The organism is Pseudomonas sp. ACN8, assembly GCF_002303925.1.
Taxonomy (GTDB): Bacteria; Pseudomonadota; Gammaproteobacteria; order Pseudomonadales; family Pseudomonadaceae; genus Aquipseudomonas.
In genome coordinates this window covers 1-50,175 of sequence record NZ_MRCS01000047.1, presented here as the reverse complement: position 1 = coordinate 50,175, position 50,175 = coordinate 1, and the positions used below count along the sequence as shown (strand labels likewise).

The following is a 50,175-nucleotide window of genomic DNA, read 5'->3' as shown; positions in this document are numbered from 1 at the left end:
CCAGGTCACGCTCAGCAGGTCGGTCAGCAGCAACCCTTCCGGCGGCACCTCGGCCGTCAGCGCTTCCACGGCGTTCATCGGGAGCAAGGTTTTGCCGTCCGGTTCGGCCTGGCGGATTTTCGGCGGGTCGAGCGCCAGTGCCGCGCCCACACTGAAGTCCAGTGGCTGTGAATGCCGGGTGCGTTCCCCCGCCCGCTCGACGAAGTACCTCGCCCGTACGGTGCCGCCCTCGTTGCCCTTGATCAAATCGGCGTTGATGGTGAACGGCACCGGTTTACCGGCGGTGATCGAGCTCAGGGTGACGAAGTCGCTGGACAGGCCGGTTTTCGACCCCACCCACTCGCGTGTCACCGTGTCGTTGGCCAGGGTATTGAGCCAGGTGGCGGTCAGCGTGGTGCCGTTGCGGTCCGGGTCGAGAACGTTGTCGACCACACCGGCTACCGTCGGCGGCGGCAGTTCCAGGCGCGGCTCGCCAACATTGAGCAGTGCGGCATGTTCGGACTCGCGGACCGCATTGAGCGCACTGTAGTGATCCAGCTTGGCCAGCACACTGTCGTCGCTCAGCAATTGGTAATAGAGCTCCAGCGTCCCGCCTTCCAGGGGCTTGATGTGGACGCCGTCAACGGTGATGTACAGCGACTCTCCGGCGCTGATATCGCCATGGGTGATGGGGCGCAATGGCAGGTCGGGCAGGTACGGGGTGAGATCCGGCAGGGTGCCGAGCCAGAACAGTTTGATCGCCTGACCGGCCTCGAACGAGGCATCGAACGGGATTTCGATGCGCGTGTGTGGCAGGTCCGGATCGAGTGCCCCTTGCGAGGCGTCTTTGGCGATTGGCGCCTTGAGGCGCTGGAGTTCGCCGATGACGCTGATGAACTGCCCTTTGGAATGAAATTCGGCCGAGCCATCGGCTTTCTGGAGGCGGTACGACAGCACCATCTGGGTCTTGGCCAGGCGTCGCAGCAGCGCATTGTCGATCGATATTTCAAGGATGGTAGGAACGCTCTCCAGGACCTTGCCCGGCAGTTCCTGGTCGATCGGTGTCCCTTCCACCGGCGTGCCTTTGAGCTTGAGGAAGATGGTGTCGCCCACCGCGAAAAACTTTTTGTCCATGGCAATGACTTGCCCCGTGCCCTCGGCATCGCCCAGCTTGTCGAGATCCAGCACATTGTTCAGCGTTTCCTCGAGCAGTGGCGCCTCCGGGCGCGCCGCGTCGATGCTGACCACCACCCGTTGGGCGGCACTCCAGTCTTCGGAGCGGTTGTCGACCTTGTCGTAGAGTTCGAACACCACCGCCAGCCCGGTGCTGTCAGAGTCCCCCGCGTCACGGATCGTGGCCTCGTCGACATGAATGACGATAGGCGTTTTGCCGTCGGCCTGATCCTGGGTCAGGGGCGGGTTGAGCACGAAAACGCCGCCCCAGCTCAGGCGGATCACATCGCCGGGGCTAATGTCCGGGTAGAGGTCAATCCCGATGTCGACGCCATCGGCCACGTTGTCCTGATCGATGCCACCCTCGAGAATCTCGCGGGGAATGTGCATGATCAGCTTGGAGTGGCCCGGCGTGTCGTTGTCATCCTTGCCGCCGGGGCGGGTGAGTTTGACCAACACCTTCATCACTTCGGAGGGCTCGGCCGTCTGGCCCAGACGGGTCACGGCGTAGGAGACATCGACGTTGCCGGCAAGGATGTGCCGTGCCTCCACGAACATCCGCAGTTCCGTGTTGACCTCTGAAACGTCCACGGTCTTTTGCAGCACCTGATTGCCCAGGCCCCAGAAAATTGCCAGGCGGTCGCCTTGGCCCATGACCCCCCACGGGCCGGCCAGACATTGCAGGCCATGGCGCGGGAAGTTGTCCAGCACCGCCGCGATGTTCAGGCCCCAGACATCGGGGTTGCTGGAGATCGGCTCCCTGGTGCGTCCGGGAATGTCCAGCTCGCGCAGGAGGTTGATGTGGTTGTCGGGGGAACGGGACGAGGCCATGGGCGGGACTCCGGTCGAGGGAAGGGGACGGAGTGATTTAAAGCCTGAAGGGGTGGGGCTGCCTACTGTCAGATCTGACAGGTTTGGAGGGGTTTCCGATGAGTGGTAGCGAGATCTGCAGCCAGGGGGGAGGGTGATACAGACAGGGCGCGAAGGGGGTATTTCACGGTCTTTGCAGGGTCTTCTGCCGCAGTATGTAAACCGTCACCAGCACCGCACTGGTCAGCATGAAACCCCTTGCCCAGGGCTGCGCTACCAGGTAGCAGGAGAGCAGGATGCTCGCCCACATCAGGCCGATGGCGTAGACCTTGCTCTTGAGCGGGATGCCGTTACCGTCGAGGTAATCGCGAATCCAGGGGCCAAGCCGTGGATGCTCGACCAGCCATTGATAAAAGCGCGGCGAACTGCGGGCGAAGCAGGCGGCCGCCAGTAGCAGGAAAGGGGTGGTGGGCAATACCGGCAGGAAAATCCCGATCACCCCCAGCGCCACGCTCAGCCAGCCGATGGCCAGCAGCCCGTAGCGCAACATCAGAGGGCGGTTGCCTATGGGGTTGTCCATAGGCCGGATCTTAGTGGTGACGGGGCTTGAGGATCGCCGGTTTTTCGTCTGGTGCGTTGCACAGCAGGTACAGCGCGGTCAGGGCTTCCGGGATCTGCACGATCATGTCGTCCATCAGGTTGGCATCTTTGGCGATGTCTTCGAACTCCGGCTGCTCGTCGAACAGGCCCGAGCCGACCATGATCGGCAGCAGCATTTCGCTGACTTCTTCTTCGGCGCTTTCGAACCAGGCCGCTTCGCGCAGGAATACGCCTTCCATGAAACCGATGCACCAGCCGCGCAGTTCGGAGTCGTCCGGGTCGTCGCCCAGGTCGAGGTCGCACGGCAGCTCGAACTCTTCGTCGGAGGCCAGTTGGCGGGCGATGTGGGCCTTGAGGCCGATCAGCGTGGCTTCGATCTCTTCGCGCTGGGCTTCGCCGCTGTAATGCGGCTCTTCGGCGAAGAGGGCGTCGATCCACTCACGATCAGGAACGACTTCGGAACAGATCGACAGCGCGGTGAGGTAGCCGTGGGCGGCCACGTAGTCCAGCGCCTCGTCATGCAGTTCATCGGCGTCGAGGAAGACTTGCAGGCGGGTTAGTTGCTCAGCGAAGGACATTAAAGGGCTACCTTGGGGAATGTTCGATGCGGGAATTCTAGGCCTTCTTGAGCGCTTGGGCCAGCCGCACGGCATATTTGCACCGTATTCCCTGTAGGAGCGAGCCTGCTCGCGATAGCGGTGGTTCAGGCGAAGTCAATGTTGACTGTGATGGCCTCATCGCGAGCAGGCTCGCACACAGTGTTCCCACAGTTTTTTTGCACATCAGGTTTGCCGGTGTCTTATCAGCGGTGCCCTTTGCCGGACGGGGCTCGGGTATACTCGCGCGTTTTGTGATGCCCTGCTGGCGTCACGGCTGAAATGTAAAGCGTCATGCAATGCGCACTTACGATTTGTCGGTGCGGCGTTGCGGGTTCTGAGCCAGCCTTGCAGGGATGTTTCGGTGATTTTTGGAGTTTCTATGCTCGAACAGGCTCAACGCGTCCTCAAGGACATCTTCGGCTACGACAGTTTCCGTGGCCGCCAGGGTGCAATCATTGAGCGCGTGGCCAGCGGCGGCGATGCCCTGGTCCTGATGCCTACCGGCGGCGGCAAGTCCCTGTGCTTCCAGGTGCCGGCGCTGTTGCGCGAAGGCCTGGCCGTGGTGGTCTCGCCGCTGATCGCACTGATGGATGATCAGGTCGCCACCCTCGAAGAGCTGGGCGTGGCGGCGGCGGCATTGAACTCCACCCTCAGTGCCGAGCAGCAGCGCGACCTCGCCGCGCGCATCCGCCGCGGTGAAGTGAAGATGCTCTACCTGGCGCCGGAACGTCTGGTCCAGCCGCGCATGCTGTCCTTCCTGCAGGGGCTGGACATCGCCCTGTTCGCCATCGACGAAGCCCACTGCGTGTCGCAATGGGGCCACGATTTCCGTCCGGAATACCTGCAGCTGGGGCAGTTGGCGGAAATGTTCCCCGACGTGCCGCGCATCGCCCTGACCGCCACGGCCGACAAGCGCACCCGGGAAGAAATCGTCACCCGACTGCACCTGCAAGACGCCGAGCGCTTCCTGTCGAGCTTCGACCGGCCGAACATCTTTTATCGCATCGTGCCCAAGGAACAACCGCGCAAGCAGTTGCTGGCGTTCCTCGCCGAGCGCCGTAGCGATGCGGGCATCGTGTATTGCCTGTCGCGCAAGAAAGTCGAGGAAGTCGCCGCGTTCCTCAGTGAGCAAGGCTTCCCGGCGTTGCCTTACCACGCCGGGCTGCCCAACGATTTGCGGGCCTACCATCAGAAACGCTTCCTCAATGAGGAAGGCCTGATCATGGTCGCCACCGTGGCGTTTGGCATGGGCATCGACAAGCCCAACGTGCGGTTTGTCGCGCACCTCGATTTGCCGAAATCCCTTGAGGCCTATTACCAGGAAACCGGTCGCGGCGGCCGTGACGGCCTGCCGGCGGATGCCTGGATGGCCTACGGCCTGCAAGACGTGGTGATGCTCAAGCAGATGCTGCAGAACTCCGAAGGCGACGAGCGTCACAAGCGCCTGGAGCAACACAAGCTCGACGCCATGCTCTCGCTCTGTGAAGAAACCCGCTGCCGTCGGCAAACGCTGCTGGCCTACTTCGACGAAGACATGCCCGAGCCCTGCGGCCACTGCGACAACTGCGTCGACGGCGTGCAGACCTGGGATGCCACCGAGCCTGCGCGTCAGGCGCTGTCGGCGATCTATCGCACCGGTCAACGCTATGGCGTCGGGCACCTGGTGGATGTGTTGCTGGGCAAGGACAACGAAAAAGTCCGCAGCTTCGGCCATCAGCACCTGTCGGTGTATGGTGTTGGCAAGACGATGGCGGAGGGCGAATGGCGTTCGTTGTTCCGCCAGCTGGTGGCCCGTGGCCTGGCGGACATCGACCTTGAAGGCTACGGCGGCCTGCGCCTGAGCGACAGTTGCCGGCCGCTGCTCAAGGGTGAAGTGACCCTGGAGTTGCGCCGCGATCTCAAGGCGCAAACCGTGGCGAAAAGCAGCAAGAGCCAGGCGAGCCAACTGGTCCGTGGCGAGGAGCGCGAACAATGGGAAGCCTTGCGCGCCCTGCGTCGCAAACTCGCCGAAGAACATGGCGTGCCGCCGTACGTCATCTTCCCCGACTCGACCTTGCTGGAAATGCTGCGCAGCCAGCCGACCTCGCTGGCGGAAATGGCCAGGGTCAGCGGTGTCGGCGCGCGCAAGCTGGAGCGCTACGGCGAGGCCTTCCTCGAAGTGCTCGGCGGCCAGGTCGAGGCGCCGAAACCGGTGGCCGACGTGCGTCACGAACTGATCACATTGGCGCGGGCCGGGATGACGCCGGTGCAGATCGCCGGTCAGTTGCAGTGCTCGGAAAAGAACGTCTACACCATGCTGGCCGAAGCGATCGGCAAGCAGCAGTTGTCGTTGGAACAGGCGCTGGATCTGCCTGAAGATCTGATGGGTGAAGTGCAGGACGCCTTCCTCGACGGCGAAGGTGAGTTGCCGCCGGTTTCCGAGATCGCCGCGCTGTTTGCGGGCCGGGTGCCGGAAGGGGTGTTGTACTGCGTTCGGGCGGCGTTGCAGTCGGAGTTCGAGATTTGAGACATCCGTAGTGCTGATGTAACGATTCACTACAGATCAAGCCTTGCCTCAAGTCGAGGCTCATGCTTAGCTGACTAATAATTAGCTTTTATTTATTTCAGTCTGATCATGAGTGTTTTATGCCGTTAACCGATCAACACCGCTTTGGCATGCAATTGGCCCAGATGTCCCGTGGCTGGCGTGCCGAACTGGACCGCCGACTGGCGGGCATGGGCTTGTCCCAGGCGCGCTGGCTGGTGCTGCTGCACCTGGCCCGTTTCGAAGAAGCACCGACCCAGCGTGAGCTGGCACAAAGCGTTGGCGTTGAAGGCCCGACCCTGGCCCGTTTGCTCGACAGTCTGGAAAGCCAGGGCCTGGTGCAACGCCAGGCAGTGCTGGAAGACCGTCGGGCGAAGAAAATCGTGCTCTGCGCCCCGGCGCGTCCCCTGATCGAACAAATTGAAACCATTGCCACGCAACTGCGTCACGAACTGTTCGAAGGCGTCGATGAGGCGGATTTGAAGGTGTGCATGCGGGTTCACGGGCACATCCTGGGCAATCTTGAAAAGTCTTGAGGCATAACCGAACGCCAGGTTTTTGAGATAGCGCATTGGGCAAACTATAAGAACTACTCGGCCATATCGTGTTCGTAACGGATGTACGAACGCGTACGTGTAGTTTCTGTAGATCTCAAGGATGCTCATGCTCAAGTGTTGGCGATTGGTTTTACGCGGTGGTTCTCAGTGGTTGCTGGCTGGGGCCGCTGTCACTTACTCGGCATGGGCGCCTGCGCTGGGCCTGGGTGAAATCACCCTGCATTCGGCGCTGAATCAACCGCTGCGTGCCGACATCGCACTGGTGGATGCCGCTGGCGTGGAGGAAAACCAGCTGTCGGTGAGCCTGGCAACGGCGGACGAGTTCAGCCGTGCCGGGGTCGACCGGGCATTTTTCCTCAACAACCTGACGTTCACCCCGGTGCTGCGTGGTAATCGCAGCGTGATCCAGGTGACCTCCGGCAAGCCGGTCAGTGAACCCTTCCTGAATTTCCTCGTGCAACTCAATCAGCCTAATGGGCGATTGCTGCGTGAGTACACGGTACTCATCGATCCGCCGGGTTCCCCAAGTGTTGTTCCGGCCGCCGATGAACCGGTTTCGAGTTCCTCTACGTCAGCATTCCCCCGTGTTCAACCGGTCGTGGCACCGTCACCCGTGGCCAAGACGCTGCCCGAAACGGACGTCGCCGTGGTTGATCCCGCGGTCGAGCAACTGGCCGCCAGCACCCTGCAAAACCATCAGTTGCAAACCACGGTCGATGAGCTCAGCGCGAAGCTACAAGGCCAGGATGAGCTGATCGCCGACCAGAAAAAACAGTTGGCTGAACTGCAAACACAACTGGCGGAACTCAAAAGGGTAAAGGCGCAACCCATTGCATCCGACGTGGCGGCGCCAGCCCCCGCCATTGCTGAAAACCCCGGGATTGGCTGGTTGCCGATTGCCGGCGTGATGGCGTTGCTGGCGCTGGGCTGGTTTGTTCGCCGTCGACACCAGCAGTATCAGGCCGCAGCTTCAGAGGCGCTGCCGTCGCAGCCTGAACCGTTGGCGGAGCTTTTTACCGAGCCTGTGACGTGGCCCACCGTCAGGCAACCAGTCGTGGTGCCGGCCAACGATGAGCTGGAGTGGGCCGACAGCAGTCGTTCCACCTCGGTCGCTGCTGCCGTGGCGGTGGTTCCGGGTCTGGCGATAACCGGGGAATCCACCACTGACGATGAGTACCGGCTCAACCTGGATGAGCTATCCATGGCGTCGAATTGGGACGTGATCAGCCCAGGCGGGAACCCGCAGCCGGCTGCTCTGGCCGTGATCGAGCCTGGGTTCGAGTTGGAAGCGCAATTCGCTCCGCCGTCTCGACAGCCTCCGGTCGGGCTATCATAGCGGTGTCGTCAAACTCTGGAGTCACGTTCCATCATGGCCGTCAGCAAACCGGAAATCGTCATCACTTATTGCACGCAATGCCAGTGGCTGTTGCGTGCGGCCTGGCTGGCCCAGGAACTGCTCAGCACCTTTGGTGATGATTTGGGCAAAGTCTCCCTGGTGCCGGGCACCGGCGGGGTCTTTCATATCTACTGTGACGCCGTACAGATCTGGGAGCGCAAGGCCGACGGTGGCTTCCCCGAGGCCAAAGTGCTCAAGCAGCGGGTCCGCGACCAGATCGACCCGGACCGCGACCTGGGGCACAACGACCGCACTCAGTGAGACGCGGCCTCGGCTGCAATGGCTGTCTTGCTTGAACCGCTCGCGAACCGGCTGGACACCACAATTGCCACAATGATCAGCACGCCCCCCAGCAACATGCGCAGGGTCGGGTTTTCGTTGAACAGCAGCCACGCGACGGTGATGCCGTAGACCGGCTCCAGGGCAAACACCACGGCGGCGGTGCGTGCCTTGATCACCGCGAGGCTGGCGACGAACAGGCTGTGGGCGACACCGGTGCAGAACACACCAAGCAGGCCGATCCACAGCCAGTCGATGGCACGCACTTCGCTCAATTGAGGCGCCGCCACCGGCAGCAGGCACAGGGCAACCACCACGTTCTGGCACAGCGCCGCCTGTACCGGCGGGACTCGCCCGGAACTGGCACGGTTGGTCAGTGACAGCAAGGCGAACAACAACCCGGAACCCACGGCCCACAGCAGGCCGGTGGTGGCGCCACTGGCCAGGTCAAAATCGGGTGTGACCAACACCAGGCCGACACTCACCAGCAGCACCAGCACAATTTCATTGGCGCGAATGCGCTCGCGGAAGATCAGCCCTTCGAGGATCACGGTAAAGGCCGGGAAACTGGCGAAGCCGAGCGTCGCAATCGCCACGCCTGCGACTTTCACCGCAATGAAGAAGCTCACCCAGTGCCCGGCCAGCAACAAGCCGCTGAGCAGCAGCCGACGCCAGTCCACCGCTTCGAGTTTCTGCCAGCGTGTCTGGCTGGCGAACCGTGCAAAGAACGCCAGTGCGAGCACGGCAAACGCGGCACGGCCGAATACGATAATCGCCGGGGACGCGGCAGCCAGTTTGCCGAATACGCCGGTCAGGCCGAACATCAATGCGCCGATATGCAAGGCGCCAAGGGCGGTACGGGGAGTCATTGCAATCCTTAACGACAAACGAACAGAGGCCTCATTGAAGCGCGTATTGGCTCATCAAGTCTGTCGGCAAACTCGCGTTATTTGTCGCCAGCCTCGCGCCGCAGTTTTCCGGGTGATGCCCCGAACTCGCGCAGCACCGCCGCCGCGAAGGCACTCTGGGAGCTGTAGCCGACGCGGCTGGCAACCTCGCCGATGGGCAGCGCCGAGCTACGCAGCAAGCCCGCCGCGATGTGCAGGCGTCGGCTGCGGATGTAATCCATCGGCGTCTGCCCGCATTCGGCCATGAACCGTGCATGCAAACGGGCACTGGAGAGGCCCGCGACCCGGGCCAGGTCGGCCACTTGCAACGGGTACGCCGCGTACTGATCGATGTGTGCATTCAGCGCCGCATAGGGCAGGCGCCGACCGCCGACGGCCTCTGGCCTGGTATTGTTGAGACTGGCCAGCAACAGCACCGCGCCTTGTTGAGCGATCAGCGGATCATCCACCGGACTGTTCGCCAGCCAACTGACCAATTGGCTTTGCCCGGCGTCCAGGGGCAGGCGCCCGGCGTTGTCGAGCAGGCGTCGGCTGGGCTCGGCGTGATCGCCCAACGACTGGGCGACCCATTGTTCGCCGGGGACATCCAGCACCAGGCAGCGGCTGCCATTGGCGCTGCCACAGGCGTGATGCGCTCCGGAGGGCACCACCACGAAGCTCTGCTGGACCACCTGGCTGCCACGGCCGTCGACCTCGAAATCCAGCGCGCCCGAAAGCCCGAACACCAGTTGCGCGTGTTCGTGGCTATGGACGATCAGGTCATGGCTGTATTGGCGAAGCGTGAGGATCGGTCTCATCGCGGGTCTCCCGGTTCAGGGCATCAGTCTACACCGAGCGGGCCAACAAGCGCTGTCACAGGACTGACTTGGTGCTGTCATGGACCATTAACCGGCTCGAGGCAGACTTGGCAAAACTTGCCAGAGGGTTGCCCATGACCAGCGCCGAGCTCGCCAAACCCACCCGTAAGCAACGCGTACGGACTTTATGGATTTCCGATGTGCATTTGGGCACCCGGGATTGCCAGGCTGAACACCTGTCGCAGTTTCTCAAGGGCTACCACGCAGACAAGATCTACCTGGTGGGCGACATCATCGACGGCTGGAAACTGCGCGGCGGCATGTACTGGCCGCAAGCGCACACCAACGTCATCCGCCGCCTGCTGACCATGAGCAAGCGTGGCACCGAGGTGATCTATGTCACCGGCAACCACGACGAATTCCTGCGCCGCTATTCGAAACTGATCCTGGGAAACATCCAGTTGGTCGACGAAGCCGTGCACGTCACCGCCGACGGCCGGCATCTGCTGGTGATCCATGGCGACCAGTTCGATGTGATCACCCGTTACCACCGCTGGCTGGCGTTTCTCGGTGACTCGGCCTACGAATTCACCCTGACCCTCAACCGCTGGCTCAATCATTGGCGCGCGCGATATGGCTACGGCTACTGGTCGCTGTCGGCCTACCTCAAGCACAAGGTGAAAACCGCGGTCAGCTTCATCAGCGACTTCGAAGAAGCCATCGCCCATGAATGCGTCAAGCGCGAACTGCACGGGGTGGTGTGCGGGCACATTCACCATGCCGAGATTCGCAAGGTCGGCGAGGTGGACTACCTCAATTGCGGCGACTGGGTGGAATCGTGCACCGCGCTGATCGAGCACTGGGATGGTTCGATCGAGCTGTACCGGTTGGCGGATGCCCAGGCGCGCGAGGCGCAGTTGAAGGCGGCCGGGGTTGCAGAGTTGGCCTGATGATCAATGTGCCTGTGCGGGCCTCATCGCGAGCAGGCTCGCTCCTACAGTTGATTTTTGCTGAATACAGAATCTGCTCGCGCCGCAAAACCCTGTAGGAGCGAGCTTGCTCGCGATGGACCGCGAAGCGGTCCCGCTGGATCTGTCAGGCTGGCGAATGCTCCTGCATCGCCGCCTTGTAGATCGAATTTCTGGGGTGCGCAAACAGGCGCTCCATCATCGGTTCGAAAAAGCTCAATGGCAGCGTGTCGTACGCCGGGTCAAACGCCGCCGCATCGTACCTGGCGCAGAACTCGACGGTCGCCTGGTACTGCGGATGGTCCTGGAATTGCTCGCGCAGATGCCGGTCCATGCCCAGGTGATGGAAGAAGTAGTAGCCCTGGAAAATCCCGTGCTTTTCCACCATCCACAAGTTCTCGGTGCTGACGAACGGCTTGAGGATCGCCGCCGCGATGTCCGGGTGATTGTAGGAGCCCAGGGTGTCGCCGATATCATGGAGCAGGGCGCAGACCACGTACTCTTCATCGCGGCCATCGCGCCAGGCGCGGGTGGCGGTTTGCAGGGAGTGGGTCAGGCGATCCACCGGGAAGCCGCCAAAATCACCCTCCAGCAGTTTCAGGTGCGCCACGATCCTTGTCGGCAATTGTCGGGCGTACGCGCTGAAGTCCGCGGCGATGATCGCCCAGTCTTCCTGTGTGCCGTCCTTCATGTGGGTGAAGCGGGCATTGGCATTCATGGGCAACTCTCTTGTGACGGGTGTCAGCTAGAACGGTACGCGCCCCAGGATCATGTCCCGGTACATGACGAAATCGCCGAGCAGGCTATAGATGGGATGTTGGAACGTTGCCGGGCGGTTCTTTTCGAAGAAAAAATGTCCGACCCAGGCAAAGCTGTAGCCTGCCAGCGGCAGGGTCCACAACAGCATCCAGGCTCCGCGACCAATGGTCAGCGTCAGAATCAAGATAACCAGGGTGGTGCCGATAAAGTGTAAACGGCGACAGGTACTGTTGCTGTGCTCACTGAGGTAGTAAGGATAGAACTCAGCGAAGCTGTTGAATCGTTTGACGTTTTCCACGACAGCGATCTCTGTGGTTATTGTTCTTGCTGCAAGTTGTTCTGCGGCTAGCCTATTTGAGTCTAGAGTGATCAAAGGCATCAGCCAGTGACAATAGGCGCCACTTTAGTATCCTTCGGTCAATAGCCGTAGCATTCGGCCACCATGTAAGAAAACGCCATGAGCGAACGAACGACTTCTGCAAGCTGGGCGATGGGGATTGTCAAAGCGCTGGAGATGGACGGCCTGGATTGCCGGGTTCTGTTCAAGCAGCTGGGACTCGACTACGCGGCACTGGATGATCTCGACGCACGCTTCACGCAAGACTCCATGACACGGCTGTGGCAGCGCGCGGTCGAGCTGTCCGGCAATCCGGCCATCGGCCTGAACATGGGCAAGGTGGTGCGACCGGCGCAGTTTCATGTGGCCGGTTACGCCTTGATGTCCAGCCGGACCCTGGCCGAAGGATTTCAGCGTCTGGTGCGTTATCAGCGGATCATCGCCGAAAGTGCCGACCTGAGCTTCCAACTACTGGAAGAAGGTTACGCGCTGATTCTGACGGTCCATGGCGATCATCTGCCGCCGACCCGGCAAAGCGCCGAAGCTTCGCTGGCCTGTGCCCTGGGGCTGTGCGGCTGGTTGACCGGGCGTACGTTGCAACCACGCAAAGTGTTGTTGCAAGGCGCCGAGCCGGCCAACCTGGAACCCTATAAACAAGCCTTCCATGCACCGCTGGTGTTCAACGCGCCTTTCGATGCGCTGATTTTCGAACGCGCCGATATGGAAGCGCCGCTGCCGACGGCCAACGAAGCCATGGCGTTGCTGCATGACCGCTTTGCCGGCGAGTACCTGGCGCGTTTTTCCGAAAGCCGCGTGACCCACAAGGCGCGGCAGGTGTTGTGTCGCCTGCTACCCCAAGGCGAACCCAAGCGCGACACCGTGGCGCAGACGCTGCATCTGTCCCAGCGCACCTTGCAACGGCGTTTGCAGGAAGAAGGCACGAGTTTTCAGGCACTGCTGGACGATACCCGGCGCGAACTGGCCGAGCAGTATTTGGCGCAACCGACCATGACCTTGCTGGAAATTGCCTACTTGCTGGGGTTTGCCGATCCGAGCAACTTCTTCCGTGCTTTCCGCCGCTGGTTCGATGCCACACCCGGCGAGTACCGGATGCGGCTGATGCAATCAGCTGAAGCGATCAATGACGCCAAAATGCCGGAATACAAAGCACAAACACCGTAATGATCTCCAGTCGGCCCAGCAGCATGCCGAACGAGAGAATCCACTTGGCGGCATCCGGCAGGGTGGCGAAGTTGCCCGCCGGGCCGATGGTTTCGCCGAGCCCCGGGCCTACACCGGACACGGTACTGGCCGCGCCGGTGAGGGCGGTCATCCAGTCCACGCCGAGCAGCGACAGCAGCAGTGCAATCACGCAGATGGTGATTGCGAAGAAAAATGAAAAGGTCAGGATCGACCGCACGATTTCTTCGTCGAGGCGGTGACCGTTGTACTTCTGCTTGATCACCGCCCGCGGGTGAATCAGCTGGTTAAGGTTGGCCTTGAGCAGGATATAGGCCACCTGGAAGCGGAAAATCTTGATACCGCCCGCGGTCGAGCCGGAGCAACCGCCGACAAACCCCAGGTAGAAGAATAGCATCAGCGAGAAATTGCCCCACAGGCTGTAGTCCCCCAGTGCAAAACCGGTGGTGGTCACTACCGACGTCACGTTCAGCGCCACATGCCGCAACGCCTCCAGCCAATGCAGCTGGGTCGTCCACCAATACCAGGTGCCGAGCACCAGCCAGGTCACCAGCAGCATGCCGAGCAGGCCTTGAACCTGTTCGTCCTTGATCAGCGCCCGACGGTTACCACGCAACATGGCGACATACAGGGTGAACGGCAGGGCACCGAGAATCATGATGACGATCGCGACCCAGTGCACCGCCGGTTGCGGCCACTTGGCCAAAGACTGGTCGGAGGTGGAGAAACCGCCGGTGGAAATCGCCGACATCGCATGGTTGATGGCGTCGAACAGGCTCATCCCGGCCCACCAGAACGCCAGGCTGCCGACAATGGTAATGCCGACGTAGGCCGCCACAATCAAACGCGCCACCATGTGCGAGCGGGGCATGACCTTTTCCGAGCGGTCCGACGATTCGGTCTGGAACAGCCGCATGCCACCGATGCGCAACAGCGGCAGGATCGCCACCGCCATACCGATAAAACCGATGCCGCCGATCCAGTGCAGCAACGAGCGCCACATCAGGATGCCGGGGGACATGGTGTCCAGGCCATTGAGTACGGTTGCGCCAGTGGCGGTGATGCCGGACATGCTTTCGAAAAATGAATCGGTGTAGCTGATGTGCTGGGTCAGCAGGAACGGTAGCGCGGCGAAGATGCACACCACCAGCCAACTGCTGACGGTCAGCAGGTACATGTCCCGGGGGCGCAGGTGAATGTGTTCGGGGCGCCCCGGAATCACCAGCGCCAGACCGGCGACAAAGGTGATCATACTCGCCCAGAGGAACGACGGCAGATCGCTGGTGCGCTCGAAAATGACCAGCGTGGCCATGGGCACGACCATGGAGATCGCCAGCGTGATCAGGAAGATGCCGATGATGAAACCAATGATCCGTAAGGTCGGCAACGCCATGAGGTCCGCTCGGCTGATAGTGGAAAGGGCGCCATTCTACCTGCGGGGCAGGGCATGTAAACCGGCACTGTCGCGGCAGTTACCGCTAGAATAGCCGCACAAATTTTTCAGGAGGTGGCCGATGCAGGCTCTCGACGCTTTGCTCAACCGTGTTTCCGTTCCACGACTGATTGACCCTGCACCCACTGCCGAGCAGCGCGAGGTGCTGTTTGGCGCTGCCATGCGCGCTCCGGATCACGGTCACTTGCAGCCTTGGCGTTTCCTGACGGTGGAAGGCGCGGCGCGTGAGCAGATGGGCGAATTGCTGGCCGAAGCGGCGAAGTTGCAAGACAGCGAAGTCGGCGAAGCGGCCCTCGACAAGGCGCGCAATGGTCCGTTGCGGGCCCCCTTGGTGGTGGTCGTGATTGCTCGCGTGCAGGATCACGCCAAATATCCGAAGTCCGAGCAGTTGCTGGCGGCGGGTTGTGCGGCACACGGGATATTGCTCGCGGCCTATGCCCAGGGCATTGGTGCGGTGTGGCGTACCGGTGACCTGGCTTACTCGGCCCATGTGGCCAAGGGCTTGGGTTTGGCTGAGGGGGAAGAGGTGATTGCCTTCCTGTATCTGGGCACGCCGCAGAAAGAGCCGCGAGTGGCCGAGAAAGTCGATCTCGCAGAATTCGTCAGCGCCTGGCCGGGTAGACCGTAAACCCTGTAGGAGCGAGCTTGCTCGCGAAGGCGTCGGTCCATCCAGTATTGAGTTGGCTGGCACACCGCTTTCGCGAGCAGGCTCGCTCCTACAGTAGATCCGGGTGGTTCTGAGCCGGCTCAGGGCTGTACGACAGCCCCCGGCACCAACGGCAACTCCAGGCTGGCAATGAACCCGCCTTCCGGGTGATTGGCCAGCACCAGGCTGCCGCCATGTCGCTCCGCCGCGCGGCGGGCGATGGCCAGGCCCAGGCCGTGTCCGGCTGCTGTCTGCCCCGGTGCCCGATAGAACGGCTCACCGAGCTGGTTCAAATATTCGGCACTGACCCCCGGCCCGTGATCGCGCACGGTCACGACGATCCGCTCACCCTGACGCAGCGCCTGCATTTCGATCGGCAGGCCACCCACCGGATTGAAACGCTGGGCGTTGCGCAGCAAATTGTCCACGGCCCGTTCAATCATGGTCGGCCAGCCCTTCAGATTCAGCTGCGACTCGGCTTCGAGGTGGACCAGTTGCTCGGGTGAACCGAGTTGCGCATCCTTTTGCAGGCTATTGAGCAAGGCGTTCAGGTCCACCTCTTCGGCACTGGCGTTATCGGAGTCGACCCGCGCCAATACCAGGATTTCGCTGATCAGTGCTTCCAGTCGGTCGCACTCGCGGGTCAGGCGCGGCCACAGCTGTTCCCGTTCCGGCGGGGTGGCCCGTTCGGCCAGTGCCAGCGCGATACGCAGGCGGGCGAGGGGCGAACGCAGTTCGTGGGACACATCCCGCAGCAGTTGTCGCTGACTGCCAATCAGGCTTTGCAGGCGCGCGCCCATGCGGTTGAAGTCGTTGGCCAGGACGCCGAACTCATCGCGACGGTTGGCCAGTTTGACCAGGCTGTTCTGTTGATAGGTGGTTTGTCCAAGGTCATGCACCGCTCCGCGCAGACGGCTGAGCGGGCGAGTGATGGAATAGGTCACCAGCAGGCTGAACAGTGTCAGCACCACCAGGGCGATTCCCAGGGCACTGAGCGGCCAAAGCAGGCTCTCGCGGTGCCAGGCGTTCAGTTCCGGATGCGGGATGCGGTAGATGAACAGGTAGGTGTCACCGGTTTTTTCGCTGGTGAACTCATCGGTCAGACGCCGCCATGGCAGGCGCCGGTCATCCTTGTTCTGGCGCGCCTCAAAGGCCGCCGCACGTTTGGGGAAGGTGCCGCGCACCACCGGATCGCCGCTTTCGTTAAGCACCTGAACGTCGATGTGATACTGGCGTTTGCGTTGCTGGAGAATGTCCTGGGCGGCGTCTTCGCCCTGGCTTTCGTAGGTTTGCGTCCACTCTTCGGCCAGTGTGTTGAGGCCCGGGTGGCGGCTGAGAATCCAGGCGTCCTGGTTGAGCATGTGCCCGAGCAGGATGGAAAGCCCTGCAACCAGAGCGATGGCCAGCCAGAAGCTGGCCAGGATACGCCAGAACAATGAACGCACGGAAAATCCTCAAACGATCACAAATCCATGTGGGAGCGAGCCTGCTCGCGATAGCGTCGGCACATTCAACATCGATGTGACTGACAGAACGCCATCGCGAGCAGGCTCGCTCCCACAGTGAGTAGTGTGGTGCCAGACCCAGCGGTGAAAAACCGTTGGGTCCGGGGTCAGCGCATTATTGCGCCTTTTGCGGTTGTTGCGCTTTCCAGGCCTTGAACTCCGCCCACTCGGCGCGACGTTCAGCCTGTTTTTTCTGGATCTCGTCGAATTTCTTCTGTTGATCCGGTTTCAGCACTGCGCGCACGTCAGCTTCGGCTTTCTTGTGGTTGGCCGCCATCTCGTCTTTCATGGCTTTCTGGTCGGCTGGCGAGAGCTTCTCCAGGTACTTGTCGACCAGTTGCTTACGCTCGTGCATCTGCTCGCCCATGATCTTGCGGATCTGCTCGCGCTGTTCGCGACTCAGGTCCAGTTCACTGTACGGGCCTTTGCCGTGCATGCCGTGCATCTGACCGCCGTGGCGCGAACCGTCCATCGACCCATCCATGGGGCCCGCGCCTTCAGGCATGGCCATGGCAACGGTCGGCAGGGCGGCAGCGAACATCAGAGCGATAAGAGTCTTGCGCATGGTGTATCTCCTTGTCTCGTTCCCGGTACGTTCCGGATGAGTGAAGATTACGCAGATCAAGGTCAGCGGCGGTCAGCGGAGGGTAAAGCTTTGGTAAACATGATTTTCGGCTGACCTGACAAAACCTACAGGCTGTAGTAGTAGCCGCGGCTGCGCAGGGCAACGATGCGCGGTCGGCCATCGGGGTGTGGGCCGATCTTCTTGCGCAGGTTGCTGACGTGCATGTCCAGGCTGCGGTCGTACAGGGTCAGCTTGCGGCCGAGGGCGATCTGCGCCAGCTCCTGTTTGTCCAGGGGCTGGCCGGGTTGCTTGAGCAAGGCTTCGAGCAGGCGGCTTTCGGAGACGGTGAGGGTGAATTCCTGTTCATCGATGCTGACCACGCCGCGCACCGGGCTGAAACACAGGTCGCCCAGTTCGATCTGGCTGGACACCGCCGCCGGGTGGCTGCGACGCAGGACTGCGCGCAGGCGGGCTGTCAGTTCCCGTGGGTCGCAGGGTTTGGCCAGGTAATCGTCGGCGCCGAGTTCCAGGCCGAGGATGCGGTCGAGGGGTTCGCCCCGGGCCGAGAGCATCAGCACCGGCAAATCCGGGTGGTCACTGCGCAATTGCTTGAGCAGTTCCAGGCCGCTGCCGTCGGGCAACATCACATCCAGCACCACGGCCGCCGGGGCGGTTTCGGCCAGCGCGCGGCGTGCGCTCTGGCCGTCGTGACAGGCACGTACCTGAAACCCTTCCTGGCTCAGCCAACTGCTCAGGAGCTCACACAGCTCCTGGTCATCATCAATAAGTAACAGCTCGCTCATGACTCACTCAATTTAGCCATTGTCGACGTTTTCGACTTGCTCCACTGGCGAAGATACCGCAGAGCAGAGCCAATAGCGCTACCCCGGCGCCAATGACGAACCATTGTTGCTGGTCGGTCAGCAGGCGCGGCAGGGGACTGCTGGCCTGGGCTTCCTTGAGTTGCAGCTTCAATCGCTGGTTCTCCTGGCGCAACCGGGCCAGTAGCGGGCTTTCGCGTTCGCCATCGGCCGTTTGCAATTGCTTGTTCAGTTCTTCCCGTTGCCGTTCGCTTTCTTTCAAGCGTTGCTGCAGCTCGGTGATCTGGCCGCCGGCGCTCAAGGAGAGCGGCGTCGAGTTGCCACCCTCGGCGGATTCTTCACCGTGGGCGGGCGCCCCGATCGACAACGTGACCAACATCAGGCACAACGGACCCTTGCGCATGGCGACTCCTGGTTCCAATACGAGTATTGGTGAAGTTGTCGGCTGGCAAACGAGAATAATGAGCGATTGAGAGCGCGATGAACCGATATGGTTCACCGCGTGGGGGCAAATGCGAGTAGAAAGTTACGGCAGGACTTGCTTGAACGGCTTGACCAGAACGTTGGCGTAGACGCCCGCGGCGATGTACGGATCGGCGTCGGCCCAGGCCTGGGCGGCGCTCAGGGAGTCGAAATCGGCGACGATCAGACTGCCGGTGAAACCCGCCGCGCCCGGATCATTGCTGTCGATTGCCGGGTGCGGGCCGGCCAATACGATGCGACCTTCGCCCTTGAGCACTTGCAGGCGCTCCAGGTGTGCAGGCCGGGCGGCCAGGCGGGCTTCCAGGGAGTTGGCGACGTCTGTGGCAATGATTGCGTAAAGCATGTCAGTCCTCGGTTTTTGGCGTTGTGGTGTCGGCATCGTGCAGATGGCGGGACAGGTAGATGCCCTGGCCGACCAGGAACAGCAAAGTCATGCCCAGGCTGCCGAAGACCTTGAAGTCGACCCAGTAGCTCTGGAAGGTGAACGCGACAAACAGGTTGGCGGCACCGCAAAACAGGAAGAAGGCGATCCAGGCGATGTTCAGGCGTGTCCAGACCGGCTCCGGCAGGGTCAGCGCGTGGCCCATGATGCGTTTGATCAGCAGGCTGTCACCGACGAAGTGGCTGCCGATGAACGCCAGGGCGAACAGCCAGTTGACCACCGGGGCTTTCCATTTCAGGAACGTTTCGCTGTGGAACGCCAGCGTCAGGCTGCCGAACACCAGGCAGGCGATCAGGGTCAGCCACTGGCTCTTCTCCAGCTTGCGCTGCTTGACGAACAGTGTGCCGTAGACCACCAGGGAGCTGACGATCAGCATCGCGGTGGCGCTGTAAATACCGCCTACAGTGATCTGATGACCGGCGATGTCGACGACCCGTGGGTCGATTTTGAAGACGATGAAAAACAGCAGGAGCGGGATGAAATCGATGAATTGTTTCACAGTGGCAGCCAGAAGCAGGATGTGGCGGCATAATAACAAACATATGGGCGCGCGATAGCGCCAGCTGATTTGAGGTTACAAAGCCCTGTGAATGTTGATTTGCACTGCCATAGCACGGCCTCCGATGGCGCCCTGGCGCCTGCGGTTCTGGTGGCGCGGGCGTTCGAGAAAGGCGTGCGAGTCCTGGCCTTGACCGATCACGACACCCTCGAAGGCCTCGACGAGGCCCGGCACGCGGCTACCGCGCTGGGGATGCAACTGGTCAACGGCGTCGAATTGTCCTGCACCTGGGGCGGCGCAACCATTCATGTCCTGGGCTACGGTTTTGACGTGAACGCCGCGCCGTTGGTCGAGGCCATCGCCAGATTGCATGATGGCCGCTGGCTACGCTCCGAGGAAATCAGCCGCAAACTGGCGCTCAAAGGCATGCCGGGGGCGCTGGAGGGCGCCCGGGAGATCCAGCAGGAACTGGGCGACAGCGCAAACGCACCGGCCCGCCCGCATTTCGCCGACTGGATGGTGCGAGAAGGTTTCGTCAAGGACCGCGCCGAGGCGTTCCGCAAATGGCTGGGCGCCGGCAAGCTGGGCGACGTCAAGCAACACTGGCCAACCCTGGAGGAAACCGTCGAAACCCTGCGCGCGGCCAAGGCCTGGGTCAGCCTGGCACACCCATGGCACTATGAATTCACCCGCAGCAAGCGTCGTCGTCTGATTGCCGACTATATTCAAGCAGGGGGCCACGCCATCGAAGTGGTCAATGGTTACCAGCCTGCCGAGCAAGTGGGCAGCCTGGCCATTCTGGCCCGTGAGTTTGGTCTGCTGGTCAGTGCCGGCAGTGATTTTCATGGCCCAGGAGGCTGGTCGGAAATCGGTGAATACCGGCCACTCCCGGAGGATCTGCCACCGCTATGGTGTCGATTCAAACATGACCCAGTTATTGCCGCCGTCTGAACAGGTAGAGAATGTGAGTCAATTTTTCCAGATTCATCCGGAAAACCCGCAAGCGCGCCTGATCAAACAGGCAGTCGAAATCATCCGCAAGGGCGGGGTGGTGATTTATCCCACGGACTCTTCCTACGCCATAGGTTGCCAGATCGGCGACAAGGTGGCCGTGGAACGCGTTCGGCGCCTGCGACAGCTCGATGAAAAGCACAATTTCGCGCTGATCTGCAGCGACCTGTCGCAACTGGGCCTGTTCGCCAAGATCGACACCGGCACGTTCCGCATTCTCAAGGCTCATCTGCCGGGGCCGTATACCTTCATCCTCAACGCCACCCGCGAAGTGCCGCGGCTGTTGTTGCACCCGAAGAAACGCACCATCGGCCTGCGCGTGCCGAGCCACCCCATTGCCCTGGCGTTGCTGGCTGAACTGGGGGAGCCTTTGATGAGCGTGACCCTGATCATGCCAGGCGATGAAGATCCGTTGAGCGACCCGTACGAAATGCGCCAGTTGCTCGAACACCAGGTCGATCTGATCATCGACGGCGGTTTCGGCGGGATCAAGGCGTCCACCGTGATCAGCCTCGCCGACGGCGAGCCGGAAGTCATTCGCGTCGGTTGCGGCGACCCTGCGCCGTTCATGGTCGAGGCCTAGATGTCCGCAGTAGAACCCGTCGACAGTCAGGCCGGAGCCCAGCAGGAACTGCCCTTCGCCATGGTCTATGGCCAGGCGGTCATGGAAATGCCCCTGGACCTGTACATCCCGCCGGATGCCCTCGAGGTCTTTCTCGAGGCGTTCGAAGGCCCGCTCGACCTGCTGCTGTACCTGATCCGCAAACAGAACATCAACATCCTCGACATCCCGGTGGCGGAAATCACTCGCCAGTACATGGGCTACGTCGAGTTGATGCAGTCGGTACGCCTGGAGCTGGCCGCCGAGTACCTGGTAATGGCCGCGATGCTGGCCGAGATCAAGTCGCGGATGCTGCTGCCACGGGCCGAAACCGTCGAAGACGAAGAGGAAGACCCGCGCGCCGAACTGATCCGCCGCTTGCAGGAATACGAGCGCTTCAAGGCTGCCGCCGAAGGCATCGACGGCCTGAGTCGCGTTGGCCGTGATGTGGTGGTGCCCAAGCTTGACGCTCCGGAAGCCCGGGCGCGCAAGCTGCTGCCAGACGTGCGCTTGTCAGAGCTGCTGTTGTCCATGGCCGAGGTCTTGCGCCGTGGCGACATGTTCGAAAGCCATCAGGTCAGCCGCGAGGCACTGTCGACCCGCGAGCGCATGAGCGATGTGCTGGAACGCCTCAAAGGCGGCGGTTTCGTGCCGTTTGTCGAGCTGTTCACCGCTGAAGAAGGGCGCCTTGGGGTGGTGGTGACCTTCATGGCGATCCTTGAATTGGTCAAGGAGTCGCTGGTCGAGCTGGTGCAGAATGAGCCATTTGCCGCGATCCACGTGCGAGCCCGAGCCGAATAACGAGTCGAAACATGAACCTGACTGAACCCCGCGATCTGGCACCCCTGCTTGAAGCCTTTCTGTTGGCCTCGGGAAAGCCGCAATCTTTGGAAAGCCTGTTTGAACTCTTCGAGGAAGGCGAGCGGCCGGAACCGCAGGTCTTCAAGAAGGCCCTGACGATTCTCGCCAAGTCGTGCGATGGCCGCGCGTTTGAACTCAAGGAAGTGGCCTCGGGGTATCGCCTGCAGATTCGCGAGAAGTTTGCGCCGTGGGTCGGACGTCTGTGGGAAGAGCGCCCGCAGCGTTACTCCCGGGCCATGCTGGAAACCATGGCCCTGATCGCCTATCGCCAGCCGATCACCCGTGGCGAAATCGAAGACGTACGGGGCGTGGCGGTCAACAGCAACATCGTCAAGACCTTGATGGAGCGCGAGTGGATCCGCATCGTCGGCTACCGCGACGTGCCCGGCAAACCGGCGATGTTCGCCACCACCAAGGCGTTCCTCGATCACTTCAACCTGAAGAACCTCGATGACCTGCCGCCGCTGGCGGAACTGCGTGAGCTGGAACCGGATCCGGTGCTCGATTTCGACGACGCCCCCGTACCCGCCGGGCTGCAAGAGCTGGCCGACGCCAGCGCCGAGCCGGAAGAGCCGAAAGAAGAGACCAGTTTCCACACGCTGTTGCTGGAACTGGACAGCATGGAAGAGGGGATCAAGACCGATTTCGACGATTTGCTGCGTGATGGTGCGGCACCTGAGTTCGATCCGGAACAGTCGGTTATCGAACCAGAAATCGAAGCGGCACAGCCCGAGCCTGAGCCGGACGGCGAGCCAGAACCCGAAATCGAGCCGGAGCAGGACGACGACATCCTCGGCGTTGCCGAAGCCCGGGAAAAACTCCTGGCCGCCGTTGCGGCCCTCGAACAGCCGAAACCCGAGCCGGAACTGTCGGACGAAGAGGCCGAAGCTCGGGCCCTTGCCGAAGCCATCGAAGCAGAACGCCGCCAATTCGAAGACTGATACGATTCTCATGAACAATGGAGATTCACTGTGGGAGCGAGCCTGCTCGCGATGGCGGCAGGTCAGTCACTTCGATGTTGGATGTGCCACCGTCATCGCGAGCAGGCTCGCTCCCACAAGGTTTGTGTCCATAAGCAAGCTGTGTGTCACCGGCCAGCGGAAAAACAAATAACCTTGCCTTGATCAGCTAGTCTCTGATGCGCAAACGCCCTCATGCGCGTATGATTCGCGACCCTTCGGCGATCCCTTCGCCCAAGTACCCAGTTTTCAGACCACACCGGGAGGTGCCCAGATGAGTATCAAAGACCAGCAAGACGACCAGCCAATCGGCCCAGCAGGCGAAAAACTGCAGAAAGTCCTCGCCCGAATCGGCGTCGGCTCGCGCCGTGACGTGGAAGCCTGGATCAGCCACGGCCGCATCAAGGTCAACGGCAAAGACGCCACCCTTGGTCAGCGCGTCGACATGCACGACGCCATCACCATCGATGGCAAGGTGATCAAGCGCGAAGAGGCCGCCGAGTCGGTGCGCCGCGTGATCATGTACAACAAGCCGGACGGTGAGATCTGCACCCGTGTCGACCCTGAAGGTCGCCCAACGGTGTTCGACAAGATGCCGCGCCCTAAAGAGGGTCGCTGGATCAACATCGGTCGCCTGGACATCAACACCACCGGTCTGCTGATGTTCACCACCGACGGTGAGCTGGCCAACCGCCTGATGCACCCTTCTTACGAAATGGACCGTGAATACGCGGTGCGTGTGCGTGGCGAAGTCGATGACGAGATGATCGAGCGTCTGAAGGCTGGCGTGGTCCTTGAAGATGGCCCGGCGAAGTTCACCGACATCAAGCAGGCGCCAGGCGGTGAAGGTTTCAACCACTGGTACCACTGCGTGGTGATGGAAGGCCGTAACCGCGAAGTTCGTCGCTTGTGGGAATCCCAGGGCCTGGTGGTCAGCCGTCTGAAGCGCGTGCGTTTCGGCCCGGTGTTCCTCAACTCCGACCTGCCGATGGGCCGCTGGCGCGAAATGAGCCAGTACGAAGTCGACATCCTGAGTGCCGAGGTCGGTTTGACGCCGGTCGCGATGCCGCAGATGAACGCCAAGAGCAAGGACAAGCTTGACCGGATGCAGCGCAAGTCGTCGCGTCCGATGGCCAAGACCGAGCGTGTGCGTACCCTGCGTCCAGCCACTGGTGCAGCTTCGGCACCTGCCGCGCCGCGTGCCAACCGCGAGCCACAGATCGAAGGCGAGCGTCCAGGGCGCAAGCCAGCTGCCCGTCAGGACGGCGAGCGCGGTCCGCGCACGCCACGTCCGGCCAATGGCCGTACCGAGCGTGGCGAAGGTCGTGGTACGCCGGTAGCCGATCGCCCGGCCGACACCAAGCGTCCGGCCAAGCCTGCGCCGAAGCGTCCGGGGATCAAACTGGTCGACGGCGACACGCCATCGGGCAAGCGCCGTGGCGCACCGGCCGGTTCCGGCCAGCGTCCGGGCTTTGGTCGTCGCAAGCCGGAATAATCGGCTGAGCGCTTCATGAAAAACGCCAACCTTCGGGTTGGCGTTTTTTTTGGGCCTGGCTTTATGTCTGTGTTGTTTTTGAGGCCGCCTTCGCGAGCAGGCTCGCTCCCACAAGGGATCGCATTTCTGCAAAACAAGCCGCTCTCCTGTGGGAGCGAGCCTGCTCGCGATAGCGCCAGTTGCCGCACCGGGATGCCCGAAGTGGAAAGCCAAAATTACGCACTGTAAAGAATTCATGACGAAATCAGCAGGTTAACCCCGTGAAATCGCCATTCCCCGAATACTGTAAGAAAACGCTTACGCATCAGCGTCTTCCTTCCTCCTTCCAGCGCTCTATCCCGCTTGTTTCACTGCTCCATGCAGGGTGTTATGCGCGCCATGCCTGTCGTGCAGGTGCATAACAAAAAGGAGGCGCAATGAACGCCGTATTCCATCTCCATCTCTCTGCGAGGGGCGGTTTTCCTGCCTTTCCCGTCGATGATCCGCAAGGGTCTGACCCATTTTTTGCAGCCGCCCGAGCTTCTCGGGGCGGACACAGGCAATCCCGGCCATAGACACGCTTGTCCAGCGGGTCTGGCAGCAGGGGGTTACGGGTGTACAATGCGCCGCGTTTTACCTGTGACCTCCTGCGCATCTGCGCAAACCTCAAGGCTATCCGCCTTGTTCACTCCGTCGCGTCACGAGCGTGTCGGGTTCGATTTCGTCACAGATAAAAACAAACAGGTGACGCATGACCGTTGTAAATACGCTGAACTCCTGGTGCCTGCGCTGGGGTTTGATCGGTGCCGCTTAACGCCTTTCTTGAGCAGCAACGTCTACTGAACATCATCAAACCTTGCGTGAGACCCTTTTCATGAGTGGACAAAACCCGCAATCAGGCGAGCTGAAACGCGGCCTGAAAAATCGCCATATTCAACTGATCGCCCTCGGTGGCGCGATCGGTACCGGCTTGTTCCTCGGCTCGGCCGGGGTACTGAAATCCGCCGGCCCGTCGATGATCCTCGGCTACGCCATCTGCGGCTTCATCGCTTTCATGATCATGCGCCAACTGGGCGAAATGATCGTCGAAGATCCGGTGGCCGGTTCCTTCAGCCACTTCGCCCACAAGTACTGGGGCGGCTTTGCCGGCTTCCTGTCGGGCTGGAACTGCTGGATCCTGTACATTCTGGTGGGCATGTCCGAGCTGACCGCGGTCGGCAAATACATCCACTACTGGGCGCCGGACATCCCGACCTGGGTCTCCGCAGCGGCCTTCTTCGTGCTGATCAATGCGATCAACCTGGCCAACGTCAAAGTCTTTGGCGAGGCCGAGTTCTGGTTCGCGATCATCAAGGTCGTGGCGATCGTCGGCATGATCGCCCTGGGCAGCTACCTGCTGGTCAGTGGCAATGGCGGCCCGCAAGCAGCGGTCAGCAACCTGTGGTCCCACGGCGGCTTCTTCCCGAACGGCGTCAGCGGTCTGGTGATGGCCATGGCTTTCATCATGTTTTCCTTCGGTGGCCTGGAAATGCTCGGTTTCACCGCAGCCGAGGCTGACAAGCCGAAAACCGTGATCCCGAAAGCCATCAACCAGGTGATCTACCGGATCCTGATTTTCTACATCGGTGCCCTGGTCATCCTGCTGTCGTTGACGCCGTGGGACAGCCTGCTGACCACCCTGAACGCCTCCGGTGATTCCTACAGCGGCAGCCCGTTCGTGCAAGTGTTCTCGATGCTGGGCAGCAACACCGCCGCGCACATCCTCAACTTCGTGGTCCTGACCGCGGCGCTATCGGTGTACAACAGCGGCACCTACTGCAACAGCCGCATGCTGCTGGGCATGGCCGAGCAGGGCGACGCGCCGAAGGGCCTGGCGAAAATCGACAAGCGTGGCGTGCCGGTGCGTTCGATCCTGGCCTCGGCGGCCGTGACCCTGATCGCGGTACTGCTGAACTACCTGATCCCGCAAAACGCGCTGGAACTGCTGATGTCGCTGGTGGTGGCCACCCTGGTGATCAACTGGGCGATGATCAGCTACTCGCACTTCAAGTTCCGCCAGCACATGAACAAGACCAAACAGACGCCACTGTTCAAGGCCCTGTGGTACCCGTACGGCAACTACATCTGCCTGGCGTTCGTGGTGTTTGTTCTTGGTGTGATGCTGTTGATTCCGGGGATTCAGACTTCGGTGTATGCGATTCCGGTGTGGCTCGTGTTCATGTGGGTCTGCTACGGCATCAAGAACAAGCGCAGTACGCAACACGCATTGCAGGCTGCAGTGAAGTAACTCAGTCGTAGAAACAACAAACCCGGCCGAGTGCCGGGTTTGTTGTTTCTGCACTTCACACACACATCCCCTGTAGGAGCGAGCCTGCTCGCGATGGTGGTGGGTCAGCAAAGGTTATGCTGACTGATACGGCCTCATCGCGAGCAGGCTCGCTCCTACAGGGGCCGCATTCCTCCAATCGTTTCGCGGTATCCTGCACGCTCTGAATACGGACGCTTTTCCATGCTGGTGATTTCCAACAACGTGCAGCTGCCGGATGCCGAGATCGAGTTGACGGCCATTCGCGCCCAGGGTGCCGGTGGGCAGAACGTCAACAAGGTCTCCAGTGCCGTGCACCTGCGCTTCGACATACCTGCGTCGTCCTTGCCCGAGTTCTACAAGGAACGGCTGCTGGCGCTGCGCGACAGCCGCATCACCAGCGACGGTGTGTTGATCATCAAGGCCCAGCAGTACCGGACGCAGGAGCAGAACCGCGCCGATGCGCTGTTGCGCCTGACCGAGTTGATCCAGAGTGCCACCAAGGTCGAGAAAAAGCGCCGCCCGACCAAGCCGACCCTCGGCTCGAAGACCCGTCGCCTCGAATCCAAATCCAAGCGCGGCAACATCAAGGCCGGGCGCGGCAAGGTCGATTTCTAGCGAGCGTCCCGCGCTTCGCGTTGCTTCGGTGCCTGCCGGTACAGGTAAAGGCTCAACATCAAACCGCTGAGGGCGGCGAGGGCGGCGAACAGGAAGATCGATGCAAAACCAAATCCTGCCGCAATCGCACCGGCCAATGGCCCGGTAATCCCCAACGACAAGTCGATGAACAGCGAATAGGCGCCGACGGCTGCGCCACGGCTGGAAGCCGGGACCAGATTGACCGCCTCCACCCCCAGTGCCGGAAACACCAGGGAAAAGCCGAAGCCGCTCAGCGCCGCACCCGCCAGTGCCCAATGGGCATCCGGCGCCAGCCACAGCAACAGCAATCCCAGGGTTTCCACCGACAGGCAGGCAATGGCCACGCGAAAGCCGCCGAGGCGATTGATCAGGTTGCCGAACAGCAAGCGCGCGCCAATGAAACTGGCGCCGAACAGGCTCAGGCACAGCACCGCGTTGTCCCAGTGTTGCGTGGCGTAATACAGGGTGATGAAGGTGGCGATGGTGCCAAAACCGATGGAGCCCAGGGCCAGGCCGCAGCCGTGGGGGAAGACTCGCCCCAGCACGTGCATGAACGGCAGACGCTCACCGGTAACGATCGGCGCGGCGGTTTTCGGCCAGGCCAGCAGCAGGCCGAGCACAGCCAGCAAAACAATGCTCACCCCCATGCTCCACAAGCCCAGTTGATGGACGAGCAATACGCCCAGGGGCGCGCCGACAGCCAGTGCGCCATAGCTGGCGATACCGTTCCAGGAGATGACTTTGGCCGTGTTCGCCGCGCCGACCCGGCCAATGCCCCAGCCAATCGAGCCCGAGCCCACCAGGCTTTCGGCGCTGCCGAGCACCAGGCGGCCGATCAACAGGCTGATCAGGCTCAAGGTCGGCAGGCTCTGGGTCCAGGCGGAGATCAGCATGAACACACCGCTCAATCCACAACCGGCCAGGCCATACATCACAGCCAGCTTGCTACCCTTGTTGTCGATGATCTTCCCGGCATAGGGGCGGCTGAGCAGGGTGGCCAGGTATTGCACGCTGATCACCAGACCCGCGATGACTGCGCCGAAGCCCAGGTCGCTGTGGACGTAACCGGGCAATACGGCCAGGGGGATGCCGATGTTCAGGTAGCCGATGAAGGTGAAAAGGACGATGGAGACAACTTGCAGCGTGACCGCCAGGGGGCGCTGGTTTTCGGGCATGGGTAAAGGTCCACGGTAAAGCAGGATAGATAGGCTGCTTATGATAGCGGTGTGGACGGTCACAGGTTGTGAAAAAGTAAACCTATTTGCCGGGTGGCGTCATTCAGGTTTGGCGGGAGCGACCAGTTGCGTGGTGACCAGGGCGGCCAGCGCATTTTCCTGGGTGCCGAAGCGGGCGAGCAAGGCGGCTTGTTTCTCGGGGGGGAGGCGATTCCAGATCCCGATCATTTTCTCGGCGGTGCCGATCAGGACGCTGGCCTGCGCTTCACTGAATTCATCGGTCATGGTCAGGCTCGTTTCAGGCAGTGTGGAAAGCGCATGGTAGCGCTTTCCACACAGTCTGTGCGGCGGGTATTTCAGTCTTCTCTGTCAGCCTGGCGGCTGTCAGTGGCTTCTTTCGGCTGGGGCTGTTGGGCTCCGGCTTGCTGCGTGGTCGTCTGCTCAGGTTCGTGCAGGCTTGGGAAGGGGAGATTAGGAATCTCGTGCATGGTTGCGCTCCTCGCTAAGTCTGTTGATAGATCTGGTAGATCCGCGCTTTTAAAAAAGCCTGGGCAGGATACAGCAGTAAAAATGACAAACGGACGTTTATATCCATTTGTTTCGACGGATGGGGTTGTATAGACAGATCGGTAACACTGGCGCAGAAATAATTGTAGGAGTGAGCCTGCTCGCGATAGCGGTGTATCAGTCAACATCAATGTTGAATGACACTCCGCTATCGCGAGCAGGCTCGCTCCTACAGGGGGATTTGCAGTGTTTGAAAGTTATTTGCAGACCTTCGCAATCGCCTCGGCCAGCAGATCCAGACGCGTGGCATCAATCCCCGCCACGTTGGCCCGCCCCGAGCTGACCATGTACACGCTGTGATGATCGCGCAGGTTGTTCACTTGCACAGGCGACAGGCCGGTGTAGGAGAACATCCCGCGTTGCACGCCAATGTGCGCAAAACGCTCGCGCAAACCGTGAGGCTCCAGCGCTTCCACCAGACCGCTGCGCAGTTGGGCGATACGCAGGCGCATGGCTTCCACTTCGTCAGCCCAGAGATTTTTCAGCTCCGGGTCGCCGAGGATGGTCGCCACGACAGCCGCACCATGATCCGGCGGCGTCGACCACAGGTTGCGGGCGATGTTGGCCAGCTGGCTGCGGATGTCGACGAGCTTGTCGGCGGTTTTCGCGCAGACAATCAGGGCGCCGGTGCGGTCGCGGTACAGGCCGAAGTTCTTCGAGCAGGAGCTGGTGATCAACAGCTCCGGCAACTCGGCGGCGAACAGCCGGGTCGACCAGGCATCCTGTTCCAGGCCATCGCCGAATCCTTGATACGCGAAGTCGATCAGCGGCAGCAGTTCGCGCTTGCGCACCACCTCCAGCACCCGCTGCCAGTCATCCCGGGACAGGTCGAAACCGGTCGGGTTGTGGCAACAGGCGTGCAGCAACACCACGTCGCCCTTGGGCGCTTCATTGAGCGCCGCGAGCATTCCTTCAATGTCGAGACGGTTGTCGCTGCCCACGTACGGGTAGTGGCTGACCTTGACCTTGGCTGCCGCGAAAATCGTTTCGTGGATTGGCCAGGTCGGGTTGCTCAACCACACGCCACGGCCCGGCAGGCATTGGGCGATGAAGTCCGCGCTCAGGCGCAGCGCACCCGTGCCACCCGGTGTCTGGGTGGCGCCGGCGCGTTGTGCGTTGATCAGCTTCGAGTCGGCACCCAGCACCAGCTCATTGATGGCCTTGCCGAACGCGGGCTCGCCGTGACCACCGATGTAGGTCTTGGTGGACTGGCGATCCACCAGGCGCTGCTCGGCAAGTTTCACCGACTCGAGAATCGGCGTCAGGCCCTGGGCGTCTTTATAGACACCCACGCCCAGATCGAACTTGCGCGGGTTCGGGTCCTGCGCGTAGGCCTCCATCAGGCCCAGGATCGGGTCGCCAGGCACTCGACCGATGGCGTCGAAATGCATTACTTGCGCCCCTCTGCGTCCTTCGCAACGATGTCCGTGCGCGCGGCCATGATGAAGTCGTTGCGGTGCAGGCCCTTGATCGAGTGGCTCCACCAGGTCACGGTCACTTTGCCCCACTCGGTCAGCAGGCCCGGGTGGTGGCCTTCGGCCTCGGAGATTTCGCCGACGGCGTTGGTGAACGCCAGGGCGTGCTTGAAGTTCTTGAACAGGAAGACCTTTTCCAGCTGCATGATGCTGTCACGTACTTCGATGTTCCAGTCCGGGATCTGCTTGATCAGGATCGGCAATTCTTCGTCGCTGACTTGTGGAGCGTCGGCGCGGCAGGCTTCGCAATGGGCTTGAGTTAATGCGGTCATGATGAATTCCTGAAATCGAATGTGGGGAAATCGGCCCTCAGTGCTACCACGCTAATCCAAAGCGATGGTTTCTGACAGGCTCACTTGATTCTAAAAGCGGCGGATCACGCGGCCTTTGGTTTTGGCGGAAACTTCGGTGTGTGCAGACCCATCTGCATCGCTTGCTTGACCATGCCCATGATGTCTTCGTGAGCGAGGTCAAACAGACGCTTGAGATTTGGCAATGCGAAGTACAGTGGTTGCAAAATGTCGATGCGGTAAGGCGTGCGCATGCATTCCAGCGGATCGAACGGCTGATGCTCAGGCTCGTCCGACAGGCAATACACGGTCTCTTTCGGAGAAGACAGAATGCCGCCGCCGTAGATGCGCTGGCCTTGCGGAGTGTCGACCAGGCCGAACTCGATGGTCATCCAGTACAGGCGCGCCAGGTAGACGCGTTCTTCCTTGGTCGCCTTGAGGCCGAGTTTGCCGTAGGTGTGGGTGAATTCGGCGAACCAGGGGTTGGTCAGCAGCGGGCAGTGACCGAAGATCTCGTGGAAAATGTCCGGCTCTTGCAGGTAGTCCAGTTCTTCGCGGGTACGAATGAAGGTCGCCACCGGAAACTGCTTGCTGGCCAGCAATTCGAAAAAGGTCTGGAAGGGAATCAGTGCAGGAACCCGGGCAACCTGCCAGCCGGTGGTTTCACCGAGGACCTTGTTGATTTCGCCGAGTTGAGGAATGCGGTCGTGGGGCAGACCGAGTTTTTCGATACCGTCCAGGTACTCCTGGCACGCACGCCCTTCGATCACTTTCAGTTGACGGGTGATCAGCGTGTTCCACACTGCGTGTTCTTCGGCGGGGTAGTCGATAAAACCTTGCGCATCGGGCTCGCGAGCCACGTATTGCGTCTGCTTCATGCTGCTCTCCTGCTAGGGGATTTCGTTCTTGTTATGTACTGCTATGGACCTAGAAATACCCCATCAATTGCAGCGTTGCAGCAGGTGAACAGCGTCGTGTGCGGGAAAATCCCTCAATTATCGTAAAGTTTTCGTTACGTATCGGTCGTCATCGCGCAGATGTTGAGATTGGCGGCTGGGAAAAGCCCTACATCTGTCACATAATCTTGACGACTATCTGAGCGCCTAATCAGAAAAGTCGGGCGCTAACCCTGTGGGAGCCAGTCTGCTGGCGATAGCGGTGTGTCATTCGACATCAATAGGGCCTGATGCGACGCCATCGCCAGCAGGCTGGCTCCCACAGGTCAATCATCGTTTATCAGGTCTTTTACATGCGTATCAAAGTCCACTGCCAGAACCGCATCGGCATCCTGCGCGACATTCTCAATCTGTTGGTGGAGTACGGGATCAACGTGGCCCGCGGTGAAGTGGGCGGTGAGCACGGCAACGCCATCTACCTGCATTGCCCGAACCTGATCAACATTCAGTTCCAGGCCCTGCGCCCGAAATTCGAAGCGATTGCCGGGGTGTTTGGCGTCAAGCGTGTAGGGCTGATGCCCAGCGAGCGTCGGCACATGGAACTCAATGCACTGCTCGGTGCACTGGAGTTTCCGGTGCTGTCGATCGACATGGGCGGTTCCATTGTCGCGGCCAACCGTGCGGCGGCGCAGTTGCTCGGCGTACGGGTCGACGAGGTGCCTGGGATTCCCCTGTCGCGCTACGCCGAGGATTTCGATTTGCCGGAACTGGTGCGCGCCAACAAGTCGCGGATCAACGGGTTGCGGGTCAAGGTCAAGGGCGATGTGTTCCTGGCCGACATCGCGCCGCTGCAATCGGAGCACGACGACAGCGAGGCCATGGCCGGTGCGGTGCTGACATTGCATCGCGCCGACCGGGTGGGCGAACGCATCTATAACGTGCGCAAGCAGGAATTGCGTGGCTTCGACAGCATCTTCCAAAGCTCGAAAGTCATGGCCGCGGTGGTGCGCGAAGCCCGGCGCATGGCGCCGCTGGATGCACCGCTATTGATAGAAGGGGAGACCGGCACCGGCAAAGAGCTGTTAGCGCGTGCCTGCCACTTGGCCAGTCCTCGCGGGCAGTCGCCATTGATGGCGCTCAATTGCGCCGGTCTGCCGGAGTCCATGGCCGAGACGGAATTGTTCGGTTACGGCCCGGGTGCCTTTGAAGGGGCGCGGGCCGAAGGCAAGCTCGGGCTGCTGGAACTGACGGCGGGCGGCACGCTGTTTCTCGATGGCGTCGGGGAAATGAGCCCGCGTTTGCAGGTGAAATTGCTGCGCTTCCTGCAGGACGGTTGCTTCCGCCGTGTAGGCAGTGATGAAGAGGTCTACCTCGATGTGCGAGTGATCTGCGCGACCCAGGTCGACCTGTCCGAATTGTGCGCTCGCGGCGAGTTCCGCCAGGACCTCTATCACCGCTTGAATGTGTTGTCGCTGCACATCCCGCCGTTGCGCGAATGCCTCGACGGTTTGACGCCGCTGGTGGAGCACTTCCTCGATCAGGCCAGCCGGCAGATCGGTTGCCCGTTGCCGAAGCTGGCCCCGGCGGCCATGGAGCGGCTCAGTCACTACCATTGGCCGGGTAACGTGCGGCAGCTGGAGAACGTGCTGTTCCAGGCGGTTTCCCTGTGCGACGGTGGCACGGTCAAGGCCGAGCACATTCGTCTGCCGGATTATGGTGTGCGTCAGCCCCTTGGCGACTTTTCGCTGGAGGGAGGGCTGGACGAGATCGTCGGGCGTTTCGAGAAGGCGGTGCTGGAGCGGCTGTATTCGGAGCATGCCAGCAGCCGATTGCTCGGCAAGCGACTGGGTGTTTCCCACACAACGATTGCCAACAAGTTGCGTGAATATGAAATAGGCAAACTGGAGCGTTAATGACTCGACCAGGCAAGAATTATTATCGGATGTAAATATTTATCCAGCGCTTCAAGTTTGCATTTAAAACGCTAAAACCTCTGCTATTGACCTGAATCATGGAACTTACAGAGGAAGCCATCTAGGCTCTTCTCAAAGTTTGGCAGGAGCGCTGACCATGCCATCAATGGATGACTCCACCCGGCGAGTTCGCAAAGAAACTCGCCTGTTCTATTTCCTGATCATTGTTCTGTTTCCACTGTTATCGGTGGCGATAGTCGGTGGTTACGGTTTTTTTGTGTGGTTTCTACAAATGCTCCTCGGTCCGCCAGGGCCTCCCAACTGATCGACATTCATCGCTAATTCAGCAGGGAGTACGGGTCGTGGAAAAGACGCTGCACATTGCCAGCCTGGTAGTACATGCCCGTCCTGCCTTGTTCGAGGCGGTGAAAGCCAATCTGCGTTTGCTCACGGGCGTTGAGCTTCATCAGGAAAGCCCCGCCGGCAAATTGGTGGTTGTGCTGGAAACCGAGCATGAAAGCCAGATTCTTCAGCGAATCGATCAGATCAATCGCTTGCCGGGTGTGCTCAATGCCGCTCTGGTTTATCACGAGATTCTCGATATGACGGGAGAAAACACATGCCTATGACTCGGCGAGAGTTTGTCAAAGCCCAGGCTGCCGGAATCGCGGCAGCGGCTGCGGGTCTCCCGGTGTTTACCTCGGCCAGCAATCTGATTACCGAGCAGGACATGGTTTCCCTGAACTGGAACAAGGCGCCCTGTCGTTTTTGCGGTACCGGTTGCAGTGTCATGGTGGCGACCAAGGACAACCGCGTAGTTGCAACTCACGGCGATGTAAAAGCCGAGGTCAATCGCGGTTTGAACTGCGTCAAAGGCTACTTTTTATCCAAGATCATGTACGGCGTTGATCGGCTGACTCAGCCGCTGTTGCGCATGACCAATGGGCAATATGACAAACAGGGCGAGTTTCACCCGGTGTCCTGGAAACAGGCCTTCGATGTGATGGAGTTGAAGTACAAGGAAGCGCTGAAGAACAAGGGCGGGGAATCCATCGCCATGTTCGGTTCCGGCCAGTGGACGATCTGGGAAGGGTACGCGGCCAACAAATTGATGAAGGCGGGATTCCGCTCGAACAACATCGACCCCAATGCACGCCATTGCATGGCCTCGGCGGTCATGGGGTTCATGCGCACGTTCGGTATCGATGAGCCGATGGGCTGTTATGACGATATCGAAGTCACCGATGCATTCGTCCTGTGGGGTTCAAACATGGCGGAAATGCACCCGATTCTCTGGAGTCGGGTGACTGATCGTCGTTTAAGCCAGCCGAATGTGAAAGTGGCCGTGCTCTCTACGTTCGAACATCGCAGTTTTGAACTGGCCGACATTCCGATGGTGTTCAAGCCGCAGACTGACTTGCTGATTCTCAACTACATCGCCAACCACATCATTGAAAGCGGTTCGGTCAACAAGGATTTCGTCAGCAAACACACCAAGTTCGCCAAAGGCACGGATGACATTGGCTACGGTTTGCGTGCCGATAATCCGCTGGAGATGAAGGCCAAGAATGCCAACAAGGCGAATACCTGGACCGACATCGACTTCGAGCAATTCGCCGCCTTCGTCAAACCCTACACCCTGGAACGCACCGCGAAGGAAACCGGAGTGCCGGCCGAGCGCCTCAAGGCACTGGCCGAACTGTACGCCGACCCCAAGCGCAAGGTGGTTTCGTTCTGGACCATGGGCTTCAACCAGCACACCCGGGGCGTGTGGGCCAACAACCTGATCTACAACATCCACCTGCTGACCGGGAAAATCAGCGAGCCGGGCAACAGCCCTTTCTCCCTGACAGGCCAGCCTTCGGCCTGCGGAACGGCGCGGGAAGTGGGCACGTTCTCCCATCGTCTGCCGGCCGATCTGGTGGTGACCAATCCGAAGCATCGCGCCACGGCGGAAAAAATCTGGAAACTGCCGGCGGGCACCATCAAGGAAAAGGTCGGGTTCCATGCCGTGCAGCAGAGCCGCATGCTCAAGGACGGCGTGCTCAATGTGTATTGGACGATGGCCAGCAACAACATGCAGGCCGGGCCGAACATCATGCAGGAAGTGTTGCCGGGTTGGCGCAATCCCGAGAACTTCGTGGTGGTCTCGGATGTGTATCCCACGGTCTCGGCGCAGGCGGCGGATCTGATTTTGCCCACGGCCATGTGGGTCGAGAAAGAGGGCGCTTACGGCAACGCGGAGCGACGTACGCAGTTCTGGCACCAACTGGTTTCGGCGCCGGGTGACGCCAAGTCGGACCTCTGGCAACTGGTCGAATTTTCCAAGCGCTTTAAAACCGACGAAGTCTGGCCGGCGCAATTGTTGGAGAGTTCACCGCAGTACAAGGGCAAGACCCTGTATGAGGTGTTGTTCAAGAATGGCCAGGTCGATCAGTTCCCGGCTGAGCAACTGGCTGAGGGCTATCAGAACGACGAGGCCCGGGATTTCGGTTTCTACCTGCAAAAAGGCTTGTTCGAAGAATATGCCCAGTTCGGCCGGGGGCATGGACATGACCTGGCGCCCTTTGATCGCTATCACTCCGAACGCGGCTTGCGCTGGCCCGTCGTCGAAGGCAAGGAAACGCTGTGGCGCTTCCGCGAAGGTTACGACCCCTATGTCGAGAAGGGCAGTGGTGTGCAGTTCTATGGCTACCCCGACAAGAAGGCAATCATCTTCGCGCTCCCCTACGAGCCACCTGCGGAAGCCCCGGACGCGGACTTCCCGTTCTGGTTGAGCACCGGGCGGGTGCTTGAACACTGGCACACCGGGACCATGACCCAACGTGTCGAAGAACTCTATAAAGCGGTCCCCGATGCGCTGGTCTACATGCATCCGGCCGACGCCAAGGCCTTGAATGCCAGGCGTGGCAGCGAAGTGAAGCTGATCAGCCGGCGTGGCGAAATGCGCGCCCGAATTGAAACCCGTGGACGCAACAAACCGCCTCAAGGCCTGGTGTTCGTGCCGTTTTTCGATGCCAACAGGCTGATCAACAAAGTCACGCTCGATGCAACGGACCCCATCTCCAAGCAGACCGATTACAAAAAATGCGCGATCAGGATTGAGTTGATCAAGACGGCATAAGGAGCGCTTTCATGAACTATCGTTCGCTGTCCCTGCTTGCCGCTCTGCTGGTGTGGCTGCCCGTGGCATTTGCGGCAGAACCCGGTTACCCACTGGATGCGCCGGCACCCGATGGTCGACGGGTCGGCGGGACCTTGACTCAGGAGTTGCCCGCTCCACCCCTCGCGGAAGACGAGAACAAGGACCTCAAGCGTGAACGTAATTATCCCGAGCAACCGCCGACCATTCCCCACAGCATTCGCGGCTATGGCATCGACATGAACAGCAACAAGTGCCTGACCTGCCACAGTCGTGGCAACAGCGCGCGCGCCCAGGCGCCGATGATCAGTATCACGCACTACATGGACCGCGACGGCCAGGCATTGGCGGCGGTGTCGCCGCGTCGCTACTTCTGTAACCAGTGTCATGTGCCGCAAAAAGATGTGAAGCCACTGGTGAACAACAGCTTCAAGAACATCGACCAGGTCTTGCAAGACGAAATCAACCGCCAGCCGAAACCTTGAGGAGAGGCCATGAAATCTTTGCTTGCCTTGCTCAAGGATTATTGGGGTGTGCTGCGTCGGCCCAGCGTGCATTACAGCCTGGGCTTCCTGACCCTGGGCGGGTTTATCGCCGGGGTGATTTTCTGGGGTGGGTTCAACACCGCGCTGGAAGCGACCAACACCGAGAAGTTCTGCACGTCCTGCCATGAAATGCGCGACAACGTGTTTGTCGAGTTGCAGGAAACCATTCACTACACCAACCGCTCGGGCGTGCGCGCCACGTGCCCGGACTGTCACGTCCCCCACGAGTGGACGCACAAGATCGCGCGCAAGATGCAGGCCTCCAAGGAGGTCTGGGGCAAGCTGTTCGGCACCATCAGTACCCGGGACAAGTTTCTGGGCATGCGCCGGGAGCTGGCCGAGCACGAGTGGGCGAGGCTCAAGGCCAACGATTCCCGGGAGTGTCGCAACTGCCACAACTTCGAGTTCATGGACTTCACCCGCCAGGGCAAACGCGCCGCCAACATGCACTCCACCTCATTGGCCAGCGGCCAGGCCACCTGTATCGACTGCCATAAAGGCATTGCCCACAAACTGCCCGACATGAGCGGCGTGAAAGGCTGGTAGCCGGCTTTTCACGGCGTTGCCGTCAAGCGGCATAATCGCGCCGGTTTTTCGTCTTCGATCGATTGTTCGTTTCCCTTCCAGTCAGCCTCCAACCCCCGGTTTCAAGGGGGTTCGAGCCGCTGCGCGCAAGTTGGTCTGCAAATTGCTACAGCCTGCGCAACACAGCAGTGGGCGGCAAACGTCCGGCAGGCAGAGGAACAATTGTGGACAAGTACCTTTATGTGGCAATGACCGGCGCCAGCCAGAATGCACTGGCGCAAAAGGCTCATGCCAACAACCTCGCGAACATCTCCACCAATGGTTTCCAGAAAGACCTGGAGCAAGCCCGCTCGATGCCGGTGTTCGGTGACAGCTTTCCGGCGCGTGCGTTTGCCATGTCCGAACGCCCGGGCACGGATTTCTCCCCGGGTTCACTGGTGGAAACCGGTCGCGACCTCGACGTTGCCGTGCAAGGCAACGGCTGGATTGCCGTGCAGACGCCCGATGGCGGTGAAAGCTACGTGCGCACCGGCAGCCTGAACGTTGACGCCCTGGGCGTGCTGCGCGCCGGCAATGGCATGCCGGTCATGGGCAATGGCGGGCCGATTGCCGTGCCGCCCGAGCAGCAGATCGAAGTTGGCGAGGACGGCACCATCAGCATCCGCGCGATGGGTGAAGGTCCTCGGGTGATGGCTGAAGTCGACCGCATCAAACTGGTCAACCCGGACCTCAAGAACATGAGCAAGGGCCTGGATGGTTCGATCCACACCAAGGACGGCGCGCCTGCGCAGGCCGATGCCAACGTCAAGCTGGTGTCCGGGTTCCTCGAGTCGAGCAACGTCAATGCCGTGGAAGAGATGACCTCGGTACTGGCCTTGGCCAAGCAGTTCGAACTGCACATCAAGATGATGAACACCGCCAAAGACGATGACCAGGCCATGGCTCGGGTCTTGCAGATCAGCTAATTACCAGAACGTCGCGCCGTAAAACAGGCGCACGAGGAGAATCGAATGCTTCCGGCTCTATGGGTTGCCAAGACAGGTCTGTCCGCCCAGGACACCAACCTGACCACCATTTCCAACAACCTGGCCAACGTGTCGACCACGGGTTTCAAACGTGACCGCGCCGAGTTCCAGGACTTGCTCTACCAGATCAAACGCCAGCCAGGCGCCCAGTCGACCCAGGACAGCGAACTGCCGTCGGGTCTGCAACTGGGTACCGGTGTGCGCATCGTCGGCACCCAGAAAAACTTCACCGCCGGCAGCCTGCAAACCACCGAGCAGCCACTGGACATGGCCATCGACGGTCGCGGGTTCTTCCAGATCCTGCAACCGGACGGCACCACGTCCTACACCCGTGACGGTACGTTCCACCTGGACTCCAACGGTCAGATCGTGAACGCCAGCGGCTTTGCCCTGGAGCCGGCGATTGTCATTCCGAACGAAGCGCAGACCTTCACGGTCGGCCGCGACGGCACCGTGTCCATCACCGTTGCCGGCAACCCGGCTGCCCAGGTGATCGGCAACCTGCAAACCGCCGACTTCATCAACCCGGCCGGCCTGCAAGCGGTGGGCAACAACCTGTTCCTGGAAACCGCCGCCAGTGGCGCGCCGCAAGTCGGCACCCCGGGCCTGGCCGGTTTCGGCACCACGCTGCAGAACACCCTGGAAACGTCCAACGTCAGCACCGTTGAGGAGATGGTCAACATGATCACCACTCAGCGCGCCTACGAGATGAACTCCAAGGTGATCTCCACTGCCGACCAGATGCTCTCGTTCGTAACGCAGAATCTGTAATCAAGTCTATGTGGCGGCCATTGGGCCGCCTGCAACACCGTGAGGTAGGGTCATGAATCGCTATGTATCTGTTCTGGCACTGAGTGGGATCGCCGCGCTCGCAGGTTGCGTGCCTGCGACGCCCAAGCCCAATGACCCTTACTACGCCCCGGTGTTGCCGCGCACGCCGTTGCCGGCGGCGGCGAACAATGGCTCGATCTATCAGGCCGGTTTCGAACAGAACCTCTACAGCGACCGCAAGGCGTTCCGGGTCGGTGACATCATCACCATCACCCTGAACGAAAGGACCCAGGCCAGCAAAAACGCCAATTCGCAAATTGGCAAGAACAGCAAGGCCAACATCGGCCTGAGTTCGCTGTTCGGCAGCAGCGCCACCACCAACAACCCGTTCGGCGATGGCGACCTCAGCCTGAGTGCCAGTTACGAAGGTGACCGCGCGACCAAGGGGGACAGCAAGGCGGCGCAGGGCAACACCCTGACCGGCTCGATCACGGTCACCGTCGCCGATGTGTTGCCCAACGGCATCATCGCGGTTCGCGGCGAGAAGTGGATGACCCTCAACACCGGCGATGAGCTGGTGCGGATTGCCGGCCTGGTTCGCGCCGATGACATCGCCACCGATAACACCGTGCCGTCGACCCGTGTCGCCGATGCGCGCATCACCTACTCGGGCACCGGTTCGTTTGCCGATGCGAGTCAGCCAGGCTGGTTCGACCGCTTCTTCCTCAGCCCGCTGTTCCCTTTCTAGGTGGTCAGTTTGAATCTTAAACACCTCATGGTGGCCGCCTTGATGCTGTGCGCCGCGTTCAACGCGCAGGCCGAGCGCCTGAAGGACATCGCCAGCATTTCCGGCGTGCGTTCCAACCAATTGATCGGCTACGGCCTGGTGGTCGGGCTTAACGGCACCGGCGACCAGACGACGCAGACCCCGTTCACCCTGCAGACCTTCAACAACATGCTCTCGCAGTTCGGCATCAAGGTACCGCCGGGCTCGGGCAACGTGCAGTTGAAGAACGTCGCGGCGGTGTCGATCAGTGCCGATTTGCCAGCGTTCGCCAAGCCGGGTCAGCAGGTCGACATCACTGTTTCGTCCATCGGTAACTCCAAGAGCCTGCGTGGCGGTACCTTGCTGCTGACGCCACTCAAGGGCATCGACGGCAACGTCTATGCGGTGGCCCAGGGCAACCTGGTGGTCGGCGGTTTTGATGCGGAAGGGCGAGACGGTTCGAAGATTACCGTCAACGTTCCGTCGGCCGGTCGCATCCCGGGTGGTGCGTCGGTGGAGCGTGCGGTGCCGAGCGGTTTCAACCAGGGCAACAGCCTGACGCTGAACCTCAACCGTTCCGACTTCACCACCGCCAAACGCATCGTCGACAAAATCAACGACATGCTCGGCCCTGGCGTGGCCCAGGCCATCGACGGCGGTTCGATTCGCGTCACTGCGCCGCTCGATCCGAGCCAGCGCGTCGACTACCTTTCGATCCTGGAAAATCTCGAAGTCGATCCGGGCCAGGCGGTGGCGAAAGTCATCATCAACTCCCGTACGGGCACCATCGTGATCGGCCAGAACGTCAAGGTGTCCCCGGCCGCCGTGACCCACGGCAGTCTGACCGTGACCATCACCGAAGACCCGATCGTCAGCCAACCCGGCCCTCTGTCCAATGGCACGACGGCGGTGGTACCGCGCTCGAAGGTCAACGCACAGCAGGAAGCCAAGCCGATGTTCAAGTTCGGCCCGGGCACCACCCTCGACGAGATCGTACGTGCGGTGAACCAGGTCGGCGCGGCACCGGGTGACCTGATGGCGATCCTCGAAGCGCTGAAGCAGGCCGGTGCCCTGCAAGCCGATCTGATCGTGATCTGAGGACGGCCATTGTGGATATGCGCAAGAGCGGTCTGGTCAGCAGCAGCGATTCGGGCTCCTATTCGGACCTGAACCGTCTGAATCAGCTCAAGGTCGGCGACAAGAACAGCGACGGCAACCTGCGCAAGGTGGCGCAGGAGTTCGAATCGCTGTTCCTCGGTGAGATGCTCAAGTCAATGCGCTCGGCAACCGAAGCGCTGGGGCAGGACAATCCGCTGAACACGCCGGCTGCCAAGCAGTACCAGGAAATGTACGACCAGCAACTGGCGGTTTCCATGTCCCGCGAGGGTGGAGGTATCGGCCTGGCCGACGTGCTGATGCGCCAGATGTCGAAGAACAAACCGCTGGCGCCGGGTGAGGCGGCTGCTGCGTCACTGGCCAAGCAAGAGGCTGCCAAGGCCGCCGTGGAAACGCCGGTGGCGGCAGGTACGGTGGCAATCGATGGCCCGCTGTCGCGGGTCAATGGCCAGCGTCCGTTGTGGGCTTCGCGTTCAGTCCATGCGCCGCAAGAGGCGGGCGAGGGTGCCCATCGCAATGACATGGCGCTGATCAATCAGCGACGCCTGGCACTGCCGCCGAAACTGGCTGATCGGTTGTTGGCCGGGCTGGTGCCTTCGGCGACGACCGCTGTCACCACGACGATCGACAAGACAACCTTGCCAGAGCGCACGACGAACACCGGCACGGGACCGTTGTACAACGGCGACTGGCTGGCGACCGCGCAACAATCCTCCACTGGCGGCATGCAGATCTACGGGCGCGCCATGGCGCAGATTCCGCTGGCACCAGCGAAGAAAGCCTTCAGTTCCGCCGACCAGTTCGTCAACACCATGCTGCCGATGGCCAAGGAAGCGGCGGCCCGCATTGGTGTCGATCCACGTTACCTGGTGGCCCAGGCGGCCCTGGAAACCGGCTGGGGCAAGTCGGTCATGCGTGCTCAGGACGGCAGCAGCAGCCACAACCTGTTCGGCATCAAGGCCGGCAACAGTTGGCAGGGCAATTCGGCGCGGGCGATCACCAGCGAATTCAGGAACGGGCAGATGGTCAAGGAGACGGCCGAGTTCCGTTCCTACGACTCCTACAAGGACAGTTTCCATGACCTTGTGACTTTGCTGCAGACCAACAATCGCTATCAAGATGTCGTGAAGTCGGCCGATAACCCAGAACAGTTTGTACGCGAGTTGCAGAGAGCCGGTTACGCAACCGACCCGAACTACGCGAGCAAGATTTCGCAGATAGCCAAGCAGATGACGAGTTACCAGAACTACGCTGCGGCGGGCGTTTCCACCACGCCTTTATAGGCACAAGGTATAAGGTCTGAACCATGAGTTTGCTCAATATCGGGATGTCGGGGCTGAGCGCCAGCCATAACGCCTTGGCGACTACCGGCAACAACATTGCCAACGCCGACACCGCCGGTTACTCGCGCCAGCAAACCGTGCAAGGCAGCAAGGGGTCGATTCAGTACGGCAACGTCTACATCGGCACCGGCACGACGCTGGCCGATGTGCGCCGGGTATACAACAGCTACCTCGACGCGCAGTTGCAGACCACGACGTCGCTCAACAGTGATTCGGCCGCGTACCTTGGGCAAGTCACGCCACTCGATACCTTGCTGTCCGACAGTGGTACCGGTCTCAATGGTGCCCTGACCAAATTCTTCGCCTCGGTACAGAACGTCAATGCCAAACCCGGCGACGACGCTTCCCGCCAGTTGTTGCTCAGCGATGCCCAGGCCCTGAGCAATCGCTTCAACTCCGTGTCCAGCCAGTTGAACACGCAGAATGCGAACATCAACGGCAACCTGACGAACATGGCAGATCAGGTCAACAAGCTGGCCACGACCCTGGCGCAGTTGAACCAGAAAATCAGCGAGATTTCGAGCTCCGGCGGTACGCCGAATGAACTGCTCGATGCCCGTAACGAAACCATGCGCCAGCTGTCGACCTTCACCGGCGCACAGTATGTCGAGCGCGACGGCAACGTCGATGTGTATCTGGGTAGCGGCCAGCCACTGGTGATCGGCAGTACGGTCAACAAGCTCGAGGCGGTGCCGGGTAAAGATGATCCGGGACGCTTGTCGCTGCAGCTCAATCGTGGTTCGAGCACCATCGACATCACCTCGATCATGGCCGGTGGTGAAATCGGCGGCCTGCTGCGTTATCGCAGCGAAGTGCTCGATCCGGCCATGAATGAATTGGGTCGTGTGGCGCTGGTCGTCGCCGATCAGATGAACAGTATCCAGGCTCAGGGCATCGACAAGAACGGTGATTTCGGTTCGAACCTGTTCAACAGCATCAACAGTGCCGCGCAGATGTCTCAGCGCAGCATTGCGTCCACCAGCAACAGTGCCGGCTCCGGTAACTTCGATGTGAGCATCGAGGACACGGGCAAACTGACCATCAACGATTACAAGGTCACGTTCACCAGCGCTACCGACTACACCGTTCAGCGTCTGCCCGATAACACGCCGATGGGCAACTTCAGCACCACGACGACACCTGCGCCGGTGATCGACGGGTTCTCGATGACGTTCAACGGGGGAGCTGCCCAAGGCGACACTTTCAAGCTCACCCCGACACGTAACGCATCGGCCAATATCAAAACCGAGATGACCGACTCCAAGCGTCTGGCCATCGCGGCGCCGTTGGGAGCGGCCATTGCTGCGGGTGGTAGCGGCACGCTGACCATTCCGGCCAGCGGTCAGCCGACCCTGACTACCCGATTCGACCTCTACGACGCGGCCACCACCACCGCGATGCAGAACGGTCTGAAGTATTCGACGCCGGTTAAAGTGGTGTTTGGCGATCCGTCGGCTGACGGCACGACCCAGAGCTATCAATTGCTGGATGCCAAAGGTGGCGTTCTCGGCAGCGGTACCATACAGCCGGGCCAGAACAACACCTTGAACCTGAGCATTGCGCTCAAGGATTCGACCGGTGCGCCGATCCCGCCAGCGCCTGCCACGCAGTACACCGTTGATTTCGACATGACCGTCGCCGGTTCACCTGGCAAGGGCACGGCGATCAACGTCAGCCTGAGCCAGCCAGGTTCCCTGGACAATCGTAACGGCACGGTTCTGGCGGGTCTGCAGACTGCGCAAACGGTCGACACCGGTTCGGCAAGCAAAGGTATTTCGCTGAATGATGCCTACGGCAAACTCGTCGAGGGCGTCGGCTCCAAGGCGGCCCAAGGCAAGCTGGACAGTGCTGCGACCACCGCCATTCTGGCGAACGCCAAGGGCGCGCGTGACTCGCTTTCGGGTGTCGACCTCGACGAGGAAACCGGCAACCTGGTCAAGTACCAGCAGTACTACACCGCCTCTTCGCAGATCATCAAGGCTGCGCAGGAAATCTTCAGCACACTGATCAACAGTCTTTAAGGAGTCGTAGCCCATGCGCATTTCTACCGCCCAGTTTTACGAGTCCTCGGCAGCGAACTATCAGAAAAATTTCGCCAACGTGGTCAAGAGCAGCGAAGAGGCGAGCAGCCTGGTTCGCGTCAACACCGCAGCGGATGATCCGGTTGGCGCTTCGCGTTTGCTGCAATTGGGTCAGCAGGCTTCGATGCTCGACCAGTTTTCGACCAACATGACCACCATCAAAGGCACGCTCGGTCAGACCGAAGCGGTGATGACCAGCATCGGCAACGTGTTGCAGCGGGCCAAAGAACTGGCGCTGGGTGCGGGCAACGCCGGTTTTACCGATGCCGACCGTCAGGCGAACGCATCCGAGCTGGGTGAGATTGAAGAGCAATTGCTCAGCCTGATGAACAGCAAGGACGAAAACGGTAAATACATCTTCGCCGGCTCCAAGGGTGATGTGGCTCCGTTCAGTCGCAACACCGATGGCACCTACAGCTACAACGGCGACCAGGTGACCCTCGACCTGCCAATTGGCGACAATCAATCGATGGCTTCCAACAGTACCGGTTGGGACGTATTCCAGCAGGCGATCAACACCAACCGAACGTCCGCCACGCTTACGTCGCCAGCGGTGGATGACGGTCGTGTCGCGTTGTCCAACGGTCAAGTCGCGTCGGATGTCACCTACAGTGCCAAGTTCCGTAGCGGAGAGCCTTACACCGTGGAGTTCTTGAGCAGCACTCAGCTGAAAATCACCGATGCGCTGGGTAACGACGTAACGTCTGAAGCGAGCCAGAACGGCGTGTTCAACTCCAACAACGCAGCCACGCAAACCGTGAGCTTTCGCGGCGTTGATCTGAACCTCAATATTAACCTCAAGGCAGGTGACAGTGCCGACCCGGATGCGGCAATTGCCGGCCACAGTTTTACCCTGGCGGCCAAGCCGGACAGCTTCAATACTTCGCGCAGCCCGGGCAATCCTTCGAGCGCCCTGGTGACAGGCGCCTCGGTGACCAACAGCGCTGACTATCACGCCAGCTTCCCGGGCGGCGGTGCTGTGCTCAAGTTCACCAGCGCTACGGATTTCGAACTGTATGCCGCGCCGGTGACGGCTGACAGCACGCCAGTGTCGACCGGCACCATGGCTGGCACTACCGCAACCGCATCGGGTGTTTCGTTCACCGTCGCCGGCACACCGGGCGCAGGTGACCAGTTCTCGGTAGCGGTCAACACGCACCAGACCCAGAACGTTCTGGATACGGTCAGCCAACTGAAAATGGCCCTGTCGACACCGACCAACAATAATCCGATCGCCATTCAGAAAATGAACGCGGCAGTCACAGCCGGTATCGGCAACCTGGCCAGCGGCATCGATCAACTGGCCACCGGTGTCAGTTCTGTGGGGGGGCGCGGTGCATCGCTGGTGACCCAGACGGACATCAACCAGAGTCTGGTACTGGCCAACACGCAGACCCAGGGCGCCATTCGCGACTCCGATCCGGCTGAAGTAATGACCCGCCTGACCCTGCAGCAAACCATGCTGCAGGCATCGCAATTGGCGTTCAGCAAGATCGCTCAGTTGGGCCTGTTCAACAAAGTCTGAGTCAGGGCCTTCCCGATGACTTCGCGAAGGCTTTCGACAACCGAGTGAAAACCGTCTTTTTTCTGCGGTTCAGGGAGTCTTGCTTCATCCAGGCAAGCTCCCGCCGCTCGCGAGTTCTCCCGCCGTGAAATCAGCACCTCTTGTCACCATTGCCATTCCCGCCTTCAATCCGCAATTCTTCCTCGTGGCACTGGAAAGCGCCCTGAGTCAGACCTACGCCAATCTTGAAGTGATCGTCTGCGATGACAGTGGCGGTGACGAGATCCGCGAGATCGTCGATGCCTGTGAAGTGCCTGTCTCGATTCGTCTGCGTTATGTGCGCAATCCGCGGCGCCTGGGTTTTCAAGGCAACCTCATCGCGTGTGCGCAGGAAGCCAGCGGCGACTACCTGAAATTGTTGTGCGATGACGATCAGTTGCTGCCTGAGTGCATTGCGCAACAGATCGCCGGATTCATCGATCACGACGACGTCAATCTGGTCATCGGCCAACGGCAGTTCTACGACGAAGACTGCATCCTGTTATCCGACCGTGTGGAAAATAGCTGCTTTTCCAAAGGTGTCACCTTGTTCAAGGGTGAGGATCTGTTGGGGATTCTGGAAACCACTGTCTTTAATTTTCTCAGTGGCCTCAGTGGGGCCTTGTTGCGAACTCTGCATGCACTGGAATACTTGCCGGCCCTGACGCAGATCGGCGAGGGCTTTGTTGCGAACCTGGATTTTGCTTTGTTCGCGTGTCTGTTGCGACGCGGCAATCTTGTCGTGGTCGGGCAGATCCTGAGTCTTGAGCGTTTGCATCCGGCGCGCCTGAGCAACCAGTCCGCAGTCAAGGCTGCGGTCGTGACCGAACTCGACTGGCTCAAGCAAATGCTCGCTCTGCGCAGTGGCGAGCCGGCGCCGGCATCCGGTTGGGTGCGTCATGTTGCGCTGGCCGATGCCATTGAAGGGCAGGCTTATGCGTGGGAAGAGGCCGCCCTTGGCCGACAGCTGGGTTTCATTCAAACCCTGGTGAATTCCCGGGTCGGCCCGGATTGCGACAGTTTCGCTGACATGTATCGGCAATGGCTGTCCTGCCGCCATCTGAATCCGGCCCAGCAACGCCTGCTTGATGCTCGCGTGCAGAGTTGGAGCTGGCGTCCGCGCGTCGTGCCGATCGTGCTCGACAGCGAAGGTGATTTGTCGGCGTTGGAGGACACCCTCAAAAGTCTTCGTCAGCAAGCCTACAGCGCTGAGCAAGTGGTGGTGCTTTCCCCATTGCGGCACGCACCTGTCGACGGTGTGCGTCATGTGCCACTGGAGGCGGACGCGGTTGCCCAGTTCAACCACCTGCTGGCCGAGTTGGACAACGCGGACTGGATCTATCTGGTTCGCGCCGGTGACCGCATGCATGAACTGGCGCTGCTGTTGCTCGCCGAGCGCATGGTGGAGATGCCGGATGTGCGCTGCCTTTACAGCGACGAAGGCGGCTTGCGTGACGAGATCTCGATCGAGCCGGTGTTCAAGCCGGATTTCAATCTCGACTTGATGCGCAGCTTTCCCTATGTCGGCCGTGTGCTCGCGCTACAGCGCCAGCGCCTGTTGGAACTTGGCGGGATGGCGGCGGGCTTTGGCGAGCTTGGCGTGCACGATCTGCTCTGGCGCCTGGTCGAAAACAACGGGCCACACGCGATCGGGCATATTGCCGAAGTTCTGGTGGAGTCCACCCTGCGCCTGTCCCGGTGGCTGACACAACCACAGGTCATGGATCAGGCCCCGGTAGTGTTGGCAGCGCATCTGACGCGCCTGGGTGTTCCTCACCGAATCCGCACCGGCAGTCAGCGGATGATCAGTCGTGTGGACTACCTCCATGTTCAACCGGACATGGTGTCGATCATCATCGCGACCCGTAATGAGCTGGCGTCTCTGGAGCGTTGCATTGAAAGCCTGCTGGAGAAAACCACCTGCCAGCAATTTGAAGTGCTCATTGTCGATAACGGCAGCACGGCGCTGGATGCCTGCAACTGGCTGTCGGCCGTGGAGCAAATGGGAAGCGACAAGCTGCGCGTGCTTCGTTGTGATTATGGCGACAATCTGGCGGCGGTGCACAACTTCGCCGCCGGCCAGGCTCGCGGTGACTACCTGTTGTTTTTCAGTCCGTGCAACAGCGTGGTCAATCCGGACTGGCTCGACGAGTTGCTCAACCATGCCCGGCGTCCGGAAGTCGGCATCGTCGGTGGCCGCCTGGTGAGTCCGCAAGGGCGCATCGAAGGGGCTGCGCTGGTGTGCGGGCTGCGGGGGGCAGTGGGGGTGCCCAATCGTGGCGAGCTACTGAATACACCGGGTTACATGCAGCGCCAGCAGACCGTGCAGAACTTCAGCGCGGTGGGCATCGACTGCCTGCTGGTGCGCAAGAAGGTCTTCGATGAAGTGCTCGGCCTCGACGAAAAAGACCTGTCGCAGGCACTCAATGGCGCAGACTTCTGCCTGCGGGTGAAGCAAAACGGATACCTGGTGGTATGGACGCCGTACGCCGAACTGATGCGAGTGACAGTGGCTTCCTTTGGGGAACCGGCCCCGCGCATCCTGCAAAACGAGCAGAAAAGCTTTTATCAGCGTTGGTTGCCTCTGGTTGCCAGGGATCCGGCTTACAACCCTAACCTGAGTCTGGGCAGCAGTAATTTCAGTCTCGAACCCGGATTCAAAAGCGGCTGGGATCCGTTCTTCCGTCAGTTGCTGCCCAAGGTGCTGGCGATCCCGATCAACACGTCTGCCGTGGGCCATTACCGGGTTGCCCAGCCGTTTCTTGAGCTGGAAGCGGCCGGGCGTATAGTCGGACATTTGAGTTACCACACGCCGACGAACATCGAGCTTGAGCGCAGTTCGCCGGACGTGATTGTGTTGCAGGGTCGCTATAGCCGGAACGCGGTCGACGAAGTGGAGCGCGTCAAAGACGCCTCCCGGGCATTCAGGATTTTCGAGCTGGATGACTATGTGATCGATGTGCCGAAAAAGAACGCACACATTCGCAAGGCTGAAGTCGGCGTCGACAGTATCGTGCGTCGTGGCATCAGTCTGTGTGACCGGGTGGTGGTATCGACCCAGCCGCTGGCCGATGCATTGCGCGACATGCACCACGACATCCGGGTCGTCCCGAACATGCTGGCGCCACACCTGTGGGCCGGCCTGAGCAGTCGTCGACGTACTTCGCGAAAACCTCGCGTCGGCTGGGGGGGCGGGACCAGTCATGACGGCGACCTGGCGATCATTGCCGATGTCGTCCGTCTGCTGGCCAACGAAGTCGAGTGGGTGTTCTTCGGCATGTGCCCGCCGGCGCTGCGTCCGTTCGTTCATGAATTCCATCCAAGCGTCGGCCTGGACGCCTACCCGGCCAAACTGGCCAGCCTGAACCTTGACCTGGCACTGGCACCGCTTGAATTTCATATCTTCAACGACTGCAAGAGCAACCTGCGCCTGCTGGAATACGGTGCCTGCGGCTACCCGGTGATCTGCACCGAGACTGAAGCCTATCGCGGCTATCTTCCGTGCACCAAGGTCGTGAGCAACAGCGCCGAGGAATGGCTTGAGGCGATCCGCATGCATCTGTCCGATCCAGAGGCCAGCTACCGCATGGGCGATGCGTTGCGCGAGGAAGTGCTGCGCGATTACATGCTCAAGGGCAACAACCTCAATTACTGGGTCGAGGGTTGGTTGCCCAACTGATCCGAAGTGAATATTGGTGTTTGAGCAGGCGGCCTTGGGCCGCCTGTTTTGTGTGCGCCCAGCATGGGCGCAATCTTGTGGGTGAAAGTCCCGCCGTAAGCTGACCACAGCGAACGAAGTGAAGCGCAACTGCACGAGGGCGACCGAGTGTGGGGAGGAAGCGTGAATCGAAG

At 60.7% G+C, this 50,175-nt stretch carries 47 protein-coding genes and 1 pseudogene; 28 read left to right on the top strand and 20 right to left on the bottom strand.

Annotated features, from left to right (window positions below):
- The 3 genes and pseudogenes from BSF44_RS23265 to BSF44_RS23255 form a co-directional block, all read right to left on the bottom strand.
- Positions 1 to 1,983: pseudogene (locus BSF44_RS23265) on the bottom strand (hypothetical protein); the annotation flags it as partial.
- Between the two features lie 163 nt (positions 1,984 to 2,146).
- Positions 2,147 to 2,542 carry a YbaN family protein gene (locus tag BSF44_RS23260; protein WP_095945493.1) on the bottom strand — a complete coding sequence of 132 codons (396 nt, stop codon included), beginning with the start codon at positions 2,540 to 2,542 and terminating at the stop codon, positions 2,147 to 2,149.
- Between the two features lie 10 nt (positions 2,543 to 2,552).
- On the bottom strand, positions 2,553 to 3,140 hold the full coding sequence (locus tag BSF44_RS23255; RefSeq protein ID WP_008051200.1) for a YecA family protein: 588 nt from the start codon (positions 3,138 to 3,140) through the stop codon (positions 2,553 to 2,555).
- Positions 3,141 to 3,540: 400 nt separating this feature from the next.
- Here BSF44_RS23255 and recQ point away from each other — a divergent pair, with 400 nt between their 5' ends.
- The 4 genes from recQ (at position 3,541) to BSF44_RS23235 (ending at position 7,899) form a co-directional block, all read left to right on the top strand.
- Entirely contained in the window at positions 3,541 to 5,667 is a 2,127-nt protein-coding gene (gene recQ / locus BSF44_RS23250; RefSeq protein WP_095945492.1) for a DNA helicase RecQ, read from the top strand.
- 119 nt (positions 5,668 to 5,786) lie between these two features.
- Positions 5,787 to 6,221: a MarR family transcriptional regulator gene (locus tag BSF44_RS23245; RefSeq protein ID WP_007984163.1), complete on the top strand. Its 435-nt coding sequence runs from the start codon at positions 5,787 to 5,789 to the stop codon at positions 6,219 to 6,221.
- 127 nt (positions 6,222 to 6,348) lie between these two features.
- Entirely contained in the window at positions 6,349 to 7,578 is a 1,230-nt protein-coding gene (locus BSF44_RS23240) for a FimV family protein (protein ID WP_095945491.1), read from the top strand.
- 33 nt (positions 7,579 to 7,611) lie between these two features.
- The gene (locus tag BSF44_RS23235; protein WP_095945490.1) at positions 7,612 to 7,899 is read left to right on the top strand and encodes a SelT/SelW/SelH family protein; all 288 of its coding nucleotides are present in this window, start codon (positions 7,612 to 7,614) and stop codon (positions 7,897 to 7,899) included.
- Here the strand turns inward: BSF44_RS23235 and BSF44_RS23230 are convergent.
- Both BSF44_RS23230 and BSF44_RS23225 read right to left on the bottom strand, forming a co-directional pair.
- Positions 7,893 to 8,786 carry a DMT family transporter gene (locus BSF44_RS23230; RefSeq protein WP_095945489.1) on the bottom strand — a complete coding sequence of 298 codons (894 nt, stop codon included), beginning with the start codon at positions 8,784 to 8,786 and terminating at the stop codon, positions 7,893 to 7,895. The genes BSF44_RS23235 and BSF44_RS23230 overlap by 7 nt on opposite strands.
- A 77-nt stretch (positions 8,787 to 8,863) precedes the next feature.
- A complete protein-coding gene (locus BSF44_RS23225; protein ID WP_095945488.1) occupies positions 8,864 to 9,622 on the bottom strand; it encodes an AraC family transcriptional regulator in 759 nt (252 codons plus the stop codon).
- 134 nt (positions 9,623 to 9,756) lie between these two features.
- On the opposite strand from BSF44_RS23225, the gene BSF44_RS23220 reads away from it, so the two are divergent.
- Positions 9,757 to 10,572, top strand: coding sequence for a UDP-2,3-diacylglucosamine diphosphatase (locus BSF44_RS23220; protein WP_095945487.1), 816 nt, complete (start codon positions 9,757 to 9,759; stop codon positions 10,570 to 10,572).
- A gap of 145 nt (positions 10,573 to 10,717) precedes the next feature.
- Here the strand turns inward: BSF44_RS23220 and BSF44_RS23215 are convergent, their stop codons facing one another.
- Both BSF44_RS23215 and BSF44_RS23210 read right to left on the bottom strand, forming a co-directional pair.
- A complete protein-coding gene (locus BSF44_RS23215) occupies positions 10,718 to 11,308 on the bottom strand; it encodes an HD domain-containing protein (RefSeq protein WP_095945486.1) in 591 nt (196 codons plus the stop codon).
- 27 nt (positions 11,309 to 11,335) lie between these two features.
- Positions 11,336 to 11,647: a DUF962 domain-containing protein gene (locus tag BSF44_RS23210; RefSeq protein WP_095945485.1), complete on the bottom strand. Its 312-nt coding sequence runs from the start codon at positions 11,645 to 11,647 to the stop codon at positions 11,336 to 11,338.
- 159 nt (positions 11,648 to 11,806) lie between these two features.
- Here BSF44_RS23210 and BSF44_RS23205 point away from each other — a divergent pair, with 159 nt between their 5' ends.
- Complete coding sequence (locus BSF44_RS23205; protein ID WP_095945484.1) at positions 11,807 to 12,868, top strand: AraC family transcriptional regulator; 1,062 nt, start codon at positions 11,807 to 11,809, stop codon at positions 12,866 to 12,868.
- Here the strand turns inward: BSF44_RS23205 and BSF44_RS23200 are convergent.
- Positions 12,825 to 14,279, bottom strand: a complete 1,455-nt coding sequence (locus BSF44_RS23200) for a TrkH family potassium uptake protein (protein WP_095945483.1) — start codon at positions 14,277 to 14,279, stop codon at positions 12,825 to 12,827. The genes BSF44_RS23205 and BSF44_RS23200 overlap by 44 nt on opposite strands.
- Before the next feature lie 121 nt (positions 14,280 to 14,400).
- Between BSF44_RS23200 and BSF44_RS23195 the strand changes: the two genes are divergently transcribed.
- Complete coding sequence (locus BSF44_RS23195; RefSeq protein WP_095945482.1) at positions 14,401 to 14,967, top strand: NAD(P)H nitroreductase; 567 nt, start codon at positions 14,401 to 14,403, stop codon at positions 14,965 to 14,967.
- 119 nt (positions 14,968 to 15,086) lie between these two features.
- Here BSF44_RS23195 and BSF44_RS23190 read toward each other — a convergent pair whose 3' ends face one another.
- From BSF44_RS23190 to BSF44_RS23165, 6 genes are all read right to left on the bottom strand, one after another.
- Positions 15,087 to 16,430: a HAMP domain-containing sensor histidine kinase gene (locus tag BSF44_RS23190; protein ID WP_095945481.1), complete on the bottom strand. Its 1,344-nt coding sequence runs from the start codon at positions 16,428 to 16,430 to the stop codon at positions 15,087 to 15,089.
- Positions 16,431 to 16,605: 175 nt separating this feature from the next.
- Entirely contained in the window at positions 16,606 to 17,055 is a 450-nt protein-coding gene (locus tag BSF44_RS23185; protein ID WP_095945480.1) for a Spy/CpxP family protein refolding chaperone, read from the bottom strand.
- A 125-nt stretch (positions 17,056 to 17,180) separates the two neighbouring features.
- The gene (locus BSF44_RS23180) at positions 17,181 to 17,858 is read right to left on the bottom strand and encodes a response regulator transcription factor (RefSeq protein WP_095945479.1); all 678 of its coding nucleotides are present in this window, start codon (positions 17,856 to 17,858) and stop codon (positions 17,181 to 17,183) included.
- Between the two features lie 7 nt (positions 17,859 to 17,865).
- A complete protein-coding gene (locus BSF44_RS23175; RefSeq protein WP_095945478.1) occupies positions 17,866 to 18,279 on the bottom strand; it encodes a translation initiation factor 2 in 414 nt (137 codons plus the stop codon).
- Positions 18,280 to 18,402: 123 nt separating this feature from the next.
- Positions 18,403 to 18,702: a YciI family protein gene (locus BSF44_RS23170; protein ID WP_095945477.1), complete on the bottom strand. Its 300-nt coding sequence runs from the start codon at positions 18,700 to 18,702 to the stop codon at positions 18,403 to 18,405.
- A 1-nt stretch (position 18,703) separates the two neighbouring features.
- Positions 18,704 to 19,300 carry a septation protein A gene (locus BSF44_RS23165; protein ID WP_095945476.1) on the bottom strand — a complete coding sequence of 199 codons (597 nt, stop codon included), beginning with the start codon at positions 19,298 to 19,300 and terminating at the stop codon, positions 18,704 to 18,706.
- Between the two features lie 87 nt (positions 19,301 to 19,387).
- On the opposite strand from BSF44_RS23165, the gene BSF44_RS23160 reads away from it, so the two are divergent.
- The 7 genes from BSF44_RS23160 to arfB all read left to right on the top strand — a co-directional run bounded on the left by BSF44_RS23160 (position 19,388) and on the right by arfB (position 27,129).
- Entirely contained in the window at positions 19,388 to 20,251 is an 864-nt protein-coding gene (locus BSF44_RS23160) for a PHP domain-containing protein (RefSeq protein WP_095945475.1), read from the top strand.
- A gap of 13 nt (positions 20,252 to 20,264) precedes the next feature.
- Entirely contained in the window at positions 20,265 to 20,894 is a 630-nt protein-coding gene (locus BSF44_RS23155) for an L-threonylcarbamoyladenylate synthase (protein ID WP_095945494.1), read from the top strand.
- A gap of 60 nt (positions 20,895 to 20,954) precedes the next feature.
- Complete coding sequence (locus tag BSF44_RS23150) at positions 20,955 to 21,713, top strand: ScpA family protein (protein ID WP_172435389.1); 759 nt, start codon at positions 20,955 to 20,957, stop codon at positions 21,711 to 21,713.
- A gap of 11 nt (positions 21,714 to 21,724) precedes the next feature.
- A complete protein-coding gene (gene scpB / locus BSF44_RS23145) occupies positions 21,725 to 22,714 on the top strand; it encodes an SMC-Scp complex subunit ScpB (RefSeq protein WP_095945474.1) in 990 nt (329 codons plus the stop codon).
- A gap of 292 nt (positions 22,715 to 23,006) precedes the next feature.
- Positions 23,007 to 24,227 carry a 23S rRNA pseudouridine(2605) synthase RluB gene (gene rluB / locus BSF44_RS23140; RefSeq protein WP_095945473.1) on the top strand — a complete coding sequence of 407 codons (1,221 nt, stop codon included), beginning with the start codon at positions 23,007 to 23,009 and terminating at the stop codon, positions 24,225 to 24,227.
- Between the two features lie 853 nt (positions 24,228 to 25,080).
- Complete coding sequence (locus BSF44_RS23135) at positions 25,081 to 26,493, top strand: amino acid permease (protein WP_095945472.1); 1,413 nt, start codon at positions 25,081 to 25,083, stop codon at positions 26,491 to 26,493.
- Positions 26,494 to 26,715: 222 nt separating this feature from the next.
- Complete coding sequence (gene arfB / locus BSF44_RS23130; RefSeq protein WP_056721500.1) at positions 26,716 to 27,129, top strand: alternative ribosome rescue aminoacyl-tRNA hydrolase ArfB; 414 nt, start codon at positions 26,716 to 26,718, stop codon at positions 27,127 to 27,129.
- Here the strand turns inward: arfB and BSF44_RS23125 are convergent.
- From BSF44_RS23125 to phhA, 6 genes are all read right to left on the bottom strand, one after another.
- A complete protein-coding gene (locus BSF44_RS23125) occupies positions 27,126 to 28,325 on the bottom strand; it encodes an MFS transporter (protein WP_095945471.1) in 1,200 nt (399 codons plus the stop codon). The genes arfB and BSF44_RS23125 overlap by 4 nt on opposite strands.
- A 99-nt stretch (positions 28,326 to 28,424) precedes the next feature.
- A complete protein-coding gene (locus BSF44_RS23120) occupies positions 28,425 to 28,610 on the bottom strand; it encodes a hypothetical protein (protein WP_095945470.1) in 186 nt (61 codons plus the stop codon).
- 71 nt (positions 28,611 to 28,681) lie between these two features.
- Positions 28,682 to 28,813 (bottom strand): hypothetical protein, encoded by a 132-nt coding sequence (locus tag BSF44_RS30815; RefSeq protein WP_256589141.1) that lies wholly within the window; start codon positions 28,811 to 28,813, stop codon positions 28,682 to 28,684.
- Positions 28,814 to 29,089: 276 nt separating this feature from the next.
- A complete protein-coding gene (locus tag BSF44_RS23115) occupies positions 29,090 to 30,283 on the bottom strand; it encodes an amino acid aminotransferase (RefSeq protein WP_095945469.1) in 1,194 nt (397 codons plus the stop codon).
- A complete protein-coding gene (locus BSF44_RS23110) occupies positions 30,283 to 30,639 on the bottom strand; it encodes a 4a-hydroxytetrahydrobiopterin dehydratase (protein WP_095945468.1) in 357 nt (118 codons plus the stop codon). The genes BSF44_RS23115 and BSF44_RS23110 overlap by 1 nt, the downstream gene beginning before the upstream one ends.
- Before the next feature lie 104 nt (positions 30,640 to 30,743).
- Complete coding sequence (gene phhA, locus BSF44_RS23105) at positions 30,744 to 31,535, bottom strand: phenylalanine 4-monooxygenase (RefSeq protein WP_095945467.1); 792 nt, start codon at positions 31,533 to 31,535, stop codon at positions 30,744 to 30,746.
- Between the two features lie 371 nt (positions 31,536 to 31,906).
- Between phhA and BSF44_RS23100 the strand changes: the two genes are divergently transcribed.
- The 14 genes from BSF44_RS23100 (at position 31,907) to BSF44_RS23035 (ending at position 50,002) form a co-directional block, all read left to right on the top strand.
- Positions 31,907 to 33,466: a sigma-54-dependent transcriptional regulator gene (locus BSF44_RS23100; protein ID WP_095945466.1), complete on the top strand. Its 1,560-nt coding sequence runs from the start codon at positions 31,907 to 31,909 to the stop codon at positions 33,464 to 33,466.
- A 157-nt stretch (positions 33,467 to 33,623) separates the two neighbouring features.
- Entirely contained in the window at positions 33,624 to 33,791 is a 168-nt protein-coding gene (locus BSF44_RS23095; RefSeq protein WP_095945465.1) for a periplasmic nitrate reductase, NapE protein, read from the top strand.
- 37 nt (positions 33,792 to 33,828) lie between these two features.
- On the top strand, positions 33,829 to 34,095 hold the full coding sequence (locus tag BSF44_RS23090; protein ID WP_095945464.1) for a chaperone NapD: 267 nt from the start codon (positions 33,829 to 33,831) through the stop codon (positions 34,093 to 34,095).
- Complete coding sequence (napA, locus tag BSF44_RS23085; RefSeq protein ID WP_095945463.1) at positions 34,086 to 36,590, top strand: nitrate reductase catalytic subunit NapA; 2,505 nt, start codon at positions 34,086 to 34,088, stop codon at positions 36,588 to 36,590. Before BSF44_RS23090 ends, napA begins: the two co-directional genes overlap by 10 nt.
- An 11-nt stretch (positions 36,591 to 36,601) precedes the next feature.
- Positions 36,602 to 37,093, top strand: coding sequence for a nitrate reductase cytochrome c-type subunit (locus tag BSF44_RS23080; protein ID WP_095945462.1), 492 nt, complete (start codon positions 36,602 to 36,604; stop codon positions 37,091 to 37,093).
- Between the two features lie 9 nt (positions 37,094 to 37,102).
- On the top strand, positions 37,103 to 37,699 hold the full coding sequence (locus BSF44_RS23075; RefSeq protein ID WP_085723386.1) for a cytochrome c3 family protein: 597 nt from the start codon (positions 37,103 to 37,105) through the stop codon (positions 37,697 to 37,699).
- 203 nt (positions 37,700 to 37,902) lie between these two features.
- On the top strand, positions 37,903 to 38,643 hold the full coding sequence (locus tag BSF44_RS23070) for a flagellar basal body rod protein FlgF (RefSeq protein ID WP_095945461.1): 741 nt from the start codon (positions 37,903 to 37,905) through the stop codon (positions 38,641 to 38,643).
- A gap of 45 nt (positions 38,644 to 38,688) precedes the next feature.
- Entirely contained in the window at positions 38,689 to 39,474 is a 786-nt protein-coding gene (gene flgG, locus BSF44_RS23065; protein WP_095945460.1) for a flagellar basal-body rod protein FlgG, read from the top strand.
- Positions 39,475 to 39,526: 52 nt separating this feature from the next.
- Complete coding sequence (gene flgH / locus BSF44_RS23060; RefSeq protein ID WP_095945459.1) at positions 39,527 to 40,222, top strand: flagellar basal body L-ring protein FlgH; 696 nt, start codon at positions 39,527 to 39,529, stop codon at positions 40,220 to 40,222.
- Between the two features lie 27 nt (positions 40,223 to 40,249).
- Positions 40,250 to 41,338: a flagellar basal body P-ring protein FlgI gene (locus tag BSF44_RS23055; RefSeq protein ID WP_095945458.1), complete on the top strand. Its 1,089-nt coding sequence runs from the start codon at positions 40,250 to 40,252 to the stop codon at positions 41,336 to 41,338.
- An 11-nt stretch (positions 41,339 to 41,349) separates the two neighbouring features.
- A complete protein-coding gene (gene flgJ, locus BSF44_RS23050) occupies positions 41,350 to 42,639 on the top strand; it encodes a flagellar assembly peptidoglycan hydrolase FlgJ (protein ID WP_095945457.1) in 1,290 nt (429 codons plus the stop codon).
- A 23-nt stretch (positions 42,640 to 42,662) separates the two neighbouring features.
- Positions 42,663 to 44,720: a flagellar hook-associated protein FlgK gene (flgK, locus tag BSF44_RS23045; RefSeq protein WP_095945456.1), complete on the top strand. Its 2,058-nt coding sequence runs from the start codon at positions 42,663 to 42,665 to the stop codon at positions 44,718 to 44,720.
- Positions 44,721 to 44,733: 13 nt separating this feature from the next.
- Positions 44,734 to 46,305 (top strand): flagellar hook-associated protein 3, encoded by a 1,572-nt coding sequence (locus BSF44_RS23040; protein ID WP_095945455.1) that lies wholly within the window; start codon positions 44,734 to 44,736, stop codon positions 46,303 to 46,305.
- Between the two features lie 124 nt (positions 46,306 to 46,429).
- Positions 46,430 to 50,002: a glycosyltransferase gene (locus BSF44_RS23035; RefSeq protein ID WP_095945454.1), complete on the top strand. Its 3,573-nt coding sequence runs from the start codon at positions 46,430 to 46,432 to the stop codon at positions 50,000 to 50,002.
- Positions 50,003 to 50,175 lie beyond the last annotated feature (173 nt).

Coding starts and splice junctions, on each gene's coding strand:
- BSF44_RS23260 (WP_095945493.1), bottom strand. CDS start 2,542: ATGGACAACCCCATAGGCAACCGCCCTCTGATGTTGCGCTACGGGCTG.
- BSF44_RS23255 (WP_008051200.1), bottom strand. CDS start 3,140: ATGTCCTTCGCTGAGCAACTAACCCGCCTGCAAGTCTTCCTCGACGCC.
- recQ (WP_095945492.1), top strand. CDS start 3,541: ATGCTCGAACAGGCTCAACGCGTCCTCAAGGACATCTTCGGCTACGAC.
- BSF44_RS23245 (WP_007984163.1), top strand. CDS start 5,787: ATGCCGTTAACCGATCAACACCGCTTTGGCATGCAATTGGCCCAGATG.
- BSF44_RS23240 (WP_095945491.1), top strand. CDS start 6,349: ATGCTCAAGTGTTGGCGATTGGTTTTACGCGGTGGTTCTCAGTGGTTG.
- BSF44_RS23235 (WP_095945490.1), top strand. CDS start 7,612: ATGGCCGTCAGCAAACCGGAAATCGTCATCACTTATTGCACGCAATGC.
- BSF44_RS23230 (WP_095945489.1), bottom strand. CDS start 8,786: ATGACTCCCCGTACCGCCCTTGGCGCCTTGCATATCGGCGCATTGATG.
- BSF44_RS23225 (WP_095945488.1), bottom strand. CDS start 9,622: ATGAGACCGATCCTCACGCTTCGCCAATACAGCCATGACCTGATCGTC.
- BSF44_RS23220 (WP_095945487.1), top strand. CDS start 9,757: ATGACCAGCGCCGAGCTCGCCAAACCCACCCGTAAGCAACGCGTACGG.
- BSF44_RS23215 (WP_095945486.1), bottom strand. CDS start 11,308: ATGAATGCCAATGCCCGCTTCACCCACATGAAGGACGGCACACAGGAA.
- BSF44_RS23205 (WP_095945484.1), top strand. CDS start 11,807: ATGAGCGAACGAACGACTTCTGCAAGCTGGGCGATGGGGATTGTCAAA.
- BSF44_RS23200 (WP_095945483.1), bottom strand. CDS start 14,279: ATGGCGTTGCCGACCTTACGGATCATTGGTTTCATCATCGGCATCTTC.
- BSF44_RS23195 (WP_095945482.1), top strand. CDS start 14,401: ATGCAGGCTCTCGACGCTTTGCTCAACCGTGTTTCCGTTCCACGACTG.
- BSF44_RS23185 (WP_095945480.1), bottom strand. CDS start 17,055: ATGCGCAAGACTCTTATCGCTCTGATGTTCGCTGCCGCCCTGCCGACC.
- BSF44_RS23180 (WP_095945479.1), bottom strand. CDS start 17,858: ATGAGCGAGCTGTTACTTATTGATGATGACCAGGAGCTGTGTGAGCTC.
- BSF44_RS23175 (WP_095945478.1), bottom strand. CDS start 18,279: ATGCGCAAGGGTCCGTTGTGCCTGATGTTGGTCACGTTGTCGATCGGG.
- BSF44_RS23170 (WP_095945477.1), bottom strand. CDS start 18,702: ATGCTTTACGCAATCATTGCCACAGACGTCGCCAACTCCCTGGAAGCC.
- BSF44_RS23150 (WP_172435389.1), top strand. CDS start 20,955: ATGGTCTATGGCCAGGCGGTCATGGAAATGCCCCTGGACCTGTACATC.
- scpB (WP_095945474.1), top strand. CDS start 21,725: ATGAACCTGACTGAACCCCGCGATCTGGCACCCCTGCTTGAAGCCTTT.
- rluB (WP_095945473.1), top strand. CDS start 23,007: ATGAGTATCAAAGACCAGCAAGACGACCAGCCAATCGGCCCAGCAGGC.
- BSF44_RS23135 (WP_095945472.1), top strand. CDS start 25,081: ATGAGTGGACAAAACCCGCAATCAGGCGAGCTGAAACGCGGCCTGAAA.
- arfB (WP_056721500.1), top strand. CDS start 26,716: ATGCTGGTGATTTCCAACAACGTGCAGCTGCCGGATGCCGAGATCGAG.
- BSF44_RS23125 (WP_095945471.1), bottom strand. CDS start 28,325: ATGCCCGAAAACCAGCGCCCCCTGGCGGTCACGCTGCAAGTTGTCTCC.
- BSF44_RS23120 (WP_095945470.1), bottom strand. CDS start 28,610: ATGACCGATGAATTCAGTGAAGCGCAGGCCAGCGTCCTGATCGGCACC.
- BSF44_RS30815 (WP_256589141.1), bottom strand. CDS start 28,813: ATGCACGAGATTCCTAATCTCCCCTTCCCAAGCCTGCACGAACCTGAG.
- BSF44_RS23115 (WP_095945469.1), bottom strand. CDS start 30,283: ATGCATTTCGACGCCATCGGTCGAGTGCCTGGCGACCCGATCCTGGGC.
- BSF44_RS23110 (WP_095945468.1), bottom strand. CDS start 30,639: ATGACCGCATTAACTCAAGCCCATTGCGAAGCCTGCCGCGCCGACGCT.
- phhA (WP_095945467.1), bottom strand. CDS start 31,535: ATGAAGCAGACGCAATACGTGGCTCGCGAGCCCGATGCGCAAGGTTTT.
- BSF44_RS23100 (WP_095945466.1), top strand. CDS start 31,907: ATGCGTATCAAAGTCCACTGCCAGAACCGCATCGGCATCCTGCGCGAC.
- BSF44_RS23095 (WP_095945465.1), top strand. CDS start 33,624: ATGCCATCAATGGATGACTCCACCCGGCGAGTTCGCAAAGAAACTCGC.
- napA (WP_095945463.1), top strand. CDS start 34,086: ATGCCTATGACTCGGCGAGAGTTTGTCAAAGCCCAGGCTGCCGGAATC.
- BSF44_RS23080 (WP_095945462.1), top strand. CDS start 36,602: ATGAACTATCGTTCGCTGTCCCTGCTTGCCGCTCTGCTGGTGTGGCTG.
- BSF44_RS23075 (WP_085723386.1), top strand. CDS start 37,103: ATGAAATCTTTGCTTGCCTTGCTCAAGGATTATTGGGGTGTGCTGCGT.
- flgG (WP_095945460.1), top strand. CDS start 38,689: ATGCTTCCGGCTCTATGGGTTGCCAAGACAGGTCTGTCCGCCCAGGAC.
- flgH (WP_095945459.1), top strand. CDS start 39,527: ATGAATCGCTATGTATCTGTTCTGGCACTGAGTGGGATCGCCGCGCTC.
- BSF44_RS23055 (WP_095945458.1), top strand. CDS start 40,250: ATGGTGGCCGCCTTGATGCTGTGCGCCGCGTTCAACGCGCAGGCCGAG.
- flgK (WP_095945456.1), top strand. CDS start 42,663: ATGAGTTTGCTCAATATCGGGATGTCGGGGCTGAGCGCCAGCCATAAC.
- BSF44_RS23040 (WP_095945455.1), top strand. CDS start 44,734: ATGCGCATTTCTACCGCCCAGTTTTACGAGTCCTCGGCAGCGAACTAT.